Origin of the sequence: Myroides sp. NP-2, assembly GCF_014145665.1 — a bacterium.
GTDB lineage: Bacteria > Bacteroidota > Bacteroidia > Flavobacteriales > Flavobacteriaceae > Flavobacterium.
On the sequence record NZ_JACHTD010000019.1, the window covers coordinates 1 to 51,345 of the forward strand.

General features: G+C 36.7%; 47 protein-coding genes, 1 tRNA gene, 1 rRNA gene and 1 pseudogene. 31 read left to right on the forward strand and 19 right to left on the reverse strand.

Going from position 1 to position 51,345, the window contains the following annotated elements; translation table 11 throughout:
- Nucleotides 1-83: ribosomal RNA gene (rrf, locus tag H4K35_RS14300) — 5S ribosomal RNA — on the forward strand; the annotation flags it as partial.
- A gap of 372 nt (nt 84-455) precedes the next feature.
- On the opposite strand, the gene H4K35_RS14305 is transcribed toward rrf, so the two are convergent.
- Nucleotides 456-941 carry a regulatory protein RecX gene (locus H4K35_RS14305; protein ID WP_182628630.1) on the reverse strand — a complete coding sequence of 162 codons (486 nt, stop codon included), beginning with the start codon at nt 939-941 and terminating at the stop codon, nt 456-458.
- 150 nt (nt 942-1,091) lie between these two features.
- On the opposite strand from H4K35_RS14305, the gene H4K35_RS14310 reads away from it, so the two are divergent.
- From H4K35_RS14310 to H4K35_RS14350, 9 genes are all read left to right on the forward strand, one after another.
- Complete coding sequence (locus H4K35_RS14310; RefSeq protein ID WP_182628631.1) at nt 1,092-1,586, forward strand: DinB family protein; 495 nt, start codon at nt 1,092-1,094, stop codon at nt 1,584-1,586.
- 209 nt (nt 1,587-1,795) lie between these two features.
- Entirely contained in the window at nt 1,796-2,305 is a 510-nt protein-coding gene (locus tag H4K35_RS14315) for a hypothetical protein (protein ID WP_255492489.1), read from the forward strand.
- 280 nt (nt 2,306-2,585) lie between these two features.
- Nucleotides 2,586-3,887, forward strand: a complete 1,302-nt coding sequence (locus tag H4K35_RS14320) for a phage integrase SAM-like domain-containing protein (RefSeq protein WP_182628632.1) — start codon at nt 2,586-2,588, stop codon at nt 3,885-3,887.
- 3 nt (nt 3,888-3,890) lie between these two features.
- A complete protein-coding gene (locus H4K35_RS14325) occupies nt 3,891-4,790 on the forward strand; it encodes a hypothetical protein (RefSeq protein WP_182628633.1) in 900 nt (299 codons plus the stop codon).
- Nucleotides 4,791-4,865: 75 nt separating this feature from the next.
- A complete protein-coding gene (locus H4K35_RS14330; RefSeq protein ID WP_182628634.1) occupies nt 4,866-5,144 on the forward strand; it encodes a helix-turn-helix domain-containing protein in 279 nt (92 codons plus the stop codon).
- Between the two features lie 3 nt (nt 5,145-5,147).
- Nucleotides 5,148-5,549: a hypothetical protein gene (locus H4K35_RS14335; protein WP_182628635.1), complete on the forward strand. Its 402-nt coding sequence runs from the start codon at nt 5,148-5,150 to the stop codon at nt 5,547-5,549.
- A 97-nt stretch (nt 5,550-5,646) separates the two neighbouring features.
- Complete coding sequence (locus tag H4K35_RS14340; RefSeq protein ID WP_182628636.1) at nt 5,647-6,855, forward strand: hypothetical protein; 1,209 nt, start codon at nt 5,647-5,649, stop codon at nt 6,853-6,855.
- A gap of 246 nt (nt 6,856-7,101) precedes the next feature.
- A complete protein-coding gene (locus H4K35_RS14345) occupies nt 7,102-7,512 on the forward strand; it encodes a hypothetical protein (protein WP_182628637.1) in 411 nt (136 codons plus the stop codon).
- Nucleotides 7,513-7,514: 2 nt separating this feature from the next.
- On the forward strand, nt 7,515-8,477 hold the full coding sequence (locus H4K35_RS14350) for a hypothetical protein (protein ID WP_182628638.1): 963 nt from the start codon (nt 7,515-7,517) through the stop codon (nt 8,475-8,477).
- 142 nt (nt 8,478-8,619) lie between these two features.
- Here H4K35_RS14350 and H4K35_RS14355 read toward each other — a convergent pair.
- A tRNA-Leu gene (locus H4K35_RS14355) sits at nt 8,620-8,699 on the reverse strand.
- Between the two features lie 159 nt (nt 8,700-8,858).
- Between H4K35_RS14355 and H4K35_RS14360 the strand changes: the two genes are divergently transcribed.
- The 3 genes from H4K35_RS14360 (at nt 8,859) to pth (ending at nt 11,133) form a co-directional block, all read left to right on the forward strand.
- The gene (locus tag H4K35_RS14360) at nt 8,859-9,800 is read left to right on the forward strand and encodes a ribose-phosphate pyrophosphokinase (protein WP_182628639.1); all 942 of its coding nucleotides are present in this window, start codon (nt 8,859-8,861) and stop codon (nt 9,798-9,800) included.
- Between the two features lie 27 nt (nt 9,801-9,827).
- Complete coding sequence (locus H4K35_RS14365; RefSeq protein WP_182628640.1) at nt 9,828-10,436, forward strand: 50S ribosomal protein L25/general stress protein Ctc; 609 nt, start codon at nt 9,828-9,830, stop codon at nt 10,434-10,436.
- A 130-nt stretch (nt 10,437-10,566) separates the two neighbouring features.
- Nucleotides 10,567-11,133 carry an aminoacyl-tRNA hydrolase gene (gene pth, locus H4K35_RS14370; protein ID WP_182628641.1) on the forward strand — a complete coding sequence of 189 codons (567 nt, stop codon included), beginning with the start codon at nt 10,567-10,569 and terminating at the stop codon, nt 11,131-11,133.
- A 111-nt stretch (nt 11,134-11,244) separates the two neighbouring features.
- On the opposite strand, the gene aspS is transcribed toward pth, so the two are convergent.
- From aspS to H4K35_RS14390, 4 genes are all read right to left on the reverse strand, one after another.
- Nucleotides 11,245-12,993, reverse strand: coding sequence for an aspartate--tRNA ligase (gene aspS / locus H4K35_RS14375; protein WP_182628642.1), 1,749 nt, complete (start codon nt 12,991-12,993; stop codon nt 11,245-11,247).
- A gap of 76 nt (nt 12,994-13,069) precedes the next feature.
- On the reverse strand, nt 13,070-14,242 hold the full coding sequence (locus tag H4K35_RS14380) for an MFS transporter (protein WP_182628643.1): 1,173 nt from the start codon (nt 14,240-14,242) through the stop codon (nt 13,070-13,072).
- 20 nt (nt 14,243-14,262) lie between these two features.
- On the reverse strand, nt 14,263-15,327 hold the full coding sequence (locus tag H4K35_RS14385) for an NADH:flavin oxidoreductase/NADH oxidase (protein ID WP_182628644.1): 1,065 nt from the start codon (nt 15,325-15,327) through the stop codon (nt 14,263-14,265).
- Nucleotides 15,328-15,382: 55 nt separating this feature from the next.
- Complete coding sequence (locus H4K35_RS14390) at nt 15,383-16,039, reverse strand: metal-dependent transcriptional regulator (protein ID WP_182628645.1); 657 nt, start codon at nt 16,037-16,039, stop codon at nt 15,383-15,385.
- Nucleotides 16,040-16,140: 101 nt separating this feature from the next.
- Between H4K35_RS14390 and H4K35_RS14395 the strand changes: the two genes are divergently transcribed.
- The 4 genes from H4K35_RS14395 to H4K35_RS14410 all read left to right on the forward strand — a co-directional run bounded on the left by H4K35_RS14395 (nt 16,141) and on the right by H4K35_RS14410 (nt 21,295).
- The gene (locus tag H4K35_RS14395) at nt 16,141-18,393 is read left to right on the forward strand and encodes a TonB-dependent receptor (protein WP_182628646.1); all 2,253 of its coding nucleotides are present in this window, start codon (nt 16,141-16,143) and stop codon (nt 18,391-18,393) included.
- 12 nt (nt 18,394-18,405) lie between these two features.
- Complete coding sequence (locus H4K35_RS14400) at nt 18,406-18,870, forward strand: thioredoxin family protein (RefSeq protein WP_182628647.1); 465 nt, start codon at nt 18,406-18,408, stop codon at nt 18,868-18,870.
- A gap of 146 nt (nt 18,871-19,016) precedes the next feature.
- Entirely contained in the window at nt 19,017-19,391 is a 375-nt protein-coding gene (locus tag H4K35_RS14405) for a BlaI/MecI/CopY family transcriptional regulator (protein WP_182628648.1), read from the forward strand.
- Between the two features lie 11 nt (nt 19,392-19,402).
- Complete coding sequence (locus H4K35_RS14410) at nt 19,403-21,295, forward strand: M56 family metallopeptidase (RefSeq protein WP_182628649.1); 1,893 nt, start codon at nt 19,403-19,405, stop codon at nt 21,293-21,295.
- Between the two features lie 88 nt (nt 21,296-21,383).
- Here H4K35_RS14410 and H4K35_RS15850 read toward each other — a convergent pair whose 3' ends face one another.
- The 5 genes from H4K35_RS15850 to H4K35_RS14435 all read right to left on the reverse strand — a co-directional run bounded on the left by H4K35_RS15850 (nt 21,384) and on the right by H4K35_RS14435 (nt 27,556).
- Nucleotides 21,384-24,062 carry a Plug domain-containing protein gene (locus H4K35_RS15850; protein ID WP_255492490.1) on the reverse strand — a complete coding sequence of 893 codons (2,679 nt, stop codon included), beginning with the start codon at nt 24,060-24,062 and terminating at the stop codon, nt 21,384-21,386.
- Between the two features lie 53 nt (nt 24,063-24,115).
- Complete coding sequence (locus H4K35_RS14420; protein WP_255492491.1) at nt 24,116-24,910, reverse strand: GLPGLI family protein; 795 nt, start codon at nt 24,908-24,910, stop codon at nt 24,116-24,118.
- A 414-nt stretch (nt 24,911-25,324) separates the two neighbouring features.
- Complete coding sequence (locus H4K35_RS14425) at nt 25,325-25,915, reverse strand: ATP-binding cassette domain-containing protein (RefSeq protein WP_182628650.1); 591 nt, start codon at nt 25,913-25,915, stop codon at nt 25,325-25,327.
- Between the two features lie 330 nt (nt 25,916-26,245).
- The gene (locus H4K35_RS14430) at nt 26,246-26,998 is read right to left on the reverse strand and encodes a hypothetical protein (protein WP_182628651.1); all 753 of its coding nucleotides are present in this window, start codon (nt 26,996-26,998) and stop codon (nt 26,246-26,248) included.
- A gap of 27 nt (nt 26,999-27,025) precedes the next feature.
- On the reverse strand, nt 27,026-27,556 hold the full coding sequence (locus tag H4K35_RS14435; RefSeq protein ID WP_182628652.1) for a hypothetical protein: 531 nt from the start codon (nt 27,554-27,556) through the stop codon (nt 27,026-27,028).
- A 392-nt stretch (nt 27,557-27,948) separates the two neighbouring features.
- Between H4K35_RS14435 and H4K35_RS14440 the strand changes: the two genes are divergently transcribed.
- Nucleotides 27,949-28,374 (forward strand): hypothetical protein, encoded by a 426-nt coding sequence (locus H4K35_RS14440; RefSeq protein WP_182628653.1) that lies wholly within the window; start codon nt 27,949-27,951, stop codon nt 28,372-28,374.
- Nucleotides 28,375-28,791: 417 nt separating this feature from the next.
- The gene (locus H4K35_RS14445) at nt 28,792-29,301 is read left to right on the forward strand and encodes a septal ring lytic transglycosylase RlpA family protein (RefSeq protein ID WP_182628654.1); all 510 of its coding nucleotides are present in this window, start codon (nt 28,792-28,794) and stop codon (nt 29,299-29,301) included.
- 645 nt (nt 29,302-29,946) lie between these two features.
- On the opposite strand, the gene H4K35_RS14450 is transcribed toward H4K35_RS14445, so the two are convergent.
- Complete coding sequence (locus H4K35_RS14450) at nt 29,947-30,414, reverse strand: CYTH domain-containing protein (RefSeq protein WP_182628655.1); 468 nt, start codon at nt 30,412-30,414, stop codon at nt 29,947-29,949.
- Between the two features lie 80 nt (nt 30,415-30,494).
- Here H4K35_RS14450 and H4K35_RS14455 point away from each other — a divergent pair, with 80 nt between their 5' ends.
- Complete coding sequence (locus H4K35_RS14455) at nt 30,495-32,570, forward strand: site-specific recombinase (RefSeq protein ID WP_182628656.1); 2,076 nt, start codon at nt 30,495-30,497, stop codon at nt 32,568-32,570.
- A 42-nt stretch (nt 32,571-32,612) separates the two neighbouring features.
- Here the strand turns inward: H4K35_RS14455 and H4K35_RS14460 are convergent, their stop codons facing one another.
- A complete protein-coding gene (locus H4K35_RS14460) occupies nt 32,613-34,472 on the reverse strand; it encodes a monovalent cation:proton antiporter-2 (CPA2) family protein (RefSeq protein WP_182628657.1) in 1,860 nt (619 codons plus the stop codon).
- Nucleotides 34,473-34,698: 226 nt separating this feature from the next.
- On the opposite strand from H4K35_RS14460, the gene dinB reads away from it, so the two are divergent.
- The 9 genes from dinB to H4K35_RS14505 all read left to right on the forward strand — a co-directional run bounded on the left by dinB (nt 34,699) and on the right by H4K35_RS14505 (nt 43,992).
- Nucleotides 34,699-35,772, forward strand: coding sequence for a DNA polymerase IV (dinB, locus tag H4K35_RS14465; RefSeq protein WP_182628658.1), 1,074 nt, complete (start codon nt 34,699-34,701; stop codon nt 35,770-35,772).
- Nucleotides 35,773-35,791: 19 nt separating this feature from the next.
- Nucleotides 35,792-36,694 carry an LD-carboxypeptidase gene (locus H4K35_RS14470; RefSeq protein WP_182628674.1) on the forward strand — a complete coding sequence of 301 codons (903 nt, stop codon included), beginning with the start codon at nt 35,792-35,794 and terminating at the stop codon, nt 36,692-36,694.
- Nucleotides 36,695-36,703: 9 nt separating this feature from the next.
- On the forward strand, nt 36,704-37,063 hold the full coding sequence (locus H4K35_RS14475) for a YraN family protein (protein WP_182628659.1): 360 nt from the start codon (nt 36,704-36,706) through the stop codon (nt 37,061-37,063).
- Nucleotides 37,064-37,237: 174 nt separating this feature from the next.
- Entirely contained in the window at nt 37,238-39,676 is a 2,439-nt protein-coding gene (locus H4K35_RS14480) for a TonB-dependent receptor (protein ID WP_182628660.1), read from the forward strand.
- A 96-nt stretch (nt 39,677-39,772) separates the two neighbouring features.
- Complete coding sequence (locus tag H4K35_RS14485; protein WP_182628661.1) at nt 39,773-40,924, forward strand: PepSY domain-containing protein; 1,152 nt, start codon at nt 39,773-39,775, stop codon at nt 40,922-40,924.
- Nucleotides 40,925-41,016: 92 nt separating this feature from the next.
- Nucleotides 41,017-41,427 (forward strand): BrxA/BrxB family bacilliredoxin, encoded by a 411-nt coding sequence (locus tag H4K35_RS14490; RefSeq protein ID WP_182628662.1) that lies wholly within the window; start codon nt 41,017-41,019, stop codon nt 41,425-41,427.
- Nucleotides 41,428-41,495: 68 nt separating this feature from the next.
- Nucleotides 41,496-42,227, forward strand: a complete 732-nt coding sequence (locus H4K35_RS14495) for a 1-acyl-sn-glycerol-3-phosphate acyltransferase (protein WP_182628663.1) — start codon at nt 41,496-41,498, stop codon at nt 42,225-42,227.
- Nucleotides 42,228-42,307: 80 nt separating this feature from the next.
- Nucleotides 42,308-43,306 (forward strand): acyl-ACP desaturase, encoded by a 999-nt coding sequence (locus tag H4K35_RS14500; protein WP_182628664.1) that lies wholly within the window; start codon nt 42,308-42,310, stop codon nt 43,304-43,306.
- 35 nt (nt 43,307-43,341) lie between these two features.
- A complete protein-coding gene (locus H4K35_RS14505) occupies nt 43,342-43,992 on the forward strand; it encodes an HD domain-containing protein (protein ID WP_182628665.1) in 651 nt (216 codons plus the stop codon).
- Between the two features lie 98 nt (nt 43,993-44,090).
- On the opposite strand, the gene pyk is transcribed toward H4K35_RS14505, so the two are convergent.
- From pyk to H4K35_RS14530, 5 genes are all read right to left on the reverse strand, one after another.
- On the reverse strand, nt 44,091-45,521 hold the full coding sequence (pyk, locus tag H4K35_RS14510; protein ID WP_182628666.1) for a pyruvate kinase: 1,431 nt from the start codon (nt 45,519-45,521) through the stop codon (nt 44,091-44,093).
- Between the two features lie 5 nt (nt 45,522-45,526).
- Nucleotides 45,527-46,015 carry an IPExxxVDY family protein gene (locus H4K35_RS14515; RefSeq protein ID WP_182628667.1) on the reverse strand — a complete coding sequence of 163 codons (489 nt, stop codon included), beginning with the start codon at nt 46,013-46,015 and terminating at the stop codon, nt 45,527-45,529.
- Nucleotides 46,016-46,113: 98 nt separating this feature from the next.
- Nucleotides 46,114-46,860, reverse strand: coding sequence for a ribonuclease III (gene rnc / locus H4K35_RS14520; RefSeq protein WP_182628668.1), 747 nt, complete (start codon nt 46,858-46,860; stop codon nt 46,114-46,116).
- Between the two features lie 13 nt (nt 46,861-46,873).
- Nucleotides 46,874-48,127 (reverse strand): beta-ketoacyl-ACP synthase II, encoded by a 1,254-nt coding sequence (gene fabF / locus H4K35_RS14525; RefSeq protein ID WP_182628669.1) that lies wholly within the window; start codon nt 48,125-48,127, stop codon nt 46,874-46,876.
- Between the two features lie 195 nt (nt 48,128-48,322).
- Nucleotides 48,323-48,559: an acyl carrier protein gene (locus H4K35_RS14530; protein WP_002988156.1), complete on the reverse strand. Its 237-nt coding sequence runs from the start codon at nt 48,557-48,559 to the stop codon at nt 48,323-48,325.
- Between the two features lie 198 nt (nt 48,560-48,757).
- Here H4K35_RS14530 and H4K35_RS14535 point away from each other — a divergent pair, with 198 nt between their 5' ends.
- On the forward strand, nt 48,758-49,327 hold the full coding sequence (locus tag H4K35_RS14535; RefSeq protein WP_182628670.1) for a phosphoribosylglycinamide formyltransferase: 570 nt from the start codon (nt 48,758-48,760) through the stop codon (nt 49,325-49,327).
- Nucleotides 49,328-49,804, forward strand: coding sequence for a ribonuclease HI (gene rnhA, locus H4K35_RS14540; RefSeq protein WP_182628671.1), 477 nt, complete (start codon nt 49,328-49,330; stop codon nt 49,802-49,804).
- 212 nt (nt 49,805-50,016) lie between these two features.
- Here the strand turns inward: rnhA and H4K35_RS14545 are convergent.
- Nucleotides 50,017-51,345 (reverse strand): annotated as a pseudogene (locus tag H4K35_RS14545) (hypothetical protein); the annotation flags it as partial.

Sequence of the window (51,345 nt, forward strand, 5' to 3'; positions counted from 1 at the left end):
CTCTTCCCATTTCGAACAGAGAAGTTAAGCCCGCTAGCGCAGATGGTACTGCCACATGGTGGGAGAGTATGTCGTCGCCCTTCTTTTGAAAGCCTGATTACGCAAGTAGTCAGGCTTTTTTTTTGGTTTACAGTGAATGGTGAATAGTGAATAGTGAACACAGATTTCGTCGCTCTTTGCTCTTCGTTCGATACTCGTTGTAAAGCACAATTATCTTACAAATCGCACAACTAACAAACCGTAGCGTAGATTCATCGAACTCCAAAACCATTATAAACTAGGTGAGATAAACCGCGCAAAGAACAAACCGCGCAAAAAACAAATCGTAGATTCATCGAACACCAAAACAATTATAAACTAGGTGAGATAAACCACGCAAATAACAAACTCTACCACGCACATCAATAAAACTTCTTCTAAATAAATAAAAGCCCGTAAAAGGGCTTAAAATTCGTTTATTGACTATTATTTTCTAATTCCTGAGTCTTAGTTATTATGTCGGACATGGCATATCCCTTTCGGAATAAATAGGCTTGAAACTTTTGTTTTTTCTTTTGTATATCAGTATCTGTTAGCTGATTCCATTTGTTTTCGCTAATGCGATCGAAAGTTTCATAATATTCTTCATCGTCAATTTCTGCAAGCGCTAATGTGATTAAGCGATGATTAATATCTCTGAATTTTAATTCTGAAGTGATTCTATTTCTACCCCAAGCACTCAAGCGGTGTTTGCCGCGTGCAAAACTCTTTGCAAATCGCTCTTCATTGAGATAATTCTGTGCTATGAGGTGAACGATGATTTCATCGTGTATTTGGGGTGTTATACCTAATTGGAACATCTTGTTTACTACTTCGGAATGACAGCGGTCTTGATACGCACAGTAATTTTCTAGTTTTCGTTTGGCCTCATCAAAGGAAAGGTAGGTAGTTTCTCGATTCAAGTTTTCATTTTTTTACAAATATAGTGACCCCGGAGGAAGTACCCTAACCTGGTTTGTTATTCCTTTTTAATAAAATTATATTTTTCAAATAAATTGATTATGTGCCTTTCGTTTCGTAGCTTTCCTAGAAGAAAAATAACATTTTGAATTATGAGTATCAACAAAAGTTTCTTGCTAGAATTACAGCATGAATTAAATAGTACAAGAAAAATTATCGCTTGCGTACCAACAGATCAATGGGATTGGAAACCTCATGCAAAATCTATGAGTTTAGGGGATTTATCTAAGCATATTGTTGAGTTAATTGTTTGGACGGAGTGGATTACCAAGCAAAAGTCACTGAATTTCCATACGGAATACAAGGCGTTAGAGGCTAAAACAACAGAAGACTTATTAGCGTTGATTGATGCATTTGAGAAACGAGTTGTGGTAGCGTTAGAAGGCATGACTGAAGAGCAGTGGATGGAAAATTGGGCACTAAAAGCCGGGGAACACACTATTGTGGAAATGCCTAAGGTTGGCGCTAACCGTTTTCTTGTAAATAACCACATCTACCACCACAGAGGACAGCTTTCTGTCTATTTGCGTTTGTTGGATATTCCAATTCCTGGGATGTATGGTCCTTCTGCAGATGATGCAAAATAGAATAGTAAATGGAAAAGGCTAACAGGATATGTTAGCCTTTTTTGTTGCATGGCGTTTCGGTTTCTATCTGGAATTTGAGTTGTTGTTCCTGTAATTTCGCCTCCTTCTTTTTATTCCTGTTGGAATAGGTATTGGTTGAAATAAATAACAAAAATTTTGTAAAATTTAACGTTGTATTTTGTTTATTTTCGCGAGCTAAAATAGAACGTATGCACTTAAATAAATTATTTTTTTTTCTTGTCAGCTTGTGTGTGTATCAATCCACTTTTTCGCAAAACAAGAATAATACGGTTTACATTAATCTTGGCGGACAAGGGATAGAAACCTCTTTTAAAACAAGACTGACATATGATATTCACTTAGAAGCTTTCGCTGGCGTAGGAGCAGGCTATAAGTTAGAAGAAACAAGTGGATATTATTATGAATATGGTTTTATTCCTTTTACTAAGGCCAATTTGAAGTGGCATTTTGTCAATGAAGAGGAACGAACTTTTTATCTGGCTACTCAAGTAAAGTATTCTTTTGGCAAAACTTCAGATCCAAGTTATAATCAAATATTGATTACGGAGGGACATATTGGTAATGAACAATACATTACTCCTCGACTGATTTTTAACATCCATGTAGGTGGAGGATATATTCAAGATTTTGACGTTCAACACGGCGAGTTCTTGTTTACGTTCGGAGTTACGTTGAAGTACGCTGTTTTTAAGTTTTAAAACTTAAAAACAAAAAGGCCTAACTCATCGAGTTAGGCCTTTTTTTAGTACCCGGAGTGGGAATCGAACCCACACAAATACCTTGTAAATACCTATGTTTTGTAAATATTTGATTTTAAGTATTATTCTATTGTATTTCAAGTAGTTGTATTGTTTTTGTCTTTCTATTTTTATTGAAATAAATCTAATAAAATTGAAAGGTGTTGACTAATGGTTGACTAAATGTTGACTAACTTATTATAATTGATTATTTTTGAGTGTTCAGTTTAAATCAATTATTATGGCAACAATTAAATTCTTTTTACAAAGTAAGAAAGAGAATGCACAAATACACGTTCGCGTTTCTGTCAGTCGGGGTCTAGTGGTTAGGAAAAGTACAGGTTTTATTATTAATGCTCAACAATGGAGTGAGAAAACAGGTTTACCTAAACAAACTAATGCAGAGAGTAAAACACTACGCAATAGTTTAAATAGACTTCAAACGCATTTATACGAGGTTTTAAACGACGATTTAGCAAAAGGTGTACTTATTGATGGGAATTGGTTAGAAAATCAAATAAACACTTGTTTTAATCGTATTGATAAATCAGATACAAATGTATTTGTAAATTATATTCAATTTATGATTGATAATGCCAGCACCAAAGAAACAAGAGGGGGGAAAATAGGATTAAGTGAGGGCACAATTAAAAATTATCGTTCGTTTAAAAAGATTATAGAGGAGTTTGAAAAGTATTCTAAAGTAAAAATACTCTTTAAAGATATTAATAAGTCTTTTACGGAAAAGTTTAAAACGTGGTTACTTAAAACCAAAAAATACACAGTTAATTATTCAGGTAAACAATTCGAGTTTATTAAAACGGTGTGTTTAGATGCACAAAAGAATGATATTAATGTTACAATTCATTCAACTACTTTGCAACCTTTCAGACAGCAAGACAAAGACCGATTTATTCATACACTTTCATTTGATGAGTTATTACAGATATATCATACTGAAATGCCGACAAAACACCTTAAAACCGTTCAGAAGTGGATTTTAATAGGTTGTTATATAGGGCAAAGAGGGGGCGATTTATTGAGTATCACACCTGATAATATAAGAGAAAATACAAAAGGAGTATATATTGATGTATTACAACAAAAAACAGGTAAGAATGTTACTATTGGCGTAATGCAAGACTTTGTATTAAGTATTTTAAAAAATGATTTTCCTGAACCTGTCTCACTTAATAAGATAAACTATCATATATCTAAAGTTTGTGAGATAGCAAAGATTAATGAAGTAGTTGAGGGATATATAACTAATTCAGAAACTAAAGAAAAGGAATTAGTGTCTTTGCCAAAATACAACTTTATAACTTCACATAGTTTTAGACGTTCCTTTGCAACTAATTTTTATAAACAAATGCCTACACCTGTAATTATGAGTATAACAGGACATACACAGGAAAATATATTCTTAAAGTATATTAACCAAAGACAGGACAAAGATGCAAATGCAGATTTATTTATGTCCTTTTTTGAGAAAATGAATAGTAATAATAAACCAACTCTAAGGGTTATAAAAAAAGTTGTTTAGGTTATGCGAGAGTTTAGTTTAAGAATATTAGATTTTCAGTTGCAGAAATTTAAGGAAATTATTTTAAATGATATCCAAAAGGGATACTTAACATATAACTTCTCAATCGTGTCTATAGGAGTAAATTTTTTAGATGTAATTGATTTTGAAAATTATTTAGTAAGAACAAAAATAGAGAATGATAGACTTTTACACACAATTTATAAAGTTTCAAATGATATATTAGATATATATATAGATTCAGAAGATAAGATAAATTTTAAAGAGAAGGAGGTTATAGAGAAATCACTGCCTTCTGATTGGAAGATAAAGTTATGTGATAGGGCAATTGCACAAGTTAAGGCTGGTTTTATCTGCCTTAGAGTTGAGGAAGGTAAGATTAGGGTATATGAAGAATATTATGAAATTGGAGCCTTTAACAAAATATATGTTCCTAATTATGATAATCATAAAAATTTTATTTCAATAATTACAGATATACAGTTGATTAGAAATTTAATTACAGAGTATTTTCCAACTGTTAGAGAGGAATATTTAAAAAAATATTATCCTGAATTAATAGTAGGAACGGAACAAATAGAGTTGGAAAGTACTTCAAACAATATTTTTTATTCAGATATATTTAAAGGGAATGATAGTCTTAATTTTTTCAATATATTTTTAAAAAGGAGAGAAGAAGATGATTTATTTAATTCTGTAAGTTTTCTTGTTAAGAAGATGAAAGAGGATGGTATGATAATGAGAGACGTATCATATAAATCAATGGTTGAATTTTTGGAGAAAGCAGACCTTATACCAATGGAATACATGAAATTTAATGATAATCATTCGTATAATAATAAAGCAGATAGTAAAACACGAAAATTGTTATACACTAGTTTAAAAGAGGAGTTCCGAAAATAGGGAAAAAAGTCATAAAAATAGGAATTGAAGTAGATAGACCTTTGACTCATTATTAATTTATAAACGAATTGTAAAATGAGTCAAATTCAATTTATTTCTGTTACACCTCAACAATTGCAAGAGGAAATCAATAAAGGGGTTCAAGAGGTATTAAGTACCTTTTTAGAAAACTTCAAACCAAGACAACCAAATGAATATTTAACACGTCAAGAGGTTGCAGAAATGTTTAAAGTAGATATTTCTACTATTCATAATTGGTGTAAGTCAGGTAAACTAAAACCTTTCGGGTTAGGTGCACGTGTTTACTTTCTAAGTAGTGATATACATAATTGTTTAATCCCTTTAAATGATTAGTATATGAGTACAGTTTTTAAAATACCTGATTATTATAGTCATTTCTATTTATTAACGCATTCGGTTAAGAGTTATAACATTTTCGAAATCATTAATCAATCAACTAAAGTCACTAATTTATTGACAGAGGTTTTGAGAATTGAAGATTTTAGAGGTTTTTCTAAGGCAAAGGGAATTGATAAATACTTACGACTGCGTACTACTTCTAATTGGGCAACTTCCGAAAAGGTTACAGGATTAAGACCTACGTTTAAACAAAATGTTTTTTTTGGTGACAGAGTGTTTAATGGTAAACGTAGTTTGTTGGTTTTCGTTTTTAATGATAATCAATTAAAGATAGACGTTTATAGGTCTTTCTATACTCGTAATCAAACCATTTTAAACAGAATTATAGAACAGTATTAATTAAAAAAGAGGTGTTTAAACGCACCTCTTTTCAATTGTTCAGTTTAAAATCTTACAGCATTATTGTAAGAATTTTATTAATTCAAATGTATATAAAATGGTTGATTTTATCAAAGTGATGTTACCATCTAAATATCAATCAATTTTAGAGTGTAACGAACACTTAAATTTTACAGAGAAAGTAAATACTACTACAGGAGAAATACTATCGTGTTATAAAGTTGCCTATTATAAAAATATGAAGTTTGAAATACATAATTCGGGTAATATTTTTATAAGTGGTAGTCTACATAAGTTATTTAATAATGGGCAACACAATTACAATGATTTTCATATTGAAGACCTTTTAAATACTATTCAGTTTTTAAGTTGCCAATTTAACATTAATGCACAAGATTGTCGGTTAAGATGTTTAGAGGTAGGAGTTAATGTTGTTGTGCCTTATGAAGTGGATAAGATTATTAATTATTCTATTTTACATAGAAAAGTACCATTTGAAGTAAAATATAATAGTGTTGATGGTAATTACAAACAGGCGATTCATTCACAGTATTTTATAAAACTATATAATAAAACAAAACACTTTAAAAAAAGGTTTTCAGATGTACCTGATAACTTGTTACGATTCGAGATTAAGTATCGAAAAATGGAAAAATTACATAGTATTGGTATTTATTCTTTATTGGATCTTCAAAAAAAAGTTTTTACAGAGTTTAAAAGTGTACTTCACATTGAATGGGATAATATTCTATTCTATGATTTTACTACCCAAATTGACCATTTAAAGGAAAATGTGAGATTAAAGATTGAAAGGTATGACAGTCTTAATTATTGGAATGGTCTTATAAAAGGCACAAATGAAAATTATAAATATCATAAAAACCAATTAAGAGAATTTACAAACAAGTACTCTAATAAGGTTCAGAATGAAGTAAGTGTTTTAATAGGTTGTAAAATAGATTCATTAATAAAGATAACTACCCAAAATGACTATTTATATATAGTGTCAAATCAGGTAGTTAATACTAAAAAGTGTATAATTACAGGTGTGGATATCTCAATGCAGAAAGAGTCAAGTAAATTATTATCACACACAGGATTAAAGTATTATTATAAAAATAATATTGTGCTATTTAATAAAATCAAAAACAATTATCTAAGTAGTAATAGAGTTAATGATTCTTTTGCTTTGCAAATCAAAGAGATAGCGCATAATATTAGAAATAAGGCAAACAATGTAAAACTTAGAAATATGAAATATTACACTTATAAGCAGTACAATTTGATTCAAGATTTAGGAGTTTAGTTAATGTGTCGGGTAATTACGCGCGCGCGTAGTGGTTACTTTTAAACAGGATAAATTATATATTATTAATCTATTCAAATGTATTTTTTGAGTCCATCACGTGTGATTAATTTTTCTATAGTTTTAATTGTTTCACTGTATTTACGGGTTGTTTTTTTAATTTGCCCTATTGTTAAATACCTATTTGTTAGTTTTTTGTTTTTTACTATATTGATAATTTAATACTTTTGGTTAAAAGTAAAAATTATGAAAGTATTTAGAAAAGTATTATTGTTTCTAGTTTTAATGTTTGGTTGTTTTGTTAATGCTCAAACGGTAAATGACATACCTTTAAAAGAATTGGATGTTGAGTATATTTTAATTGTTGGAGAAGGGAAAATGTTTAGTGATAAAGTGAGTGTGAAAATTGATTTTGGACAAAATACAAAATTCTTTAGTAGTAAAGATGAAATGTTTATCCGTGATAAAGAAGGCGAACGCGTGAAGTTTAATTCAATGGTTGATGCCTTAAATTATTTATCAGGTCATGGTTTTCAATTTGTGCAGGCTTATGCAATTACAATAGGGAATCAAAATGTATATCATTATTTAATGAGAAAAGAGAATGATATAGAAAGATTGACAAGAGAAACGAGAGAAACTAATAAAGATAACTAGTAATGCTTAATAAAACATTATTATTGATGCTATTTTCTGTAGTGTCATCATACGGACAAATTACAACTACTAAAGTACCTCAACAGGTTGAAATTGCAGATGAAAAACCTTATGATGGGTCTAAGAATTTTTTAGGAAAAGATGTTCGTAAGTATATTGGGGAGGAACTTTATCTAAATGGTAAACGTAAAGGAATGCAATATTCTGGATATGAGGGTTTTTTGAATAATTACAAGAAAAAAGATATTTTAAACGAATCAAATATTTATAAATGTTGTGATGGTTTTCATTCGAAATATAATGAACTGACAGGAAAATATTTTGTTGTTTTAGATGTTATACCTCACCCAGAGGCATCAACTTCAGAATATTTATACAAAAATGTTTCTTTTTTGAAATTAGAAGAAAAAGAAAGTAAGGATATAGTTTATTTTAAATACAATAGTGAATACGAACATAGTTTTCCTTTTATTTCTGTTAGACACTTTAATAAAGTTAGAGAATCAGAGAAAGGAAAAAAATTTGTGATTAGAGGTTTTAATTGGTCATTACCTGATTTAATGGTTGATAAAAACACAGGTAAAGCAATAGAGGATTTTACTGCGGGAAGTATTTGGGAGTGTATTGACATAACAATTGAAGAAAAAGATTTTAAACTCGCACTTGTTCTTAAAAATAGTAAAGGTGAGGAAGTATTATTGAAAAGAATGTTTTCGCAATTGCCGTCATTTGTATTTTCATTAGAGTCTGCGGAATTGTATAAAAAGAAGTTTGGTAGTGAAAATTGGACAAAAATTGTAGGAGGAAACGTCTCTTTAGGAATGACAAAAGAAATGTGTGAAGTGTCTTGGGGTAAACCAAAGAAGATTAATCGTACAACTACTTTAGAAGGAGATTCTGAACAATGGGTATATTCAGATAATTACTTATATTTTGATAAAGAAATTTTAACAGCAATACAATAGAGAAGATAAAAAAAGAGTGTCTATAAAGGCACTCTTTTTTATTTCATACTTATTTCTATCTATATAAATTAATAAGATGTTGACTAATGGTTGACTAAAATACAAATAAAAAACCCTAACTACATAGTAATTAGGGTTTTCGTGCCCGGAGTGGGAATCGAACCCACACTCCTAGGAACACGAGTTTGAGTCGTGCGCGTCTACCAATTCCGCCATCCGGGCATTTGGTGTTGAATTGTGAGTGCAAATGTAAAGAAAAAAATATTCTAACAAAGAAAAAAATCAAAAAAATTCTATTAGTCAATTAATATTTTATAAATTTGCATCGCTGAATTAGTATAAGGAAGCGCTAACTAACAACATAACAACTAATTAGAAAAAATGTTAAATCCTGAATCAGAAGCAAAAATTTTTGCTTGTTCTCAAAGCATCGAATTAGCAGAGAAGATAGCAAAAGAATATGGAGTAGAATTGGGTAAAGTTACATTGTCACATTACAGTGATGGTGAGTTTCAGCCCTCTTTTGAAGAATCTATAAGAGGACGAAGAGTTTTCTTAGTGTGTTCTACGTTTCCATCTGCGGATAACCTAATGGAATTATTGTTGATGTGTGATGCTGCAAAAAGAGCATCAGCTAGACATATCACGGTTGTAATTCCTTATTTTGGATGGGCTAGACAAGATAGAAAGGATAAACCAAGGGTTCCAATTGGAGCTAAATTAGTAGCGAAGTTATTAGAATCAGCTGGAGCAACTCGAATCATGACTATGGATTTACACGCAGATCAAATTCAAGGATTCTTCGAAAAACCAGTGGATCATTTGTATGCTTCAACGATCTTTTTACCTTACGTAAAAAGCTTGAACATCGAGAACTTGACAATTGCATCACCAGATATGGGAGGATCAAAAAGAGCATATGCCTATTCTAAGTTTTTAAATTCGGATGTTGTAATCTGTTATAAACAAAGAAAAGAAGCAAACGTAATTGAAAAGATGGAGCTTATTGGCGAGGTGAAAGGACGTAACGTTATCTTGGTAGACGATATGATCGATACTGGAGGAACGCTTGCTAAAGCTGCAGATATGATGTTAGAGAGAGGAGCTTTGAGCGTACGTGCAATTTGTACGCATGCTATTCTATCAGGAAGTGCGTATGAGAAGATTGAAGAGTCTTCTTTGACAGAATTAATCGTAACCGATTCAATTCCGTTAAAAAAACCATGTGACAAAATTAAAGTATTAAGCTGTGCACCTTTGTTTGCTGAAGTAATGCACAATGTGCAATCGAATATGTCGATTAGCCAAACATTCGTAATGTAAATTATTAATTAATAAATATTTAAAGTAATGAAATCAATTACAATTAAAGGATCAGAAAGAGAAAGCGTAGGTAAAGTGTCTACTAAAGCCTTACGTAATGCTGGAATGGTTCCTTGCGTAGTATACGGAGGAGAACAATCAGCAATCCACTTCACAGCAGAAGAGAAAGCATTCAAAAGTTTAGTTTACACTCCGAACGTACACACTGTTGTGATTGAATTAGAAGGTGGTAAAAAAATCAATGCAATTTTACAAGATATTCAGTTCCACCCGGTATCTGACAAAATCTTACACATCGATTTCTACCAATTATTCGACGATAAAGAAATCACTTTAGAAGTGCCTATCAAAATTTCAGGTAACTCTAAAGGAGTTATGGCTGGGGGTGTATTAAACATCAACAACCGTAAATTAAAAGTTAGAGCTTTACCAGCTAACTTACCTGACTTCGTAGAAGTAAACATTTCTGACTTAGAAATGGGGAATAAATTATACGTTACAGACATTAAAACGGATAACTATAAATTGTTACACCCAGATAACACAGTAGTGTGTCAAGTGAGAATTTCTCGTGCAGCGATGAAAGCAGCTCAAGAAGCAGCAAAAGCAGCAAAAGCACCTGCAAAGAAAAAATAATTGTAGACGCTATATTATATTTAAAAGCGCTTGTATTTGTACAAGCGCTTTTTTTATTTGTGCGAAATAACTTATGGAATGTCTTGTCTTTACGTTATTTTTGTACGTTAAAAATTAGTCAGAGAATACAATGAAAAAGTTTTTAATTGTCGGTTTAGGAAATATTGGTGCGGAGTATATTCACACCCGTCATAATATTGGATTTAAGGTTGTGGATCAAGTGGCCCGTGATTTGGGTGGCGATTGGCAAACGGTGAAATTAGGTAGCTTGGCTGAAGTAAAAGTGAAAGGGAGAACGTTGTTGTTACTAAAACCCAATACCTATATGAATTTAAGCGGAAAAGCTGTTCAATATTGGATGCAAAAAGAGAATATTCCCTTAGAGCAAATTTTGATCGTAACGGATGATTTAAATATTCCATTTGGAACGATTCGAATCAAAGCCAAAGGATCCGATGGAGGGCATAATGGATTGAAGAGTATTCAAGCCGTTTTAGCCAATACGAATTATCCGCGTTTTCGATTTGGAATTAGCGATGAATTTAAGAAAGGACAGCAAGTGGATTATGTTTTGGGTGAATGGTCTGCAGAGGAGAAAGAAAAGCTTGTAGAGCGCCTAGAAACGTCTTCTAAGGCTATTCAAGAGTTTGCTTTGGGCGGATTAAACAATGCGATGAATATGTACAACGCCAAGTAAGGCAATATGCAATAAAAAAAGGAATGAGTTTAAGGAACTCATTCCTTTTTTATTTACAGTCAACCGCACACCGTCAACTGTAAACAAAAAAAGAGCCACTGGCTCTTTTTTTTATGCTTTAATAGCGATGTGTAATTCTTCTAATTGTTCTGGACGGATGGCACTAGGTGCATCAATCATTACGTCTCTTCCTGAGTTGTTTTTAGGGAAGGCAATGAAATCGCGAATCGTTTCTTGTCCGCCTAAAATAGCTACTAAACGGTCCAAACCGAAAGCTAATCCTCCGTGTGGTGGTGCACCATATTGGAAAGCATTCATCAAGAATCCAAATTGTTTTTCCGCTTCTTCTTTAGAGAATCCCAAGTGTTTAAACATCAATTCTTGTGTTGCTTTATCGTGAATACGAATAGAACCTCCACCAATTTCATTTCCGTTTAAGACCATGTCATAGGCGTTTGCACGAACCTTTCCTGGATCTGTATCTAGCAATGCCATATCTTCTTTTTTAGGAGAAGTAAATGGATGGTGCATCGCAAAATAGCGTCCTGATTCTTCATCCCACTCGAATAGAGGGAAGTCAATCACCCATAAAGGAGCAAATTCATCGGCTTTTCTCAAGCCCAATCTATTTCCTAGTTCCATGCGAAGTGCACTTAATTGTGCTCTAGTCTTATTTGCAGGACCTGAAAGAATGAAGATAATATCTCCAGTTTGTGCACCTGTAATAGTTGCCCATTGCTTCAAATCTTCTTGATCATAGAACTTGTCTACCGATGATTTGAAAGAGCCATCAGCTTCACATTTACAGTATACCATACCTGAGGCACCTACTTGTGGGCGTTTTACCCAGTCAATTAGAGCGTCGATTTCTTTTCTAGTATAGGCTGCTCCACCAGGTACTGCAATCCCTACTACTAATTCAGCGCTGTTGAAAACACCAAATTCTTTGTGTTGAGCTACAGCATTTAACTCACCGAATTTCATTCCAAAACGAATATCTGGTTTGTCATTTCCATAGGTACGCATGGCTTCTTCAAAAGTCATTCGTGGGAATTTGTCAATTTCAACCCCGTGAATAGATTTTAACAGATGTTTGGTCATTCCTTCAAAAGTATCCATTACATCTTCTTGGTCTACGAATGCCATTTCACAGTCAATCTGTGTAAATTCAGGCTGTCTATCTGCACGTAAATCCTCATCGCGGAAACATCTCACGATTTGGAAGTAACGATCCATACCTCCGACCATCAACAATTGTTTGAAGGTTTGTGGAGATTGTGGCAAGGCGTAAAATTGACCTGGATTCATGCGAGAAGGTACGATAAAATCACGAGCCCCTTCTGGCGTAGAACTGATTAAATAAGGTGTTTCTACTTCACAGAAATCTTGTGCTGAAAGGTAATTACGCACTTCTTGTGCTACTTTATGTCTGAAAAGTAAACTGTTTTTTACCGGGTTTCTACGAATATCCAAGTAGCGATATTTCATGCGAATATCTTCTCCACCATCTGTTTCATCTTCAATAGTGAAAGGCGGAACACTCGATTCGTTTAAAATCGTTAGTGACTCAACTAAAATCTCAATATCCCCTGTTGGCATATTTGGATTTTTTGATGCGCGTTCGATAACCGTTCCTGTTACTTGAATCACATACTCACGGCCTAAGTTTTTTGCCGTTTCAAAAACAGTTTTATCTGTTCGCTCTGCGTCAAAAATCAACTGTGTTATGCCGTAACGATCGCGTAAGTCAACCCAAATCATAAAGCCTTTATCACGGTGTTTACTCACCCAGCCAGACAGGGTAACTGTTGTATTTATATCAGAAGCACTTAGTGCTCCACAAGTATGAGTTCTATACATGGTAAAAAATTATTTCTGCAAATTTATAAACTTATTGTGAATCGCGGGTCTTTTGCTAGTAGAATGTAGTTGTAAACTATTGAATTTCTTGTGGCAAAGATGCTTCTCTTTTTTTAAATTGAATAAATAGATAGGCGAGCATAGCGCCGCATAAGGCCATTCCAGCACCAACCCATTCAGGAGAGTTATATCCAAAGCCCATCGTAATTGGAATTCCTCCTAGAAAAGCACCAAGGGCATTCCCAATATTAAAACAGGCCTGTCCTGCTGATGCCGCTAACATTTCCGAACCTTTGGCATTTTTGATCAACAACATTTGTAGAGGCGAACCGATGGTAAAGGCAACTAGTCCGGTTACCAAAGACATGGCATAAGCCATCCATTGAATATGAACTGTATAGTACACGATAATCAAACAAGCGGCCATCAAAGTAAAGGAGACAATTACTGCTTTTGCTGGAGAAAAGGTATCCGCAATTTTTCCACCAACAAAATTACCTAAAAACATACCTAACCCTACTAAAGTCATGATAATGGGAATATTTGCTTCGGGAATCAAGGCAATATTGGTCATCATTGGTGCGATATAGCTGATCCAGGCAAAAAGTCCCCCAGTACCAATAGAAATTAGCGCGACTAAAATCCAGGCAATTGGCGTTTTGAAAAAGGCCATTTGTTTTTTGGTATTGGTGGTAGTATCTGCTTGTAGTTTGGGAATCCAAAAGTAAATGGCGAGTGTAGTTAATACACCCATTGAGGCAATTAATGCATATGCTTCACGCCAAGTGTAATGTTGTCCGATCCAGGTGCTTAAGGGCACTCCAACGAGGTTGGCCGTAGTTAATCCAGCAAACATGATGGAAACCGCTTGGGCTTCTTTTCCTTTTTGGGCGAGTTGTGTAGCTACCACTGATCCTACACCAAAAAAGGCTCCGTGCGGCAACCCAGACATAAAGCGCGTAGCGATTAAGGTCGAATATGAAGGTGAGAGTACAAAAAGAACGTGGAAAACAGAAAATAACAACATCAAGGCCATTAACGTTTTATGCGGGGCAAATTTATTGGATGACATAACCAATAATGGAGCACCAACCACTACTCCTAAGGCATAGGTTGAGATAAAATTTCCTGCTTTTGGAATGGATATGCCTAAGTCATTTGCAATTTCGGGCAAAAGGCCCATCATCGAAAATTCGGTCATACCGATGGCTAGTCCACCAACAGCTAGAGCTAATAAGCTTTTATTCATTGAAAATATGTAAAATTTAATTATTCTTTTCCTCTTTCGTATTGAGAAGCCCATGGAATTTCTTCATCAAGTTGAGCCGATGCCGTCATAACAAAATGAGGATCTCGTAAAAATTCGCGACCCAATAAAATCAGGTCCGCTTTGTTTTGTTGTAAAATGTCTTCCGCTTGTTGACCCGTTTTAATTTCTCCAACGGTTCCTACAATTAATGAAGTATTGGTTTTTATTTCAGAGGCAAAGGGTACTTGATAGTTTGGGCCCGTGGTTATTTGCTGATGGCGTACACCACCACCACTACTTACATCAATAACTTCAACTCCTTTGTCTTGCAATATTTTGGCAAGTGCAACACTTTCTTCCATATTCCACCCTCCTTCAGCCCAATCTGTTGCTGAGATTCTCACCCATAGGCTTTGAGTCGTGAGTAGGGGTTGTATCGCATCGATAATCTCCAGTAAAAATCGAATTCTATTCTCAAAACTTCCACCATATTCGTCCCTTCTTGTATTGATTAAGGGCGAAAAGAACTGATGGATGAGATAGCCATGTGCTCCATGCAGTTCTATAATCTCATAGCCCGCTGTAATGGCACGACGAGTGGCTTGTTTAAAAGCCTCTACTGTTTGGGCAATAGCCATTTTGGTTAGCGCAACAGGCGGATGATCTTTTTCATTAAATGCTAGTGTTGACGGTCCTACAGTTTGCCATCCATTAGGTTGGTTGGGAGCAATCTGGTCTCGTGTAATCCACGGTTTTTCACAGCTGGCTTTGCGTCCCGCATGTGCCAATTGAATCCCTGGAATGCAGTTTTGCTCTTTGATAAACTGCGTGATTTCCTCTAGTTTTTCGATATGAGCGTCTGACCAAATTCCCAAATCTCCATAGGTAATCCGCCCTTCAGGAACAACAGCTGTGGCTTCTTGAATTACCGCTGCCGCTTGTCCTATGGCAAATTGCCCTAAATGAACCAAGTGCCAATTGTTTGCAAAACCGTCTGTAGCCGTGTATTGACACATGGGCGAAACTACTAGCCTATTTTTTAATGTATGGTGTTTTAATGCAAGTGAACTAAATAATTTTCTCATGATCTCTTGTTGGTATGTTGATAAAAAAAAGCTTACTGGGGAGTAAGCCTTGCAATTATTTTAATTGTACAAAAAGATTATTTGCAATCTTCTTCGTAATAGTAATTCTACTACCGTTGATCTCAATTAAATACGATTGATCAAAAGGTTCAATTTCTAAAATTACAATCTCACTGCCTAAAGCGATTTTTTGCTTATCTAAATATTGTAGAAACTCGGCGGAAGAATCTTTGACCCCCACACAGATTACCGTTTGTTGAATCTTTATTTCCGCTAATAATTTTTTCTTGATTTGCTTAATTTCCCCTTTTGCATTGGGAATCGGATCTCCATGGGGATCTTCTGTTGGAAAACCAAGGTAAGCTTCCAGCTTATTGATCAATTTTTCCGATTTAATGTGCTCTAACTCTTCTGCTACATCGTGTACTTCATCCCAGCTAAAACCTAATTTCTCCACTAAGAATACCTCCCATAAACGGTGCTTACGCACAATCATCTTTGCCGCTAACAGCCCCTCTGAAGTTAATCGAACCCCCTGATACTTTTGATAGGTCACCAGTTTTTTCTCGTTCAATTTTTTGATCATGTCCGTAACGGAAGACGCTTTAGTTTCTATTCGCGCAGCAATGGCATTGGTAGAAATTCCGTTTTCTTCCCCTTGGGACAAGTGAAAAATTGTTTTCAAGTAGTTTTCTTCTGAATACGTAAGCATGGAGTAATTTTTTATAAAATACAAATTTACAATTTTTTTATTGAAATTATATTTTTAGCTTTGCCTAAATTTTAATTTAATCTAATAGTAAATAATTTTTTATGCGTGTATTAATAAGTTTTTTGTGTCTACTGTTTTTTACTGCTGCAGTAGAGGCTCAAACTATTCAAGGAAAGATTACCTCAAGAGGTGATATTTTGTCCTATGCGAGTGTTTTTATTGAAGGCTCTTCGAAAGGCACAACAGCAGATGACAAAGGAGTATATAAGCTGGATGGGCTACAAGTAGGAACCTATCTTGTCCATGCAGAATTTGTTGGTTTTAAAAGAAAGTCAAAGCGAGTGACTGTAAAGGAAGATCAAACGGTAACAGTTAATTTTGATTTAGAAGAGGATTCAAGCTTAGAAGAAATCGTTATTTCAGGTTCGTTAAAACCGGTATTAAAATCGGATGCTGTGACGCCAGTAGAGATTTACACTCCTGCTTTCTTCGAAAAAAATCCAACAGCGAATTTATTTGATGCGGTACAAATGATTAACGGGGTACAACCTCAATTGAATTGTAATGTTTGCAACACAGGAGATATTCACATCAATGGAATGGAAGGTCCTTATACGATGATCTTGATTGATGGTATGCCAATTGTGTCTTCCCTTTCAACTGTTTATGGTTTGTTTGGAATTCCAACTAATATGATTGAACGCGTGGAAGTGGTGAAAGGACCTGCTTCTTCTTTGTATGGTACAGAAGCTATGGGTGGAATTATAAACGTGATTACCAAGGATCCTGAACATGCAGCAAAACTAAGTGTAGATGCATTTTCAACGACGTGGTTGGAGAATAATTTAGATCTAGGAGCGGGATATAAGCTAGGAAAAAAAGTAAATGGTCTTTTTGGAGGGAACTACTTTAAGTTTGGCGAGCGCAAAGATAAAAATGGCGATGGCTTTACAGATGTTACCCAACAAGAGCGCGTGTCCTTGTTTAACAAATTCAGTTTAAAACGCCCAGAAAATAAAGTAGCGAGCTTAGCTTTGCGCTATGTGTATGAAGATCGTTGGGGAGGTGAAACACATTGGAACAGAAAAAAACACAGAGGTGGAGAAGAGGTGTATGCGGAAAGTATTTTTACCAATCGCTTTGAAGCGATCGGAATGTATCAATTGCCGACAACAGAAAACATCTATACCCAGTTTTCATATATCTATCACGGACAAAATTCTATGTACGGTCCCGAGTCTTATGATGCCAAGCAACAAGTGGCTTTTGGTCAACTCTATTGGGATAAAACGTTGGGGAACCACAGCTTGTTAGTAGGTGGATCGTTTAAATATACCTACTATGATGACAATACACGTGCAACAGGTATATATGACGAGGATGGTTTGGTGAAAAATCAACCAGAAGAAACGCCAATTCCAGGACTATTTGTACAAGATGAGTGGTCGTTAAACAAGCAAAATAAGTTGTTGTTGGGGTATCGCTTTGATTATGACAAAACACATGGTGGGATTCACTCTCCTCGTGTAGGATATAAATTTTCGCCAAACAGCAATCACGCTTTGCGCGCAAGTTTTGGTACTGGATTTAGAGTGGTCAATGTGTTTACGGAAGACCACCGTGCCCTAACAGGAGCCAGAGAGGTTGTCTTTGCGGAAAACTTAGATCCAGAGAAATCCTATAATACCAACTTAAATTATACGGTGAAAGTACCTACTAATTTCGGAGCATTCAACTTTGATATCAACGGATTCTATACCTACTTCACCAATAAAATCGATGCAGATACTGATACGGATCAAACCAAAATTATTTATGCCAACTTAGATGGTCATGCAATCTCTAAAGGAATTTCCTTAAATATTGATGTAGCTTTTGACTTTCCGTTAAAATTGATGGCAGGAGCTACTTATATGGATGTGTACCGCAAAGAAGATGGAGTGCGTGAACAAATTTACCACTCGCCTAAATGGTCAGGTAATGTGATAGCGAGCTATAATTTTGGCAATGGTTTTTCTGCAGATTTAACAGCTGATTGGAAAGGACCTATGCGTTTGCCACGTGTGGAAGACGATTATAGACCAGAGTATTCGCCGTGGACGGTTATTGCGAATGTTCAGGTTACTAAAAAATTTGGCAACAACATTCAAGTGTATGGAGGAGTGAAGAATTTATTCAATACCCTACCTAAAGAAGATACGATTGCAAGATGGTGGGATCCCTTCGGTGAACCAGGAAATGGTGTGACACCGCCTCCAGGAAGAACCGACGTGATTTTTGAACCAAATGATTACAGCTATACCGCTTTACAAGGAATTAGAGGTTTTATTGGTGTTCGATATAACATTTTCTAAATTAGTTAGACCATGAAGGGGATAAGTATAGGCTATTTTCGACGCTTTATTTGGCTGTTCCTGTGCCTGGGTTGGGTTAGTGCCCAAGCTCAAGAAGTTAGCTTCTCGAATTTAGAAGCGAAAATGCAAGAAAAAGCGAAGCCAATCGTTGTTTTTTTACATACCAACTGGTGTAACTACTGTGCGTTGATGGAAAAGAAAACCTTTTCAAACTCCGCCGTACAACAAGCGTTACTCGACAAAGCGTATTTTGTTTCTTTTGACGCTGAGTCAAAGGAAAAAATACAGTTTAAAAATACAGCATTCGTCTATAGAAAAAAGGGACTTCAATCTGGTGTGCATGAATTAGCTGAGGCGCTAACTTCGCAAAATGCTTATCCCGCTTTGGTTTTTTTAAATGAAAACTATGAAATTATATACCAACATTACGCCTATGTTGGTCCAAAAGAAATGCTTCAACTTATAGAAGCGTTGTAGGAGACTACGTGTTATTTTTCTTTAAAAGCACTGTAAATCAACATGATTTACAGTGCTTTTTTTATTTTTTTTTACCTTATAACTAATAAATTAGTTTGATAACTAAAATTTTAGTTATATGTTTGTTTGTATAATTATGAAATAAGATGGAAAAACTGACCAATAAAGAAGAAGAAATTATGCACATCCTTTGGAAGTTAGAAAAGGGATTTGTCAATGATATACTAGCGGAGATGCCAGAACCTAAGCCACATTATAATACCCTTTCCACGTTAATTCGCATTTTAGAGGAAAAAGGGGTGGTGTCGCATACAGCCTATGGAAAGTCACACCAGTACTATCCTATTGTTTCTATGGAAGACTATCGCTCCATGTTTATGGAAGAAACCATGCAGAAGTATTTTGATAATTCGTTTAGCAATTTGGTCAACTTTTTTGTTCAGGATAAACAGGTGTCGGATAAGGAGTTGGAAGAGATTATGTCGATCATAACACGCAATAAGGAAAATAGCAATCGTTAATACTACAGCGTATGACATCTTTTATCTTGTATTTATTGAAAGTAAATGGCTTGTTGCTTTTTGTTTTGGCATTTTACTACTTTGCTTTAAAAAAAGAGACGTTTTTTACTGCAATCCGCTACTATTTCACAGGGGGAATTGCGCTTAGTTTTATGTTGCCATTCATTCATTTTACCAAAACGGTCTATGTGCAACAAAGCTTTGATTGGGCTTCTCTACTCCATAAAATGGAAGATGAATCTGGGGTAGAAGTACAACAAACGGTTGTAGAACGCTTGGATCTACAGACTAATCTTCCCTATGTATTTTGGGTTATTACAAGCATTATTGTACTGCTTGTGGGGCTCAAAGTAATGCGATTAATCCGTCGTGTGAAGGGCTTGCCACTGTGGTCTGCCACTACTCCTACAATTAAAATTGATCAAGCCACTGCCGAGGCCTACTCCTTTTGGAAATGGATTGTCTTACCGGTCAATTACAGTGAACTTCCAGCATTGGATACGGTGATCCAACACGAACGCATTCACGTACAACAGAAACATACGCTTGATCTCTTACTCGTTTATTTGTTGCGTCGCATTTTTTGGTTCAACCCGCTTTTGCGATTCTTGGAACAGGCAGTTCGACTCAATTTAGAGTATATCGTTGATCAACAGGTGAGTACAAAACAAAATAGCTATGAATATCAAATGACTTTGGTGCAGTTTGAACAAAACAAACGGTCTTCATTAGTCAATTCTTTTGGATCTTCCGATCTAAAAAAGCGAATCATCATGTTAAACCAACCAAAATCCAACCAGATGAAAAAAACTAAATTTATGCTATGCCTACCGATCGCAATAGGGTTCTTCTTGCTTTTTCAAGTTAAAACCAAGGCGGAAATAATCGCAACAAATCCAGTAACGAATCCTGGGCTAGCGAATCAAACGGTAGAACAAGAACCCCAAAAATCAGCCAATCCCAATGTGATGACTATTAACAGCGGGGACTCCATAACAGAGGAACAACTGGAGATTATCAAAACCAAGGCTCAAGAAGAAGCCAATGGTGGAGTGGGCATGAAAGTGCTTGCCAATGGCAAGGAGATGTCTTCGGAACAATTTTTAGACGTCATTCAAACTAGACCAACTGAAGAAGCTTTTTCCTATACACTGGGATCGGGTGAAGGGCCTTCGTTTGTTACTTTAACCAAGGAAGAATCCAAAGAAATCTTGGCGCAGGCGAAGCTCGATATGGAAGCTTCAAGACGCGATATGGAAGCCGCAAAGCACGATATGGAGACATCGAGACGTGATATGGAAGCCGCAAAGCGCGACATGGAAGCTTCAAGACAAGAGATGAAGAAATTGAGAGAAGAAGGTGCACAATCGATAAAAGCTGAACTGAAAGAAAAGAAGGATCGCATGAAAGAAGAGCAAGCTAAAATGAAAGACGAGCTAGCTAAAAAGAAAGAAGTACAACAAGCCCTGAATCAAGAAAAGGATAGAATGAGAGAAGAGCAAGCTAGAATGAAAGAGGAGTTAGCTAAAAAGAAAGAAGTGCAACAAGTCCTGTATCAGGAGAAGGTTAGAAAGAAAGAGGAAGGAGTCGAACGCTATGGTGAGAAAGAAAAAAATGGAGTCATTAGTATCACTTCTGGAGAAGGCAAGTCTGAAGCGAAAGAAGAACAAAAAGCTAATGGTTTCCACAAGGTTACTGTCATAGGAGGAAGACAAAGAGAAACTGCATTACCAAAACAAAAATATATTATAGATGGTAAAGAAGTGAAGGACATGGAGGTAATCAATACCCTAGATCCTAATGAGATTAAACAAGTAAATGTCATCAAAGGAGAAGAGGCAATAAAAGAATTTGGAGAAGAAGCAAAAAATGGCGTTATAATTGTAACAACTAAACGGAAGTAGTTTTCTATTTTTAAATTTGATGCGTTAGTAGGTAAAGGCGTTCAACAGCTGTTGAACGCCTTTATTTATGAGAATAAGAAGCTCTCGTTTAGAAAGAAAAACGAATGGAGGCTAGCAACTGCCTAGGTCGTATTGGAGCCTGCATTACATTTGTCATTATATCATTGATGATGACCTGATTGTATTCTTTATAATTAAAAATATTGGTCCAAGCGAGTTCCAAATCAATTTTGCGTTTGGAAAAGGTATAGCGATAGGTTATATCTACAAATGTATTGCTGAATGCTTGTTGTTGAATGTGATCTTGTTGATAGGCTAAGGTTGTAAGAACAGCATGTTGGGCAAATGGCACTATACTTACGGTTGCCTCATGTGTTGTTTTAGAGCTAGTGGAGGAAGAGACGTCGTTGTTTTTTAAGTGTTGATAGGCAAAGGAATAATCAATATTCAACCAGGTAAAAGAGGTATTGGTTAAACTGAATCGATAGGTGTTTTGATGAGTTCTTACTGTATTATGCACTTGGTTAATTAGCATAGGTTTTTTATTTCTACTATGGGAAAAACTTCCTTTTAAGGTTGTGCTAATTGGTTCGATAAACTTGTTGATATTTAGTTCTAAGCGTTGTGTTGTTTGGGTGTTGTGTTGCTCAATGGCTTGAATAACTTGTTGTCCATTTTCGCCAATTTCCTGTGAATATAAAAGAGGATTTTGTTGTTCAACATACTCCAAATTTAAATACGCAAACCACCCAGTAAAAGGATCTTTAAAGTTAGTTTCAAATTTGCTCCTAAACCGATGATTAGATAAAACACGATTGCTGTAAGCGCTAAAATTTAATTCATTGAGTACAGTAGAAGAATACAGTTGATTTAGCGGTGTGAAAGCACTCGTATAGGCTATATTTCCTTTAAATGTCCAATATAAAGAAGCAACATATTGTGCATAAAGAGTGGGAGAAAGAAATAATTTGCGATTGTTCTCACCTTTGTTGTTTTCTTTGTCAATCAGTGAAGCGGTGGTCCAGTCTAAGGGAAGATTAAGGTTCAAAGACCAACGCTTTGCTTTGAAACTGATTTTGGAATGCAAGGCATTACTGCTCGTTTGATAACGCAGTTGATTGTGATAATCTCCAGGGATAGGAATCCAAAAACCAGTTTCACTTCCATACAAATGGGTGTTGAAATGCGTTTGTTGAAAGCTAAAGTTGTATTCTTCAGAAAACGTCCAAGCATTTTTTCTCCAGACATAGGCGACTCCATTTTTTGTGTAAAAAGATTGAGTATCACAGTGCTGAAATAAGGATGGGTAAGGAGCTAAATCTTGATTTCCTATATTAAAAAGTGCAGTTGGAGAAGCAGCGTACTCTTCTTTGCTGTTTGAAAAATCTAGGAGCGTACGAAAATTAATCCAATGCCTTTCTGTTATGGGAATAAGGGCACTCAACGTATTTTGCAACTGAAAAATTGGAGCGTTTACTTTCTGCTGAATCAAATTTTCTGGCGTATTGACCATCAAATCCCCTTTTGTTTTATCTTTTGATACGCGGATTGTCGTTTTGTTTTGGGTATAGTTCTGTTTTTGATTTTGCGTTGCGGTAAATTCAGCATGGAAGATTTCTTTTGCCGCACGACTAGCCGTTGTTCTTTGGTATTTGATGGGCTCAGAGGTGTTAAGTGATGGATTTAGATAGTGTATCGTCGTGGTTTGTACTCTATCGTTGGCGTCATTATCTTCATTTAAATAGTATAAAATTCCTGTAAGTTCCCAGTTGTTTTTGAATTTTTGCAAGACATTTAGATTCCCTAAATGACTTTTATTAAACCAATAGCGATTTTGATTGATCAAAGGATCAGCATTAGTGGCAATTTGTAGAAAAGGGGTGTTGGTAGGGGAATATAAAAAAGTATTATATTCTTCAAAAGAGTAGAGATTGTTCATTTTAGTTGCTAAAGTAGATCCTGTGTTGTTGGTTTCATAACTTCCTAAGGCTTGGAAATTGCGACTAAAGAGCATAGGAGAAAGCCTTATATCCCAAATAAAAGGGCTAAAGCCTTCTCCAATTTTAGCTGTACCCGCACGACTTACTCTGTTTTTTAAACGAATATTTAAAGCGGGTTTTCCTGTTGAAACTGCCCCTTCTAACATTTTTATCGGTTGGTGATCTTCATACACCTCTACTCGGCTAATATCGTCAGGCGAAATAGCGTTGGTAATTGCAGTATAACGTCCTTTCATCAAATCTAATCCCTCTACATAGAAGCGATTGATTGACTCACCTTGGTATTTGATTTGACCCGTAGTACTCACTTCTATGCCAGGAAGGCGTTTTAATACATCTTCTAAAACGCGATCTGTTTTTAATGCAAAAGAATCGACATTATAGCTCAATGTGTCATTGCGTTGGGTGATCGGTGTGGGTTTAATTACAATTTCTTCCAGTACTGTTACTTGTTCTGTTAAGGTCAGATTTAAATAAGAAACGGGAAAAACTAAGGCCTGGTGATAAATAGCATAATCAAGATGTTGAATGCGCAAGTTGAGGTTTGGACTAGGCGTAGGTAGAGTCATTTCAAAAACACCTGCTGCATTGGATTGTGTATATTGAATCACTTCTTCTGTTTCTGCTTTTACGAGGGAGATGATGGCTCCTTCAATAGGCGTATTGGATGTATTTGCTACTCTTCCTTGAATGCGTTGCTGCCCCATAGCGATCATACTTCCTAAGAGAAGAGACAGAATTATAAAACAACGGAAGTGATATAACATAATAGAAGGTGTGATATATAAGTAATCGTTAGATTGAAACAGGAGTTCTTTTTTTATTGAACCTTGAAGATCAGATTTGAACGAAGCCCTATTTTTTCAGCATATTCATCGGGAATTGTTTTTGCATTCTCAGGATTCATTTCAATTAATAAATCTTTATACGTTTTGTTTTGATAGACCTTTAATGCTTTTTCGTATTGTTGAGGTGTGATTTGAGTTACGATCTCTTTTGGATTAACCAGATCCCAATTGTCAATCGTCACTTTTTCGCTGTTGATAAATTCAAATTCATAGTGATGTTCGTCGTCCCAAGCTTTAACCACAAAACCAGGTAAGTTTTTAAATTTATAAGGACCGTCTCTTAAAGGAATGTCGAGTGTAAATAGAACATTCCATTGGCGTCCTTCATAAAAAGTCGTAGCTCTTTGGACGGTATAAGTATTCCATTTTTCGCGGTTAGGTTCCATTTTCCAGACCAAATCACTGATAGAATCTTGATACGTATAAACTGTTGTATGAATAGCAGTATTAGTTGTTGCTATTCCGTTGAAATAAAAAACAGTAAAATCCGTTTTAGGGCGATAAGTATGAAGAACTTGCATGAGTTCATTTTGGTCTTTTGCAGTAGCTACACTTTGCTTTCTTTCTAATAGTGCTAATTCAAGAAAACGCGAAGATTGGGTAGAGTCAATATCTAATACAAATACGCTTTCCTCTATCTTTTGGGGCTGCGTTTTGTCTGAGACAATTTTGCCAGCATAATTATAACGCATAATTGTTTTTTGCTGAGCATAAGAACAAATGGTCAACATAAAAACGAGAATTGTAAAAAGTGTTTTCTTCATCATGATAGTTTTAAGATTTAGAGAAAACAGCGTGTAAAAACACGCTGGAGTTGTCAAGTTTTTATTCGCATACAAATTCATCAACTTGGCGAAGATCTTTCGTGATTTGTGTTATTGAAGAATTTTCTTCAGCACAATAGGTTGTATCACCACCACATGAGAAATTAACTGTAAAGCAATTGGCAAAACCTTGAGATGAAAAGGCTAAAAACGAAAACGGTAAAATGAATTTTTTCATCATTAATGTTGCTCAGTATTACACCCCTATCCTCGGTTTTCAGTTGATTTTAGAGTGAAAGTAAACCGTAAAAAAGAGAAGTCCTAAAGTGTGTTTGAATGTTTAATGCATTAGTTTATAGTTGTTTGTATATCGTAGTTAAAAATAAAAAAGGCTTTCAATAGTACTTGAAAGCCTTGTTAAGTAGATTGGAGACTACCGTTATGCAGTTGCAATTGTTTGGTGCGAATGGAGGATAGTAGACCAGGAATATGATTGACGATAAGAATCCCCTTGTTTTGTGCTTTTTCTTGTAAAATAGGAAGAAGTCGTTCTTGGAGCAGGGGAGACAATCCAGCAAAAGGCTCATCTAAAAGAATAAAGGGTTGAGGTAGATCCAATACGAATAATGTCTGAATCAGTTGTTGAATACCTGTAGAGAAGTTGTGAATAGGTTCGTTTTGCTTTGATTCAAATTCGGGCCAAGTCCCATAGACTGTTGGCAATACATCACGTAGGCGCAATTGCTTGGGAAACATCGCGAATTGGGGTTTGAATGCAAAATATTTGGACAAGTGATGTCTTTGGCGAATGAGATGGTTATCAATCCTAAGATGGTAGTGTTGTGCTTTTTTGGTGCCAAATAAAATTTCCAATAAAGACGATTTTCCAGCGCCATTCGAACCGATTAGTTCTACAATATCTCCTGTTTGTAACGATAAATACACATTGTTTAACTGTGTTTTGTCGTTGAGACGATAGACAAGACTGTCGAGATGTAAGGTTGCCATAGAATTAATGCATTAGTTGAGACACAAGCAAGGCTAAAAATAGATTGGTCAAAAATAACCAACCGAATAGTCGAAAGGGTTGTATACCACAATTTTAAAAATAGTAAAACTCATATTTGCGAAAGAACCAAAAGTATATCATGGTTAAGCCACAAGCGAAAATTGGAGTCAGATACCACAACAACGGTAGGACAAGTAAACTCAAGCCTAGCGTTAAGGTCCAAGAAAGTAAATAGTACGGAAATAAAATTCGTATTTGGGTTATCATGAGTAGCATTTACGCTGGATTAGTATAGGGTAATGTACATCAATTTAGTTTAAATAACGTTTTTATTGGTCATTTTTGACTTCATACTGGTCTAGGATGTATTGGTTAATCTCAGCCTTATCTGATGATTTGGGATATTGACCTAAATCAATCCCATTTTTCCTGAAGAATATAAACGGAAATCCGAGGCGATCCTCATATTTTTGGGTTAAATAGGGGAGGAAAATATTTTTTTGAAGGATAATCCAATCCTCATTTAGAAAACCTAGTGTTTGAAAAGACGTTCCTTTTTTATAATTCTCGATATTTTGTACTTTATCAAAAATAGCAACAAATTTAATCCCTTTATTAGCGTGTTTTGCTGCGAGTTCATTCATCTGTTGGAAATCTTGAATACAAATACCACAATTAGTGGATGTTATATAGAATAACGCATCCCAATCCGCCACCTCAGATAAAGGAATTTTATTACTGTGGATGTCTAAAAAACCAGGTTGAAGCACTCTTTCGTTACTAGTGGAATCTACAAGTACTATTTTACTAGGGTTCATGCCTAGTTTATTGTAAATCCCCAGTAAGGCAAAGGTATAATCGTCTTCCGTTTTATATGCTTTTTCTAACATGTCACTGTTCCACGAGGTTAAATTTCCTTCCTCATTAAAAACCATGTGTTTTTTAAAGTCCGCGATGTCAGATGAATCTAAAGTTAGTACTTTGGGGAGAAAGGCTTTGATGTAGCGATCTTCAGGAGATTCTTTTTTACAAGCAATCAAGGCAAGAGAGAACATTAAGAGAAAACCTAGTTTTTTGAACATATTCAGATGGTTTAGTTATGTGATTATTTAGCAGGAGGTAAAGGTTTTAGAGGAGGTTTTTACTAATAGGTAACAAGTACTACCACGTTGCGGAATACACATATCACCATCTCTATTCAAATAAGCACCATTTACTTGTCTTATGTATGGTTCATCCTTTTTACCAAATGTTGGGTATTTGTTTTCTGTTGGTGAACTACCTTCTGATATATGTAGTATTCTCTCCTTGTTATCCTCGTTGATGATGATAATCTTAGCAGGATTCATATTCAAGTCCCTGTATATTTTTAGTAGTACTTCTTTATATTCTTCGTCCGAAGGATACACATTGTCTAAGAACTCTCCATCCCTTGATTTTAGATGACCTTCTTCATCAAATATCATGTGCTTTTTAAAATGGTTTATTTGGGCATGGCTTAACTCAAGAATCTTTGGAAGATTGGCTTGAAGGTAGCTGTCTTTTGCATCAAATTCAGGTTTTACAACATCTTCTGAATCTGATGAACAAGAAATAAATAAAGAGGCACTGAGTAAAAAGAATAGTATTTTTTTTATCATAAAGCTTGTTCCGTATTTTTTCCTTGTCCCGGTTTATAGTTGGTTAAAGATTTAAATATAATTGTTTAAGCTAGATTGGGTGTTAAGTAATTGAAAGATTAATGCAATTGGTAATTAATCTTTGATTTGTACAAGGGTGTAATCTATTTCTGATATACAAACATAAATAATTAAAATTCAATTACTATATAATTATGTGATTAATTTAACATAAAATATAAGCCTAAGTTTAATGCAAGTTTTTAAACTAAAAACTTTACCTGTGATTAACGGAAAGTGTTGAGGTTTTCACACAGATTAGTAAAAGGAGAAAGATAGCTTGCAAATCAAAAAGCAAAACTTTTATTTTCAATAGTTTTATATATATTTGTCTATAAACTAATAACAACAATATGGATAAAATGTTACAGCCAGCGCATTCAGGCGTTGCATATTTAGCATTGATTTTTTTGATTATCGTAGTAATTAATGCTTTTGTAGGATTGAGCTCTAAAAAAGAGTTTACAGAAAAAGACCGCAAATTGGGTTTAATTGGGTTAATTTTCACTCACATCCAATTATTGTTAGGGATCATCTTGTATTTCGTTTCACCTTTAGTACAAAGTTTTAGTGTGGCGATGAAAGATTCTACCTTGAGATTATATGCGTTAGAGCACCCGCTAATTAACGTTATTGCAATTGCATTAATCACAATTGGATGGTCTAAACACAAGAAAGCAACAACGAGTCAAGATAAATTTAAGAAGTTTGCTATTTTCTACACGATCGGATTAGTTTTAATCTTATCTAGAATTCCTTGGAAAGCATGGTTTGCATAAACCAAAAATAAAATAAAGTAATAGAGAGTGTTCCAAATGGGCACTCTTTTTTTTTGCGCTTTGCTCGCCACCTTCAACTCGTGTTTCCTTTTGTACAGCACCGTGTTGCCAGTATAGTGTTACTATCATGACTCCATAATGCGTCTATTGAAAACGGCATTTTTAATAGACGCATTATGGAGTCACCATGGAGTCATTATGGAGTCACCTCGATTCAGTGTCGACCCGTTCTCCTTTTTTATGCGCTAACTTTTTTAAAAAGAGGTATAAGTGTTCGCTTTTGCTTTTTATTTTTAACATTCACGGCTGAATTTATTTACTACTTCGTTTGCTTATTTTTCTCTTTCACCCTCCTACTTTTTGTTTTGGTACACTTCTTGTTTTTAGCATACGGTCTATTTTTAAAATAGGGAAATTATGAAGTACTTTCAATATATTATTTTTGCCTTAACCATCATTACGTTATCCAGTTTTGAGGAAGCGGGTAAATTAAAAGAAAAATCGAGACCAGTTGCAAGTCAACTAACACAAATTATAGATACAGTAGCTACGTTGGATTTACCTGTGGTAGATGAGACGGATTCTATTGTAATGGCTGAAGTTGAAGAGGATTATGAAATGGTGAATCAAGAGACCAAAGCGTCTTATTATCACGATAAATTCACAGGTAGAAAGACAGCTAGTGGGCAAATTTTTGATAATACAAAATACACAGCAGCCCATAAAACGCTACCCTTTGGGACAAAGATCAAAGTGACGAATTTAAAGAATAAACGCTCTGTTGTTCTGACGGTTACAGATCGGGGGCCTTTCGTAAAAGGCAGAAGTGTAGATGTATCCAAACGCGCTTTTATGGACCTTACTGACAATATTGGACGGGGTGTCTTAGACGTTAAGATTGAGCGCATTGTCGAAAGTACACAATAAGCAGATGACCGTTCCTATTTTCTAGTTTATAGGTGTTATAGGCTTAAAATATAAGTCACGCATTAGAGCAAAAAGATCGTATAGCATTAACCCTCTACGCAACGAATATTAGTAAAAAGTGTGTCAAAATTGGGGAAATAATCCACAATTCGAGGATGCATACCGCATGTTAATCGCCTTTTTGTTTTTTTAAAGAGACGAAAAATAAAATAGTTACAAAAAAATACAAAAGAAGGCTGATCGGGTATCAGCCTTCTTTTATTTTATCTTGTTTTAAAAAAAAGATGGGGTAACATTTTTGTGCTTTTCTACCTAAAAATAAGGGGGATCTATTTATTTCATAACCAATCGAAGCTTATTTTATGCTATTAATGATGTAGACGTACATTGGCTGTTGCGTTCGCAATGTTCTGTTTACAAAGCGAATTGGTCGATTGGGAAATACTATTTATATTTGTTCTAAATTATAAAGATAAATATCTACTATTCAGATTAGGGGCATTGTAGACGACTAATCGTAACGACATATTGCATGAGTTGTTTTTTTTAAATTGTTGAGATCATGTAAATTAAACCTCCATTGAATAACTTCGATGGAGGTTTTCTTCTTATAGCTATGGACGCTGATATCATCTGTTTCCTCAATTACCAAGTGGTAAATGGATGCTTGGATAAATACGAATTGTAGTATTCCTTTTTACCTGTGACTTCTTCCCCTAGCCACTTTGGTTTTTCAATCGTTTCATTTTCAGCTTGTAGCTCTACTTCTGCAAGAACAAGCCCTTCATTTTTACCGTGAAAGACATCGACTTCAAATAGATGGGATCCATGCGGAATTACGTATCGTGTTTTGGCAATGATATGATCTTCGCATAACTCCAGTAATGCTTGCGCTTCTTCGAAGTCAATTTCCTTCTCCCATTCAAAACGAGAGGTGCCCGATGCATTGCTCGCCCCTTTAATGGTGAGGTATCCTTGATCATTTTTTAGGCGAACGCGAACGGTTCGATTGGCATCGCTATTCAGATAGCCTTGAGCAATCGTGTTTTTTGAAACAGCTAAGGTTTCAAAATTTACTTTTTGTATCAGAAATTTTCTTTCGATTTCAATCATAGGATATAAAATAAAGGTGTAAATTTATGCCAAGTTAGGGTTGTTTTGATCCAAATGTTAAGAAAAAAACATATTTTTAAATGAAATTAAGGTATATATTACAATCACCTCAAGGAATTGAGGAGCTTTTTAATAAATATGTAGTTGACGGTAAAATCTATACGAGCGAAGATATTTCTTTTTTAGTTGATCTTGTACATATTTTTCGACCGCGAAATATAAAAAAAACTAATCGTGTTTCCATAGATTCTTTCACTTCTTATTTAAAGACGCACGAAGTTGAACGTTTAGCGCTAATGGAGTATTTGCGCGAAATACTTTCTAACAGACGTTTTAGCCGAATGATCTCGGATGCGGGAATTTTACAAGATTCCGATTTTTTCTATGAAGTTAAAAAGCGTTTATGGGCCAAAGTACTGCCGTATCAACCCGAAAAAGATACCTATGAATACGTTTTAAACCAAGTGTTTTACAAGCATACCGATGCTATATGGGTAGATCTCATTCCTGAAGAGCAATTAGTAGAACTTTTTGAGCAGCTAAATTTTAAGGATATTTTTACTAAGGTATCGGATGAATCGGTGATGGGCGAATTGTTGAACTCCATCGGATTGATTACCCAGCGCATGAGCGGTAGAGCAATGGAGAGTGCTATTATCAGTATGGTGCCTGAATATTCCCATTTTGAAAGCCCCTTTTTGGCCTTGGAAAAAGAGTTTATGGAAGTGGCCTCTAGTATTCTAAAGGGCAATACCAAGTATTTGACACCAAGTGATATCAACTGTAAACAGATTAAAATCTTTCATAAACAGTGTATTGAATTTGTCAATCAGGCTTTTAAGAACAGCTCAAAATACGGTATTTCCATTAAGGTTAACCAGAGTTTACTGCGCTTGAGACAACAGCTTCAGCGCGTGGATGTGCTGCTTTCACTCATTATTATCGAGGGAGAGGAAGTGGAAATTGAAAAGAAAGCTAATACAATTCGTTTGGCTCGAAAATTAATTGATTACAACTGTTATAAATACAACGTATCGGGATTAATCAAAGAGAGCACGCAATTAATCTCCTACGAAATTACGCAACACACGGCCAAAACAGGGGAACACTACATTACAAAGACGGCAGGTGAATATTGGCATATGTTTAGGGGCTCGATGGGAGCCGGTATTGTGGTGGGCTTTATGTGTATATTGAAATTGCTTGCCCACAAGCTAGACGCGAGTATTTTCGGACACGCCATGTTGTATAGTTTAAATTACGCCTTGGGCTTCTGTCTGATCTATTTACTAGGCTTTACTTTAGCGACAAAACAGCCGGCAATGACTGCAGCAGCGATTATCAAAGCAATTGAAGACGGTCGTAAACAACATGTGGATAGTTTGGATAAACACATTGGGTTTGCAAAGCTATTTGCACGCTTGGTGCGTTCTCAATTCATTGCTTTTATCGGTAACGTAATTTTAGCTTTTCCAATCGCCTTGTTATTGATGTGGGGATTTGACTCTGCCTTTGATGTGAATATTGCTGCCAAAGAGTGGAAAGGCATGTTGATCGACGCCGATCCAATTGAATCGAAAGCCTTATTCCACGCTGGTATCGCAGGGGTTTTCTTGTTTTTGTCTGGAATTATCTCCGGAAATGTATCCAATAGAAACAAGCACAATCGCGTATTTTACCGCATACAAGAACACCCGTGGTTAAAACACAATTTTGGAATTCAACGCTCAACAAAAATTGCCAATTGGGTAGATACCAAATGGCCGGGAATTGCTTCTAATATTTGTTTTGGTCTTTTTATGGGTACTTGTGGTGCCATAGGAACCTTCATCGGATTAGATATTGACATTCGACACATTACCTTTGTCAGTGGAAATATAGCTATCGGCTATTACGGTTCGGGTTTTGAAGCACCAACCGCAATGTTAGTGTGGGCTTTCATCGGAATGTGGCTCATCGGATTCATGAACTTTATCGTCAGTTTTGGTCTTTCCATCTTACTGGCTTTCCGCTCGAGAAATATTCCTTTTAAAGAAACTAAAGACTTGGCCCAAGCCGTGCTAAAATACTTTAAAAGCTTTCCAATGGAATTCTTTATTCCTACAGGAGGTACAGTTGTCGAAGTGACAAATGATAAAACACAAGATAAAAAGTAATACAAACAAAAGGAGATCGACATCGATCTCCTTTTGTTTGTATTAATCCGTATAGTCAGCTGTATCTTTGGTCTCTCTTTTGTGTCGTAAACTATCTTTTAACAAGTTCGACTGCTGTTCAAATTCGAGGCGAGACACGGTGATATAATCTTCTAAGTTATGAATGTTTTTAGCCAATTTCCTCAACGAGGCACGGTCACTTTTGATGAATAACTCGCTCTGTGTTCTCGCTTCTTCATGGCTTAAACCTAATTTTTCAAGCATAACGCTTCCAACGTATACCGCGGTAAAGAAGTTTTCTCTGTACACTTCTGTAAATCCGTCTTGTAAATACTCGTAGGCGTTTTTTCTGTTCTTCGCCCGTATAATCACTTCTACGTTAGGGAAGTTTTTGTGTAGGACTTCGACCAAATGTTGGTTGACCTCAGGGGGATCCATAGCAGCAATGACGTAATCGGCCTGGTCGACGTTGATGGATTTTAAGATATTTATGGAGGTTGCATCCCCATAGTACACGTTAAAACCCAGTTTGCGCAAGTGTTCTACGCGTTCAGCATCATTGTCGAGTACTAAGGTCGGAATGTCGTTCGCTTGTAACAAGCGCCCAATTGTATTTCCAAAATCTCCAAATCCCGCAATGATGATCTTTTTATCTGCGCTGATGTGCGATAAGTCGTCATAGGGTTGATCGTTTTTAGTCGAAGAGGTTATTCCTAAGTATGGGCCAATCCACTTTTCATTCAACAACATTAAAATGGGGGTAACCACCATAGATAGTGCAGTAGTGGCTAATAAGTAATCATACCAAGTTTGATCAATAATGTTAATCGTCTTTCCTAGTGCTAAAATTACAAAGGCAAATTCGCCAATTTGTGAAAGTAAAATGGCAAATAAAAACGATTGATCTTTGGGAAATTTCTTCCACTTACCAATAGCAAATAGGACTATCGCCTTAACGGTCATGGATCCTACCAACAGTGAAAGAACAATTAGCGGTTCAGCTGCAATTATTTCAAAATTAATAGTAGATCCTACTGCGATAAAGAAAATACCGAGCAAGAGGGCCTTAAAGGGTTCTATATCGCTTTCTAATTGATGTTTGTAAGGGTTATTTGCCAATACGACCCCTGCAATAAAGGCACCCAAGGCAGGGCTCAATCCCACTTCTTTCATTAAAAGAGAAACCCCAATTACTAACAGTAGGGCTGAAGCGGTATAGATTTCGCGTATTTGTAAACGTCCTACTGATTTAAACAGCGGATTGACGATGTAGTTACCCACTAAAAAGATAACGGTAATGGCACCTAAAATCGCCATGGTTTTCATTAATACAGGTTGCCCATCGAGCATACTGCTATTGGTGGTCGAAATGGGTATTTTCTTGGAAACTGCTAACAAAGGGATCAAAGCCATCACGGGGATTACCATGATATCCTGAAAGAGCAAGACGGCGAAACTCGATTTTCCAACGTTCGACTTATTTAGTCCTTTCTCAGAAATGGTTTGGAGGATAATCGCTGTGGAAGACATGGTGATCACAAATCCTATAGTAATGGAGGTGCCCATACTTAAACCAAGAGCAAAATAGCATACGGCCGTTGTGATTAAGGTTGTTCCCAAGGCTTGTGCGGTTCCCAAACCAATAATCTCTTTCCGAATTTTCCAAAATTCTTTGGGATCCAACTCTAATCCAACTAAAAACAACATCATGACAACCCCAAATTCGGTGGCATGCATAATATCCGCGCCATCTTTACCGACAAATCCAAGAACAAAAGGGCCAATTAAGACTCCAGCGAAAAGATAACCTAAGACGGAACCCATTCCAAGTTTTTTGGAAATGAGCACGCAAATTACGGCAGCAAATAAAAATATAAAGGCTTGCGCTAAGAAATCATTCATTTTTTAGATATAATTTTTTGCGTTAAAATAAGTAAATCAAAGCAAGAGGAATAAATAACGTTTTTTTAGGTTAAAACAGCGCCACTTACTCAAAAAGTATTTGATTTACGTACAAATTTACACAATAGTGCTTGGAAATAAACAGAAAAAAACAAAAAAAATAGAGCATTTTTTAGGGTTGTATAAACTGTTTTTTTTCGGTTATTTTGACTATTTTATCGCGAAGATGAGTCGAAAGATAATACATATTGATATGGATGCGTTTTACGCTTCAGTTGAGCAATTGGATAATCCCGAATTGAGGGGAAAAGCTATTGTTGTGGGCGGGAGTAGTGAGCGCGGTGTGGTGGCAGCGGCAAGTTATGAAGCACGTCAATTTGGTGTGCGAAGTGCGATGAGTGGCATATTGGCAAAGAAAAAATGTCCACATTTGATTTTTGTACCTCCGCGTTTCGATCGGTATAAAGAAATTTCTAGGCAGATTCGAGCCGTATTCTATGAGTATACCGATCTAGTGGAACCCCTAGCCCTTGACGAAGCTTTTCTCGATGTTACCCAAAATAAAATTGGATGCCCCAGTGCAACCCTAATCGCACAAGAAATTCGACAAAAGATTTTTGAACGCACCCAATTAACTGCTTCGGCGGGTATTTCTGTCAATAAATTTTTGGCGAAAGTAGCCAGTGATTACAACAAGCCCAACGGACAAAAAACAATCAATCCCGAAGAAGTTGACACTTTTTTAGAAGCCTTAGAAATAAAAAAATTTTTTGGCATTGGAAAGAAAACGGCCGACCGCATGTATCACTTTGGCATCTTTACAGGCTTAGATTTGAAAGCCAAATCGATGGAGTTTTTAGAAGAGCACTTTGGCAAGGCTGGAGTGGCTTATTACTACATTGTGCGCGGCATACACGATTCGCCAGTCAGCCCAGACCGTTTAGTGAAATCTGTGGGAACTGAACGCACCTTTACTGAGAATTTGAGTTCAGAGGTCTACCTCGAAAATAAACTCGCCCATATTGTGGAAGAATTGAGCCTGCGACTTAAAAAACAAGGATTAGCAGGTAAAACAGTAACGCTAAAAATAAAATATGCTGATTTTGTACAGCAAACGCGGAGCACAACCTTTCCCTATTTTATCGCTGATGCTGGAATTATCCTCGATTGTGCCAAAGAATTGCTCTATCAAGAAAAATTGCAAAATTCCGTGCGTCTGATTGGCGTATCTTTGACTAACTTAAACAATAGAAAAGCGGCAAAAAAACCCGTTGCGGTTCAGCTGCGTTTTGATTTTTAAACCCCCAAAACCATTGATGATGAATTATCGCATTCCTCCTTATTTACAACCTGGTGACAAAGTTGCTATTGTTTGTACGGCTAGAAAATTTTCAGTTGAAGAAGCACAACCCGCTATTGCTTTGCTAGAATCGTGGGGCCTTCAAGTCGTTTTAGGTCAAACCATTGGATTGGACAACTTTCAGCTTGGTGGAACAGATGCAGCACGCGCAGCCGATTTGAATCAACAACTACGAGATCCCGAAATTAAAGCTATTTGGTGTGCAAGAGGCGGCTATGGGACAGTGCGAATTATTGATGCTATTGATTTTAGCCCCTTGGAACAGCAACCCAAATGGTTGATTGGCTTCAGTGATGTGACGACTCTACACAGTCATATGCACAACCTCGGTCTAGCTACAATTCACGGCATTATGGCCTTTAGCGTCCCCTCAGCCATGGAAGAATCTAAAACCTCCTTGTATCACGCACTTTTTGGACAGCCACTCTCTTATTCAATTGAGGCAGTAAACGGCAACCGTAAAGGAAGCGCATCTGGAGTATTAGTAGGAGGAAATTTATCGATTCTCTATAGCCTACTCGGTTCGGAATCGAGTATGGACACAAAAGGCAAAATATTGTTTCTCGAGGATTTGGATGAATACCTTTATCACGTGGATCGAATGATGCACAACCTTAAGCGCAACGGTATGCTCAAAGATTTGGCAGGTCTCCTAATCGGTGGAATGACCGATATGCACGACAACTCCATCCCTTTTGGGTATAATGCGCAAGAAATTATCCTCGACGCAGTCAAAGAATACAACTATCCCGTGGCGTTTTGCTTTCCTGCGGGACATGGCGCTTCGAATTGGGCACTGAAATTGGGCACTATTGTTGAACTAGAAGTCACCGACAATCAAGTGAATGTCGCTTTTAGTTAACCCCAATGTATGAGTGAATCAAAGAAACTAGGAAAGAAAGGAGAAGAATTAGCCGTAGCCTTTTTAGAAGAAAAAGGGTACCGCATTGTTGCGAGAAATTGGAAACACCACAAGGCGGAAGTCGATATTATTGCCGAAGTAGACGACTTACTCGTGTTTGCTGAGGTAAAAACGAGAAGTTCTACTGATTTTGGCTTGCCCCATGAATTTTTAAAACCCCCTCAAATTAAACGCTTAGTTACAGCGGCTAATGCTTTTTGTGTGCAATTTAAGCGATCAGAAGAGGTGCGCTTTGATATAGTAGCTATTAGTATAAAAAAAACACTACCAGAAATTGAGCACATAGAGCGAGCTTTTTATTGGTTTTAGTGAGAAATTCCGATTTTTTTATTGATAATCTGTGACTTTATTAGGTATTCTTCTCTTTTTGTGGACGTCTGTCAAAATCCTTATGTAAAAAAAGTCTAAATAAAAGTTGGTGGTTATTTAGAATCACTTTACATTTGTGGCGTTTTTAATAAGTCTAAATAACACAGTTTCAGAATGAAGACGTATACTACATGGTTAGTTGCCATTTTTGGAGTAATGGTAGGTTTCGCACAGAACGTAACAGTTAAAGGAAGGGTTGTAGATGAGGTAAATAAACCATTACCTTACGCAACAGTTGTGATTGGAGAAGGGCAAAAAGCCGTTCAAACCAACGAAAATGGAGAGTTTAAGCTAAGTGATGTGCAAAAGGGAAAGCATATAATGAAAGCCTCTTTTGTTGGATATTCTACTTCTCAAAGAGAAATTACCCTAGCAAAAAACGAAGAAATTGTCAATTTCCTCCTTGTAGCCGATAGTCAATTAGAGAATATTACCGTGTACGGAAGGAGTAATAAAAACGTAAAGAATCTTCAGTATATCACGCGTTTACCTTTAGGACTACAAGATCAAGTACAATCAATCAGCATTGTTTCTGAGCATATCATTAAAGAACAAGGGGCTTTAACTATTACGGATGCCGCGCGCAACGTAGCTGGAGTTACTCAGTTTTCAACGTATGGAGGGCCTGCAGAAAGTATGTCTATCCGCGGATTTAGAGGAACACCTGTATTGAGAAATGGAGTGGGAATGGATTCTGATTTTAGAACTGCTTCTGCAATTTCCGATATGCAAGGGATTGAAAGTGTTGAGGCAATTAAAGGATCTGCAGCTGTATTACAAGGAATCGGAAATGGTTTAGGAGCTGCGGGTGGTGTGATTAACTTAGTGACGAAAACGCCAAACTTCAAAAACCAAGGCGAAGTTGGTTTTAGAGCGGGTAGCTATGGTCAAGTTAGACCTACAGTTGACTTTGAACGTGTATTGGATAAAAAGGAAACGATTTCTTTCCGCTTCAATGGTGCATATGAAAGAAATGATGGATGGAGAACGTATGTAAATAACGAGCATTTTTACATCAACCCTTCCTTAACATGGAAAATTGACAACAAAACGAAGTTGACAGTTGAAATGGACTATTTGAATGGAGACTATGTAACGGATAAAGGAACAGTAAACCTTGGGCCAGACCATTCAAATGAATTATATGAAATGCCACACAATAAGTTTTTAGGCTTCAAAGGTGATTCGAAAAAGATTACGATGCAAAACTACGTGGCGCGTTTTGAAAGACAGTTGACAGAAAAATTGAGTTTTAGAACTTCGTATACGGCATCTATTTACAATGAATTAGGACGTTCAACAAACGTAACAACAGTTATACCTAAGAAGCAAATTGGCGATGACTGGAGCAAATACGGAGAAATTAAACGTACCGTATCAAGAGGACAATCTGACGATTACAACTCCGTGTTCCAAGCGGATTTAATCGGAAAAGATATTTTTACAGGAATATTAAAACACACTTTCCAAGTAGGATTTGACTACAGACAAACAAAAACAATTGGAGGATCTACTACAGGTAAAGTTTGGGGGAAAGATAAAGATGGAAACGACGTATTAGTTGATTTTAGAAGCGATATCAATGTGTTAAATCCTATTGATAACACCTTGCCTGAAGACGTAATCTTTGGAGACATTGCAACAACGAGAACCATGTCGCCAACTATCGGATTTATGGTGCAAGATTATATTGCTATTGGCGATAAATTGAGTGCAATGTTAGGTCTTCGCTACAGCCGTTTGAATGGTAACACAACCGAAAACGCTACAGTAGATCGTTGGAACCCTATGTTTGGATTAATCTTCAAACCACAAGAAAACATCAGCACATTTGCTTCGTATACGACAACGAGTAGTTTAAGACAGTCCAATAAATTATTACACGGTGGTGGTTATGCTGGAGCCTCTGACATCAAACAAGTGGAATTTGGATTCAAATCGAATTGGTATAACGATCACTTAGGTGTAAACTTTACCTACTTTTTTATCAACCAAAATAATTTAGTTGCGCCCTATATTGATCCAGTGACAAACGAGCAGTCAAAAACGGAAAGTATCTTGGCAGGAGATCTAAAACGCAACGGATTTGAGTTGGAAATCAACGGTAAAATCACCAATAATCTAGAAGTGATGTTAGGATATGCTAACTTATACGCTAGATACCAAGACAGTCCACAGTACGTAAATGGTTCTGCGCCAATGAATGCACCAGAACACACGGCGAACGGATGGGTAAGCTATAAGTTTGATCAAGGAAAATTAAGCGGATTGTCGTTAAGCGCAGGGGTATACTATGTTGGAAAACGCCCAGTAAACGAATATAGCATCACCCGCGACGATAGCCACAATACAAACGTTAACGTTAGACCATTTGACATGCCTAGCTATACTACGGTTAATGCACAAGCAGCTTATACCTATAAAAGAGCTACGCTAAGTGTGTTTATGAATAATATCTTCAACGAAAGAGGGTATACTTCATATTTTAGAGGGGGATACATCAATGAAATTTCGCCGCGAAATTTTGCTGCACAGTTGACCTATAGATTTTAATCTTCTTGCTTTAATTAGTGTCATTATAATTGAAATAATAATAATTGCAAACACGGTTTTATGTTATAAAATCGTGTTTGTTCGTTTTGAATCTCCATGAAAACAAAAAAGACATCTCCTTTTCGAAAATTGATGAATGACCTCCACTTATGGTTGGGGATTGCTAGCTCACTTGTGCTCTTTGTAGTTTGTTTAACGGGTACCATCTATACGTTTAAGACTGAAATTCAGGATTGGATGGAGCCGACGCGTTATCGAATAACAGCGTATGATACAGAGCAGAGAAAACCTGTTGAAGAGTTGGTTCAGTTGGTAGAAGCGACGACACAAGGAACAGTACAACGCGTTTCTTTGGTGAGTAAAGAAAGTAAACCCTATGTTTTTTCCGTTCGCAGTGGAGAAGAGGGAAAACGCCCTGATGCGGTTCACGTCAATCCGTACACAGGGGAAATTCTAGGAACGGGTAAAGGACCTGGCGATGAATTCTTCATGACAGTGTTCAAATTGCATCGTTGGCTGTTGCTCGATTCATCAATTGGAAGACCCATCGTGGGTATTGCGACAATCATCTTTTGTTTCCTATCTATTTCGGGATTGATCTTGTGGTTCCCTAAGAAAATCAAAGGGTGGAAAAGTCTAAAACCAGGATTTAAAATTAAGTTTAGTGCCAATTGGAAGCGCATTAACCACGATTTGCATAATACCTTAGGGTTTTACACCTTACTTCTTGTTTTGATTATGTCGCTGACAGGACTTTGTTGGTCTTTTGAGTGGTATCGAAATGGATTGAGTAGCGTGTTAGGAGCAAAAGTTTTTGGAGGAAGAGATGAGGTAAAACCCGAATCGGTTGTGCAAGACAAGCAAAGCATAACCTTACAGGAGGCGATGGACATTGCCAATAAAGAGATGAACTATGAGTACCGCACGCTAGCTATTAGTTTGCCTAAAGATGAAACAGCTGCTTTTGAAGTGAATAAAAACGATTTAGCTCGTTGGAATGAAACCGTAAATGACCGCGTTTTTATTGATCAGTATTCCGGAGCGGTCATTAAAAAAGAAATTTTTGCTGACAAGTCCACTGGAGAAAAAATAGCGAGTTCAATTCGCGCCCTTCACTTTGGTGATATTTATGGATTATTCTCAAAAATAATTTATTTTATTAGCTGTTTAATTGCCACATCATTGCCTATAACTGGAATTTTTATTTGGTTGAATAAAATGAAAAAGAAGCCCAAAAAGGCAGTATAACCCGTATTGGGAATACTTTAGCATGGAAAGATGACAAAATAAGAGAAAAAGTGTAACTTTGTTAGAACAATTTTTTAATTAAAGGTAATAGTATGTATCCAGAAGAAATAGTAAAACCAATGCGTCAAGAGTTAGTTGATGCAGGATTTTCAGCATTATATACAGCAGACGAAGTTGAGGCTGCTTTAAGTAAAGAAGGAACTACATTAGTAGTTGTAAATTCAGTTTGTGGTTGTGCTGCGCGTAATGCGCGTCCAGGGGCAATCATGAGCTTGAGAGGAGAAAAAAAACCAGCGCAGATTGTAACTGTTTTTGCTGGTGTGGATAAAGACGCCGTTGATGCTGCTCGTCAACATATGTTCCCATTCCCTCCATCTTCACCATCGATGGCTTTGTTCAAAGACGGGGAATTAGTTCACATGTTAGAGAGACATCACATTGAAGGACATCCAGCTGAGATGATCGCTGAAAATTTGATCGACGCTTATAAAGAATATTGCTAAAAAGAGACCACCTTGTATAAGGTGGTTTTTTTTTAAAGTGTATATTTGCTCAAGATATAATTGAGCTTATGCAAAAAATACTATCCTATCCACTTTCGGTGCTATTTGTACTATGCCTCTTGTTGGTGCTTTTTGTTTTCCACGGGTTACAATGGATTGCCTTTACCTTTTTTGGATATAAGGCCCACAAAAAAGTAGTGGACGCAATGGTCTGGTGGATTATGTTGTGCACCGGAATTCTCGGCACAACGTATCGCGTGTCTAAAGAAGAAGAACTACCCACAGACAAGCCAATTGTCTTTGTGGCTAATCACCAGAGTATGTTTGATATACCGATGATCATTTGGTTCTTCAAACAAAATCACCCCAAATTTGTTAGCAAGAAAGAATTGGGAAAAGGAATTCCCAGTGTTTCATATAATTTAAGACACGGAGGTTCCGTTCTAATTGATAGAAAAGACGCCAAACAAGCCTTATCCGTAATTCGCGGTTTGGGGCAATACATCTCTACCAACAATAGAGCGGCAGTTATTTTTCCAGAAGGAACGCGAAGCCGTGATGGGCAACCCAAACGTTTTTCAGAAAACGGGGTTAAAATGTTATGTAAGTTTTCACCAGATGCTTATCTTGTTCCCTTGACTCTAAATAATTCATGGAAATTGTTTCGATTTGGAAAATTCCCCATGGGTTTAGGAGCCAAAATTAGCCTTTATGCACATAAACCAATGAAAATTAGCGATTATGCCTTTGATGAACTTTTTGCTAAAACAGAGGAGCTGATAAAGTCTAAAATAGAATAAAGAAGTACTAATTCTCGCAGTTACTCCCAAAACAAACTAAACCAAACCAAGAGCTAGTTGCGAAGTAAAAACAAATTGAAATGTCAACACACAATGTTCGTTTAGAAGTGATGCACTTCTTGGAAAAAAATATAGATAGCTTCGTCGATGACTATCTAATCCCTGTGGAGAAAATTTGGCAACCTTCTGATTTACTGCCGAATTCGGAGAGTGAAACATTTTTAGAAGATGTCAAAGAATTGAGAGAATTCGCCAAAGAATTACCATATGATTTTTGGGTTGTATTGGTAGGCGATACAATTACCGAAGAAGCGCTGCCGACGTATGAGTCTTGGTTGATGGACGTTGATGGAGTGAATCAACGCGAAGGCGAGAGCGGAAACGGTTGGGCGAAGTGGATTCGCCACTGGACAGGTGAAGAAAATAGACATGGCGATCTATTGAATAAATACTTGTACTTGTCAGGACGTGTGAATATGCGCGAAGTAGAAATTACTACCCAATATTTATTGAACGACGGATTTGACCCAGGTACAGATCGTGACCCCTATAAAAACTTCGTGTTTACGAGCTTTCAAGAGCTAGCAACCTATATTTCTCACAATAGAGTAGGAAAATTAGCCAAACAATATGGCGATCATAAATTGTCGAAAATCTGTCGTTTAATTGCTGGAGACGAAATGCGTCACCACCATGCATACTCGGAATTCGTAGATCGTATCTTTAAAGTGGATCCAAGCGAAATGCTGTTGGCTTTTGTCGATATGATGAAGCGCAAAATTACCATGCCTGCCAATTTGATCCGCGAATCAGGTGGTAAAATGGGGGATGCATTTGAACTGTTTTCCGATTCAGCCCAACGCATTGGGGTGTATACTGCAATTGACTACGTGGAGATTATGCAAAAATTAATCGACCGTTGGGAAATAGCTAAATTAACCGGATTAACGGACGAAGCAGAGAAAGCCAGAGAATACTTGATGAAATTACCTAGTCGTATGTTGCGCATCGCTGAGCGAATGAGTATCGGTAAAGAACAACATATTTTTAAATGGGTACAACCTGCTATTATTAAATAGTTTGCGGTTTGCTTTTTAGCGAAAAATGGATAAAAATGAATAAAAAAATTGAGGCTACGATTGCCTATGTCAAAGAGGAGCTAAAGCACGCTGAAGGCGGGCACGACTGGTTCCATATCGAAAGGGTATACAACAATGCGCTCAATATTTTAAAATTTGAACCAAAAGCTCAAGCAGAAGTTGTGCAATTCATTGCCCTCCTTCACGATATTGCTGATAGTAAATTCCACAACGGAGATGAGACTGTTGGCCCTCGTAAGGCTAGGGAATGGCTAGAATATTTAGCGTGTGACCCTGAAGTGGTTGAGCACGTGGTCAAGGGAATTGAAAATATTTCGTTTAAAGGAGGCAATTTTGATCAAAAATTCACCTCTATCGAGTTGAAAATAGTCCAAGATGCAGATCGCCTAGATGCCATCGGAGCCATCGGAATAACTCGCGTATTTAATTATGGAGGATTTCAAAATAACCCGATTCACGACCCAGAACAAGCGCCTCGCTTTGGTATGACCAAAGAAGAGTATAAAGCGCATAAAGGAACGTCAATCAATCATTTTTATGAGAAATTATTGCTGTTAAAAGACTTAATGCACACCGATGCAGGAAAGAAATTAGCAGCAGATCGACACCGTTATATGGAAGAGTTCTTAGCGCGTTTTTACGCGGAGTGGCAAGGAGATGCGTAACTGTCAACATAAAAAAAGCGGAATCCAAAAGGATCCCGCTTTTTTATTTTCAATCAATGGGTAGTTAAAAATCATAAGGTATGATTACCCATTTCTATTTATTTAATTTCAGAAATTCTCAAAGTATTCACCATTCCTTTCTCCACGATCGGCATAGCGGCTAAGTTGATAACCATATCTCCTTTTACGGCGTGTTTCTTTGTTACCACGATATGATTAATGTCCTCGATTGTTTCGTCTGTGCTCACGTATTTGTCATAGTAGTAAGCCTGTACACCCCACAGCAGGTTTAACTGCGTTAAAATGCGCTTATTTGACGTAAAAACAAGGATATCACTATTCGGACGCCAAGCTGAAATTTGAAAGGCAGTATATCCACTGTTCGTCAGCGTACAAATTGCTTTTGCTTCGATGTCATTAGCCATTAATGCGGCGTGATAACAAATGTTTTTCGTGATATAACGGTTCGTTTTAATGGTAGGAGGGCTTTGTGGAACGGTAATTAAAGGCGAGTTTTCAACACTTTGGATAATCTGTGTCATTTTCTCGATTACCTGTACCGGATAGCTTCCTACAGAAGTTTCTCCAGATAACATTACAGCATCCGCACCGTCCATAACAGAGTTGGCAACGTCGTTTACTTCCGCTCTAGTTGGCGTCAAGCTAGAAATCATGGTTTCCATCATTTGCGTAGCAATGATTACTGGGATTCTAGCATTTTTAGCAACTTGTACCAATTGTTTTTGGATTAAAGGAACTTCTTGCGCTGGAATTTCTACTCCTAAGTCTCCACGTGCAACCATTAATCCATCACAGTATGCAACTAATTTATTGATGTTTTTAACTGCTTCAGGCTTCTCGATTTTTGCAACAATAGGAATTTTGTGCTCTGAATGTTGCTTGATGATTTCTTGTAAGTCTAGTAAATCTTCAGGTGTTCTCACGAAAGACAACGCCAACCAATCCACTTGCGCTTTAATTGCAAAAATGGCGTCGTTGATGTCTTTTTCCGTTAACGCAGGTAAGGAAACCTTTGTCATCGGTAAGTTTACTCCTTTTTTTGATTTTAAAGGACCGCCTTGAATTACTTTGGCAACAACTTCGTCTTTGTTGTTGGTTGAAACTACTTCAAAGATTAGTTTACCATCGTCTAATAGAATCGTTTCACCTGCATTGACGTCATTTGGAAATTGTTTATAGTTCATATAAACTCTTTGCGCATCGCCTTTGAACTCTTCTTTTGTTGAAAAGGTAATGGTATCACCTGGATGTACCACCACATCTTCTGCCATAATTCCTACACGCAATTTTGGTCCTTGAAGATCTCCTAGAATAGAAGTAGTATAACCGTATTCTTTATTTAATTCTCTAATGATGTCGATTTTCTCTTGTACATCGGCGTAATCTGCATGAGAAAAGTTAATTCTAAATACATTTACACCTGCTTTAATCATGTCGTGCAACACCTCTTTTGTCCCTGATGCAGGTCCTAGGGTTGCTACAATTTTGGTTCTTTTTTTTGCTACCATATTTTTTAAAAAATTAGGTTGTTTTTCGATTTGATCGCTTCTACTCGGATTTCGTATGCAGTAGATATTATTTTTATTGATTTTAATTTTTCAATGACTGTGCCAATTTCAAATTGTTCATCTGTATTTTCAACCTTTAAAAAATAATCCACCGTTTTGTGCTCAGGCAAGAGGTATCCTTGCTTGCTAATGGTTGAAACGACATATTGAAAAAGGGGAGAAGCCATTTGAGACTCGGGAAGTATAAAGGCTTTATTGGATACTAATTTCCAAAGTACGTGATAATCCGGATCGTCGTATTCGAATAAAGAGAAAGAAGCCAAGCCTTGGTCTGTTTCCACTTCAACATCCATCTTCGTGCGTTCTAAATAAAGGCCTAGAATAGTATTAATAAGATAGGTAACTTTAAAATCCTCCTTGCGCGATGAGTGTATCGCTATCAGACTATAGTTTTCAGCTTCAAAATCCTCTAATCTTAGAACTACTGGTCCCATTTGTTTACTCGTTAGATACAAAGATACAACTTTTATAATTCAAATAATATCTAGTTATTTAGAACAAATATTAAGTAAGTGTTAATTGATTCCCCAAATTAATGATTTATTTTTTCTTGGAGAGCAAAATAAGCGCGTTGAGAAGCCTTTTCTTCGGCTTTTTTCTTTGAAGTAGCTCTTCCTTTTGAGATTAACTTGTTGTCTATGAATAGTTTAACTCCGAAATATTTTACATCTTCATTTGAAGTGTCTTCGTAGGCGTCAAATTTAAAGGTGTGTTTTGTTTTTTGACACCATTCGATGAGCAAGCTTTTGTAGCTTGTGATCTTGGTTTCTAATACGTGAATATCCGCAATAGTTGAAATCAGGCGTTGGTGAATGAATCTCTCACACGCAGGATACCCTTGATCCAGATAAATTGCCCCTATTAAGGCCTCCAGTATATTGCCGTGTATGTTTTCTCCGAATTGTTGATTGCCCATTTTGCTTTCGACAATATCGATTAAGCCTAGGCTTTTTCCGATAGTATTTAGGTTTTCACGGCTTACAATTTTAGAGCGCATTTTTGTTAAATAGCCTTCGTCTCCACTGGGTACTTCTAAGTAGAGATGAGAAGCGATAACAGCGTTAAGCATAGCGTCTCCTAAGAATTCCAATCGCTCGTAATTAATGGGATTTCCCTGAGTATCAGTGATATTCATTGAACGATGAGTAAAAGCCAATCGGTAGTAAGCGATGTCTAAGGGCTTCGCTTTGGTAATCTGGAATATCGTACGACAAAAATTCCCGTCCTTTGGATTTGAACGGGAATTTTTAAATATTTTATTTAATACGGTGCTCAACATTACGTTGTCGTTCTTAAATATCTAATTTCTTTACTAGTACACAAGCGTTGTGACCTCCGAAACCGAAGGTATTACTCATACCTACTTTTACTTCTCTTTTTTGTGCTTTGTTGAAAGTGAAGTTTAATTTGGCGTCTACTTGTTCATCATCTGTAAAGTGATTAATCGTTGGCGGTACAATACCGTGCTCGATTGATAAAATTACAGAGATTGCCTCTATCACACCTGCGGCACCTAAAAGGTGACCTGTCATGGATTTGGTAGAGTTTAAGTTCATGTTATAGGCGTGATCACCAAAAACGTTTAGAATAGCTTTTGATTCAGCGATATCCCCTAGCGGAGTAGATGTTCCGTGTAAATTTACCACGTCAACATCCGTTGGCTCAAGGCCAGCATCTCTCAAACAGTTTTTCATTACGTTTGTAGCACCTAAACCTTCTGGGTGTGGTGCAGTTAAGTGATGCGCATCTGCAGACATACCACCACCGCCAATCTCACAGTAGATTTTCGCTCCACGTGCAACTGCGTGTTCGTATTCTTCAAGTACTAATGCTCCAGCACCTTCTCCTAGTACAAAACCATCGCGGTCTTTGTCCATGGGTCTTGAAGCTGTTTCTGGACTGTCATTTCGCGTAGATAAAGCGTGCATAGCATTGAAGCCACCCACTCCTGCAATCGTTACAGCTGCTTCAGAACCTCCTGTTACCATGATGTCTGCCATCCCTAAACGAATGTAGTTGAAAGCATCAATAATAGCATTGGTCGAAGATGCACATGCTGATACAGTCGTGAAGTTCGGACCTCTCAATCCATATTTAATGGAAATATGTCCACCTGCAATATCTGCAATCATCTTAGGAATAAAGAAAGGATTGAATCGCGGTGTACCATTGCCATTCACGAAGTCAGTTACCTCATTTTGGAACGTTTCCAATCCACCGATACCTGATCCCCAAATAACTCCAGCTCTATCTTTATCTATGTTTTCTAAGTCTAATTTAGAATCAACAACAGCCTCATCCGCACTTACCATTGCTAATTGAGCGTATCGATCCATTTTACGCGCTTCCTTGCGATCAATAAAATCCTCTACATTGAAATTCTTTACTTCGCACGCAAATTGGGTTTTGAAATTGGTAGCATCAAAATGTGTAATCGGAGCGGCTCCACTTACGCCATTAATAAGACTGTTCCAATACTCTTGGATGTTATTCCCTATTGGGGTGAGTGCACCTAAACCTGTTACAACAACTCGCCTTAATTTCATAAAGTAAATATTATGGTTTAATAAGTTAAAAAAACCCAATTTTTCACTTTGTAAAAGGAAACATTGGGTAGCTTTATATTTGTTTATCAGATTACTACGGGAGTTAATCTGTCCTTTTTTCTATTCTAAAATAAGTAGATTTGTCCGAAAATAATAACGCCCACGTGCTGTTAACAACACGTGGGTTATTAGTTATTACTTCTTAGCTTCTTCGATGTAAGAGATAGCTTGACCAACTGTAGCAATGTTTTCAGCTTGATCATCTGGAATTTGAATATCGAATTCTTTTTCGAACTCCATGATAAGCTCAACAGTGTCTAGTGAATCAGCTCCTAAATCATTAGTGAAGCTTGCTTCTGCTACAACTTCGTTCTCGTCAACTCCTAATTTGTCAACGATAATCGCTTTTACTCTTGATGCAATGTCTGACATAATCTTTAATTTTAAAATTTAATTTCCTAGGGCAAAAATAAAAAACTTTATTTTATATCCTGATTATACATGTTAATTGTCAGTGCGAAATTATAAAAATAATTAATACTTAATACTATTTTTCTGTTTATTGTCAGTAATTATTCTTTTTTTTGTACTTCAATTGAGTGTTTTAAAAACCTAAATACTGCTTATATCATGAGAAAAATAGCGCTATTCGCCTCTGGATCAGGGACTAATGTGGAGAATATTATCAATTATTTTGAGAATAATTCAATTGTTAACCAATACCTCGTTTTGGTCAATAACCCTCATGCTAAAGTAATAGAAAAAGCGGAAAAAAGAAAGGTACCGGTTTATATTTTTGATAAAAATAAGCTGAATAACGGCGAGTTAGCCGAAAAATTGGAAAATTTCTCTCCTGATTTGATCGTATTGGCGGGCTTTTTGTGGAAATTTCCTGAAGATTTGGTAAAAAGATACCACAACCAAGTGATCAACATTCATCCTGCTTTATTGCCCAAATATGGGGGTAAAGGGATGTATGGACATTTTGTGCATGAGGCCGTTTTAGCCAATAAAGAGAAAGAAACGGGTATTACCATTCACTATGTAAATGAACACTATGATGAAGGAGCAATTATTTTACAAGCTAGAACGGCAGTAGAGGAGCACTTTACAGCCGAGGATATTGCAAAGGCAGTGCAAGCTTTAGAGTACAAGCACTTTCCCCTTGTGATCGCGCAGCTCTTAGATAAAGAAGTATAGATGAGTCAAGCTTTTCAAGTTATTATATACACCGACGGATCCGCTCAAGGCAATCCCGGTCCAGGAGGGTACGGATTGATCCTAGAATGGGCAGGACATCAGGTGTTTAAGGAATTCTCTCAAGGATACCGACTGACGACCAATAACCGCATGGAGTTGTTGGGGGTCATTGTGGGGTTGGAAAAATTAAAAAATCCTGGAACGAAAGTCTTAGTCGTTTCGGATTCCAAATACGTGATCGATGCCGTAACCAAAGGGTGGGTGTTTGGATGGGAGAAGAAAAATTTCAAAGACAAAAAAAATCCCGATTTGTGGATGCGTTTTTTGCGCATTTATCGACAGCACCACGTGTCTTTCCAATGGGTAAAAGGACACAACAACCATCCGATGAATGAACGCTGTGATGTTTTGGCTGTACAAGCAGGGAAGCAAAAGGATTTGTTGGTGGATGAGTTTTACGAGCGAAATAGAACCTAGAATAGCTTTTTTGTGACCTGATGGGATCTCGTTTTTTGCTGATTCACTACTGACTTTTATGTTTGCAAGGGTAAAAAATGATTTACCTAAGGACATCGTAAAAAAAATAATCTTGAGGTCGTAGTTGGAATTCACCTCAAGATTATATTTTTATTTTAGTTTTAGTGTTTCTAGTGGTGTGTCTATAGTACAAGATTACTGTCTAGTAGGGGTCATTTTTCGTATAGTACTAGGCTTGAATCGGTACAAGATACAATTGCTATTTCTGCATTACCAGTTGCGAATGTACCTGGTGTAGTTCCTGTGTTATTGCTTGCGCTACCCCCAATACTTGCGACATTGATAACCAGTTTGAGTGTATTATTTGTAGGTGTTAAAGGGATGTTGGTAAGATCAAGTTGTTTTGTAAAGAATCTGCGTTTATATGTATACAAGTTAGCTATAAAATTTGGGTAATCCGGTGTGTTATAGATTAATACGTCGTTTATGTATATTTTCATGTATATGAATATTTCGACGGTTTTTTTTGTTACATTTGTGCCGTTTAATATAAGATTTTCATATAAACTGAAAGAATAACTTAGCATTTTAGGTTTGTTGATATCTTCAAAAACATCAAAAGTAATGGTTTCAATAGTTTTTTCACTGTTCACACTCGCTGCGATTACTTCGTTATAGGTGAAACGACCAGGAGTACGAACACGACTAACATCATTGTCGATAAAATTCGTTAAACTATATCCTTTACGCGTAGGAAAGGTTACCCCGGTTCCTGCTATAGGTGTTCCCGCATTGTCTACCTCGGATTCATTGTAAAAAGTAAACGTATTGTTTTGATTGTCTACTAATTTGGTTGTTTTTGGGTCTGCCTTTTGTTCCGTAATAAAGTCGTCCATTGTTTTATCCTCATTTCCCGCAAGGGTTTTCCACAGTTCAAAGGTAGAGCTTCCTGTATCACCTTTATCCCCCTTATCTCCTTTTGTACTCGCTAGGAAATCCGCTGGTGTTTTTCCTGTATTTTCAGGTAGTGCCGCCCATAGGTCGTAAGCGGAAAGTCCGTCTGCTCCGGTATCACCTTTGTCACCTTTTTCTCCTTTTGTACTCGCTAGGAAATCAGTTGGTGTTTTTCCTGCATTTTCAGGTAGTGCTGCCCATAGGTCGTAAGCGGAAAGTCCGTCTGCTCCGGTATCACCTTTGTCACCTTTTTCTCCTTTTGTACTCGCTAGGAAATCAGTTGGTGTTTTTCCTGCATTTTCAGGTAATGCTGCCCATAGGTCGTAAGCGGAAAGCCCGTCTGCTCCGGTTTCTCCTTTATCACCTTTTTCTCCTTTTGTACTCGCTAGGAAATCAGTTGGTGTTTTTCCTGCATTTTCAGGTAATGCCGCCCATAGGTCGTAAGCGGAAAGTCCGTCTGCTCCTGTATCACCCTTTTCTCCTTTAGTACTTGCAAGGAAATCCGTTGGTGTTTTTCCTGCATTTTCAGGTAATGCCGCCCATAGGTCGTAAGCGGAAAGTCCGTCTGCTCCTGTATCACCCTTTTC

Bases quoted from the DNA above. Each gene is read 5' to 3' on its own strand.
- H4K35_RS14310 (WP_182628631.1), top strand. From the start codon at position 1,092: ATGAGTATCAACAAAAGTTTCTTGCTAGAATTACAGCATGAATTAAAT.
- H4K35_RS14315 (WP_255492489.1), top strand. From the start codon at position 1,796: ATGCACTTAAATAAATTATTTTTTTTTCTTGTCAGCTTGTGTGTGTAT.
- H4K35_RS14320 (WP_182628632.1), top strand. From the start codon at position 2,586: ATGGCAACAATTAAATTCTTTTTACAAAGTAAGAAAGAGAATGCACAA.
- H4K35_RS14325 (WP_182628633.1), top strand. From the start codon at position 3,891: ATGCGAGAGTTTAGTTTAAGAATATTAGATTTTCAGTTGCAGAAATTT.
- H4K35_RS14330 (WP_182628634.1), top strand. From the start codon at position 4,866: ATGAGTCAAATTCAATTTATTTCTGTTACACCTCAACAATTGCAAGAG.
- H4K35_RS14335 (WP_182628635.1), top strand. From the start codon at position 5,148: ATGAGTACAGTTTTTAAAATACCTGATTATTATAGTCATTTCTATTTA.
- H4K35_RS14340 (WP_182628636.1), top strand. From the start codon at position 5,647: ATGGTTGATTTTATCAAAGTGATGTTACCATCTAAATATCAATCAATT.
- H4K35_RS14345 (WP_182628637.1), top strand. From the start codon at position 7,102: ATGAAAGTATTTAGAAAAGTATTATTGTTTCTAGTTTTAATGTTTGGT.
- H4K35_RS14350 (WP_182628638.1), top strand. From the start codon at position 7,515: ATGCTTAATAAAACATTATTATTGATGCTATTTTCTGTAGTGTCATCA.
- H4K35_RS14360 (WP_182628639.1), top strand. From the start codon at position 8,859: ATGTTAAATCCTGAATCAGAAGCAAAAATTTTTGCTTGTTCTCAAAGC.
- H4K35_RS14365 (WP_182628640.1), top strand. From the start codon at position 9,828: ATGAAATCAATTACAATTAAAGGATCAGAAAGAGAAAGCGTAGGTAAA.
- pth (WP_182628641.1), top strand. From the start codon at position 10,567: ATGAAAAAGTTTTTAATTGTCGGTTTAGGAAATATTGGTGCGGAGTAT.
- aspS (WP_182628642.1), bottom strand. From the start codon at position 12,993: ATGTATAGAACTCATACTTGTGGAGCACTAAGTGCTTCTGATATAAAT.
- H4K35_RS14380 (WP_182628643.1), bottom strand. From the start codon at position 14,242: ATGAATAAAAGCTTATTAGCTCTAGCTGTTGGTGGACTAGCCATCGGT.
- H4K35_RS14385 (WP_182628644.1), bottom strand. From the start codon at position 15,327: ATGAGAAAATTATTTAGTTCACTTGCATTAAAACACCATACATTAAAA.
- H4K35_RS14390 (WP_182628645.1), bottom strand. From the start codon at position 16,039: ATGCTTACGTATTCAGAAGAAAACTACTTGAAAACAATTTTTCACTTG.
- H4K35_RS14395 (WP_182628646.1), top strand. From the start codon at position 16,141: ATGCGTGTATTAATAAGTTTTTTGTGTCTACTGTTTTTTACTGCTGCA.
- H4K35_RS14400 (WP_182628647.1), top strand. From the start codon at position 18,406: ATGAAGGGGATAAGTATAGGCTATTTTCGACGCTTTATTTGGCTGTTC.
- H4K35_RS14405 (WP_182628648.1), top strand. From the start codon at position 19,017: ATGGAAAAACTGACCAATAAAGAAGAAGAAATTATGCACATCCTTTGG.
- H4K35_RS14410 (WP_182628649.1), top strand. From the start codon at position 19,403: ATGACATCTTTTATCTTGTATTTATTGAAAGTAAATGGCTTGTTGCTT.
- H4K35_RS15850 (WP_255492490.1), bottom strand. From the start codon at position 24,062: ATGTTATATCACTTCCGTTGTTTTATAATTCTGTCTCTTCTCTTAGGA.
- H4K35_RS14420 (WP_255492491.1), bottom strand. From the start codon at position 24,910: ATGATGAAGAAAACACTTTTTACAATTCTCGTTTTTATGTTGACCATT.
- H4K35_RS14425 (WP_182628650.1), bottom strand. From the start codon at position 25,915: ATGGCAACCTTACATCTCGACAGTCTTGTCTATCGTCTCAACGACAAA.
- H4K35_RS14430 (WP_182628651.1), bottom strand. From the start codon at position 26,998: ATGTTCAAAAAACTAGGTTTTCTCTTAATGTTCTCTCTTGCCTTGATT.
- H4K35_RS14435 (WP_182628652.1), bottom strand. From the start codon at position 27,556: ATGATAAAAAAAATACTATTCTTTTTACTCAGTGCCTCTTTATTTATT.
- H4K35_RS14440 (WP_182628653.1), top strand. From the start codon at position 27,949: ATGGATAAAATGTTACAGCCAGCGCATTCAGGCGTTGCATATTTAGCA.
- H4K35_RS14445 (WP_182628654.1), top strand. From the start codon at position 28,792: ATGAAGTACTTTCAATATATTATTTTTGCCTTAACCATCATTACGTTA.
- H4K35_RS14450 (WP_182628655.1), bottom strand. From the start codon at position 30,414: ATGATTGAAATCGAAAGAAAATTTCTGATACAAAAAGTAAATTTTGAA.
- H4K35_RS14455 (WP_182628656.1), top strand. From the start codon at position 30,495: ATGAAATTAAGGTATATATTACAATCACCTCAAGGAATTGAGGAGCTT.
- H4K35_RS14460 (WP_182628657.1), bottom strand. From the start codon at position 34,472: ATGAATGATTTCTTAGCGCAAGCCTTTATATTTTTATTTGCTGCCGTA.
- dinB (WP_182628658.1), top strand. From the start codon at position 34,699: ATGAGTCGAAAGATAATACATATTGATATGGATGCGTTTTACGCTTCA.
- H4K35_RS14470 (WP_182628674.1), top strand. From the start codon at position 35,792: ATGAATTATCGCATTCCTCCTTATTTACAACCTGGTGACAAAGTTGCT.
- H4K35_RS14475 (WP_182628659.1), top strand. From the start codon at position 36,704: ATGAGTGAATCAAAGAAACTAGGAAAGAAAGGAGAAGAATTAGCCGTA.
- H4K35_RS14480 (WP_182628660.1), top strand. From the start codon at position 37,238: ATGAAGACGTATACTACATGGTTAGTTGCCATTTTTGGAGTAATGGTA.
- H4K35_RS14485 (WP_182628661.1), top strand. From the start codon at position 39,773: ATGAAAACAAAAAAGACATCTCCTTTTCGAAAATTGATGAATGACCTC.
- H4K35_RS14490 (WP_182628662.1), top strand. From the start codon at position 41,017: ATGTATCCAGAAGAAATAGTAAAACCAATGCGTCAAGAGTTAGTTGAT.
- H4K35_RS14495 (WP_182628663.1), top strand. From the start codon at position 41,496: ATGCAAAAAATACTATCCTATCCACTTTCGGTGCTATTTGTACTATGC.
- H4K35_RS14500 (WP_182628664.1), top strand. From the start codon at position 42,308: ATGTCAACACACAATGTTCGTTTAGAAGTGATGCACTTCTTGGAAAAA.
- H4K35_RS14505 (WP_182628665.1), top strand. From the start codon at position 43,342: ATGAATAAAAAAATTGAGGCTACGATTGCCTATGTCAAAGAGGAGCTA.
- pyk (WP_182628666.1), bottom strand. From the start codon at position 45,521: ATGGTAGCAAAAAAAAGAACCAAAATTGTAGCAACCCTAGGACCTGCA.
- H4K35_RS14515 (WP_182628667.1), bottom strand. From the start codon at position 46,015: ATGGGACCAGTAGTTCTAAGATTAGAGGATTTTGAAGCTGAAAACTAT.
- rnc (WP_182628668.1), bottom strand. From the start codon at position 46,860: ATGTTGAGCACCGTATTAAATAAAATATTTAAAAATTCCCGTTCAAAT.
- fabF (WP_182628669.1), bottom strand. From the start codon at position 48,127: ATGAAATTAAGGCGAGTTGTTGTAACAGGTTTAGGTGCACTCACCCCA.
- H4K35_RS14530 (WP_002988156.1), bottom strand. From the start codon at position 48,559: ATGTCAGACATTGCATCAAGAGTAAAAGCGATTATCGTTGACAAATTA.
- H4K35_RS14535 (WP_182628670.1), top strand. From the start codon at position 48,758: ATGAGAAAAATAGCGCTATTCGCCTCTGGATCAGGGACTAATGTGGAG.
- rnhA (WP_182628671.1), top strand. From the start codon at position 49,328: ATGAGTCAAGCTTTTCAAGTTATTATATACACCGACGGATCCGCTCAA.